Annotated in this window: 33 protein-coding genes and 1 pseudogene; 16 read left to right on the forward strand and 18 right to left on the reverse strand. The window is 65.0% G+C overall.

Translation table 11 applies throughout. The features are described from left to right. Nucleotides 1–154: 154 nt before the first annotated feature. Nucleotides 155–418, forward strand: a pseudogene (locus tag MUB52_RS24195) (helix-turn-helix domain-containing protein); the annotation flags it as partial. Nucleotides 419–434: 16 nt separating this feature from the next. Here the strand turns inward: MUB52_RS24195 and MUB52_RS21165 are convergent. Next, nucleotides 435–1,334 (reverse strand): LysR family transcriptional regulator, encoded by a 900-nt coding sequence (locus MUB52_RS21165; protein WP_263846146.1) that lies wholly within the window; start codon nucleotides 1,332–1,334, stop codon nucleotides 435–437. Between the two features lie 101 nt (nucleotides 1,335–1,435). On the opposite strand from MUB52_RS21165, the gene MUB52_RS21170 reads away from it, so the two are divergent. From MUB52_RS21170 to MUB52_RS21190, 5 genes are all read left to right on the forward strand, one after another. Next, nucleotides 1,436–2,983, forward strand: coding sequence for a proton-conducting transporter transmembrane domain-containing protein (locus MUB52_RS21170; protein ID WP_263846177.1), 1,548 nt, complete (start codon nucleotides 1,436–1,438; stop codon nucleotides 2,981–2,983). 16 nt (nucleotides 2,984–2,999) lie between these two features. After that, nucleotides 3,000–5,375: a YbcC family protein gene (locus MUB52_RS21175; protein WP_263846147.1), complete on the forward strand. Its 2,376-nt coding sequence runs from the start codon at nucleotides 3,000–3,002 to the stop codon at nucleotides 5,373–5,375. A 170-nt stretch (nucleotides 5,376–5,545) separates the two neighbouring features. Continuing rightward, a complete protein-coding gene (locus tag MUB52_RS21180) occupies nucleotides 5,546–6,007 on the forward strand; it encodes a MarR family winged helix-turn-helix transcriptional regulator (protein ID WP_263846148.1) in 462 nt (153 codons plus the stop codon). Beyond that, a complete protein-coding gene (locus tag MUB52_RS21185) occupies nucleotides 6,004–6,624 on the forward strand; it encodes a cysteine hydrolase family protein (protein WP_263846149.1) in 621 nt (206 codons plus the stop codon). The genes MUB52_RS21180 and MUB52_RS21185 overlap by 4 nt, the downstream gene beginning before the upstream one ends. A 548-nt stretch (nucleotides 6,625–7,172) precedes the next feature. Then, a complete protein-coding gene (locus tag MUB52_RS21190) occupies nucleotides 7,173–8,174 on the forward strand; it encodes a hypothetical protein (RefSeq protein ID WP_263846150.1) in 1,002 nt (333 codons plus the stop codon). Nucleotides 8,175–8,336: 162 nt separating this feature from the next. Here MUB52_RS21190 and MUB52_RS21195 read toward each other — a convergent pair whose 3' ends face one another. Continuing rightward, nucleotides 8,337–9,377, reverse strand: coding sequence for a GGDEF domain-containing protein (locus MUB52_RS21195; protein WP_263846178.1), 1,041 nt, complete (start codon nucleotides 9,375–9,377; stop codon nucleotides 8,337–8,339). 138 nt (nucleotides 9,378–9,515) lie between these two features. Then, nucleotides 9,516–10,736, reverse strand: coding sequence for a replication initiation protein (locus MUB52_RS21200; RefSeq protein WP_263846151.1), 1,221 nt, complete (start codon nucleotides 10,734–10,736; stop codon nucleotides 9,516–9,518). 481 nt (nucleotides 10,737–11,217) lie between these two features. On the opposite strand from MUB52_RS21200, the gene MUB52_RS21205 reads away from it, so the two are divergent. From MUB52_RS21205 to MUB52_RS21230, 6 genes are all read left to right on the forward strand, one after another. Further along, nucleotides 11,218–12,603: an AAA family ATPase gene (locus tag MUB52_RS21205; RefSeq protein WP_263846152.1), complete on the forward strand. Its 1,386-nt coding sequence runs from the start codon at nucleotides 11,218–11,220 to the stop codon at nucleotides 12,601–12,603. Next, entirely contained in the window at nucleotides 12,590–13,687 is a 1,098-nt protein-coding gene (locus MUB52_RS21210) for a ParB/RepB/Spo0J family partition protein (RefSeq protein WP_263846153.1), read from the forward strand. Before MUB52_RS21205 ends, MUB52_RS21210 begins: the two co-directional genes overlap by 14 nt. A 378-nt stretch (nucleotides 13,688–14,065) precedes the next feature. Further along, nucleotides 14,066–15,796: a type I secretion system permease/ATPase gene (locus MUB52_RS21215; RefSeq protein ID WP_263846154.1), complete on the forward strand. Its 1,731-nt coding sequence runs from the start codon at nucleotides 14,066–14,068 to the stop codon at nucleotides 15,794–15,796. Next, nucleotides 15,793–17,103, forward strand: coding sequence for an HlyD family type I secretion periplasmic adaptor subunit (locus MUB52_RS21220; protein ID WP_263846155.1), 1,311 nt, complete (start codon nucleotides 15,793–15,795; stop codon nucleotides 17,101–17,103). The genes MUB52_RS21215 and MUB52_RS21220 overlap by 4 nt, the downstream gene beginning before the upstream one ends. Before the next feature lie 4 nt (nucleotides 17,104–17,107). Then, nucleotides 17,108–17,905 carry a metallophosphoesterase gene (locus MUB52_RS21225; protein WP_263846156.1) on the forward strand — a complete coding sequence of 266 codons (798 nt, stop codon included), beginning with the start codon at nucleotides 17,108–17,110 and terminating at the stop codon, nucleotides 17,903–17,905. A 95-nt stretch (nucleotides 17,906–18,000) separates the two neighbouring features. Beyond that, a complete protein-coding gene (locus MUB52_RS21230; RefSeq protein WP_263846157.1) occupies nucleotides 18,001–19,317 on the forward strand; it encodes a polysaccharide biosynthesis/export family protein in 1,317 nt (438 codons plus the stop codon). Nucleotides 19,318–19,335: 18 nt separating this feature from the next. Here the strand turns inward: MUB52_RS21230 and MUB52_RS21235 are convergent, their stop codons facing one another. Further along, the gene (locus MUB52_RS21235; protein ID WP_263846158.1) at nucleotides 19,336–21,471 is read right to left on the reverse strand and encodes a polysaccharide biosynthesis tyrosine autokinase; all 2,136 of its coding nucleotides are present in this window, start codon (nucleotides 21,469–21,471) and stop codon (nucleotides 19,336–19,338) included. A 355-nt stretch (nucleotides 21,472–21,826) separates the two neighbouring features. Between MUB52_RS21235 and MUB52_RS21240 the strand changes: the two genes are divergently transcribed. After that, nucleotides 21,827–22,495 carry a sugar transferase gene (locus MUB52_RS21240; RefSeq protein WP_263846159.1) on the forward strand — a complete coding sequence of 223 codons (669 nt, stop codon included), beginning with the start codon at nucleotides 21,827–21,829 and terminating at the stop codon, nucleotides 22,493–22,495. An 86-nt stretch (nucleotides 22,496–22,581) separates the two neighbouring features. On the opposite strand, the gene MUB52_RS21245 is transcribed toward MUB52_RS21240, so the two are convergent. From MUB52_RS21245 to MUB52_RS21260, 4 genes are read right to left on the reverse strand one after another with little or no spacing between them, the layout of a single operon-like run. Next, a complete protein-coding gene (locus tag MUB52_RS21245) occupies nucleotides 22,582–23,748 on the reverse strand; it encodes a polysaccharide pyruvyl transferase family protein (RefSeq protein ID WP_263846160.1) in 1,167 nt (388 codons plus the stop codon). Further along, complete coding sequence (locus tag MUB52_RS21250; RefSeq protein ID WP_263846161.1) at nucleotides 23,745–24,584, reverse strand: sulfotransferase family protein; 840 nt, start codon at nucleotides 24,582–24,584, stop codon at nucleotides 23,745–23,747. Before MUB52_RS21250 ends, MUB52_RS21245 begins: the two co-directional genes overlap by 4 nt. Then, complete coding sequence (locus tag MUB52_RS21255) at nucleotides 24,577–25,884, reverse strand: lipopolysaccharide biosynthesis protein (protein ID WP_263846162.1); 1,308 nt, start codon at nucleotides 25,882–25,884, stop codon at nucleotides 24,577–24,579. The genes MUB52_RS21250 and MUB52_RS21255 overlap by 8 nt, the downstream gene beginning before the upstream one ends. After that, nucleotides 25,881–27,032 (reverse strand): glycosyltransferase, encoded by a 1,152-nt coding sequence (locus MUB52_RS21260; RefSeq protein WP_263846163.1) that lies wholly within the window; start codon nucleotides 27,030–27,032, stop codon nucleotides 25,881–25,883. Before MUB52_RS21260 ends, MUB52_RS21255 begins: the two co-directional genes overlap by 4 nt. Before the next feature lie 861 nt (nucleotides 27,033–27,893). Between MUB52_RS21260 and MUB52_RS21265 the strand changes: the two genes are divergently transcribed. From MUB52_RS21265 to MUB52_RS21275, 3 genes are all read left to right on the forward strand, one after another. Further along, the gene (locus MUB52_RS21265; protein WP_263846164.1) at nucleotides 27,894–45,662 is read left to right on the forward strand and encodes a malectin domain-containing carbohydrate-binding protein; all 17,769 of its coding nucleotides are present in this window, start codon (nucleotides 27,894–27,896) and stop codon (nucleotides 45,660–45,662) included. A 73-nt stretch (nucleotides 45,663–45,735) separates the two neighbouring features. Beyond that, nucleotides 45,736–46,002 carry a type II toxin-antitoxin system CcdA family antitoxin gene (locus MUB52_RS21270; protein WP_263846165.1) on the forward strand — a complete coding sequence of 89 codons (267 nt, stop codon included), beginning with the start codon at nucleotides 45,736–45,738 and terminating at the stop codon, nucleotides 46,000–46,002. Continuing rightward, nucleotides 46,003–46,302: a CcdB family protein gene (locus tag MUB52_RS21275; protein ID WP_263846166.1), complete on the forward strand. Its 300-nt coding sequence runs from the start codon at nucleotides 46,003–46,005 to the stop codon at nucleotides 46,300–46,302. Nucleotides 46,303–46,308: 6 nt separating this feature from the next. On the opposite strand, the gene MUB52_RS21280 is transcribed toward MUB52_RS21275, so the two are convergent. Genes MUB52_RS21280 through MUB52_RS21325 form a run of 10 tightly spaced genes read right to left on the reverse strand, consistent with a single transcriptional unit; the run spans nucleotide 46,309 to nucleotide 53,194 of the window. Beyond that, entirely contained in the window at nucleotides 46,309–46,842 is a 534-nt protein-coding gene (locus MUB52_RS21280; protein WP_263846167.1) for a hypothetical protein, read from the reverse strand. Then, complete coding sequence (locus tag MUB52_RS21285; protein WP_263846168.1) at nucleotides 46,832–47,830, reverse strand: hypothetical protein; 999 nt, start codon at nucleotides 47,828–47,830, stop codon at nucleotides 46,832–46,834. Before MUB52_RS21285 ends, MUB52_RS21280 begins: the two co-directional genes overlap by 11 nt. Then, nucleotides 47,827–48,390: a hypothetical protein gene (locus tag MUB52_RS21290; protein WP_263846169.1), complete on the reverse strand. Its 564-nt coding sequence runs from the start codon at nucleotides 48,388–48,390 to the stop codon at nucleotides 47,827–47,829. The genes MUB52_RS21285 and MUB52_RS21290 overlap by 4 nt, the downstream gene beginning before the upstream one ends. 11 nt (nucleotides 48,391–48,401) lie before the next feature. Next, nucleotides 48,402–48,989 carry a hypothetical protein gene (locus MUB52_RS21295; RefSeq protein ID WP_263846170.1) on the reverse strand — a complete coding sequence of 196 codons (588 nt, stop codon included), beginning with the start codon at nucleotides 48,987–48,989 and terminating at the stop codon, nucleotides 48,402–48,404. An 11-nt stretch (nucleotides 48,990–49,000) separates the two neighbouring features. Next, a complete protein-coding gene (locus tag MUB52_RS21300; RefSeq protein WP_263846171.1) occupies nucleotides 49,001–50,068 on the reverse strand; it encodes a polyprenyl synthetase family protein in 1,068 nt (355 codons plus the stop codon). After that, nucleotides 50,065–50,904, reverse strand: a complete 840-nt coding sequence (locus MUB52_RS21305) for a class I SAM-dependent methyltransferase (protein ID WP_263846172.1) — start codon at nucleotides 50,902–50,904, stop codon at nucleotides 50,065–50,067. Before MUB52_RS21305 ends, MUB52_RS21300 begins: the two co-directional genes overlap by 4 nt. Next, nucleotides 50,901–51,395, reverse strand: a complete 495-nt coding sequence (locus tag MUB52_RS21310; protein WP_263846173.1) for a hypothetical protein — start codon at nucleotides 51,393–51,395, stop codon at nucleotides 50,901–50,903. The genes MUB52_RS21305 and MUB52_RS21310 overlap by 4 nt, the downstream gene beginning before the upstream one ends. Before the next feature lie 18 nt (nucleotides 51,396–51,413). After that, nucleotides 51,414–52,043 (reverse strand): hypothetical protein, encoded by a 630-nt coding sequence (locus MUB52_RS21315; RefSeq protein WP_263846174.1) that lies wholly within the window; start codon nucleotides 52,041–52,043, stop codon nucleotides 51,414–51,416. Nucleotides 52,044–52,056: 13 nt separating this feature from the next. Beyond that, nucleotides 52,057–52,767 (reverse strand): COG1470 family protein, encoded by a 711-nt coding sequence (locus MUB52_RS21320; protein WP_263846175.1) that lies wholly within the window; start codon nucleotides 52,765–52,767, stop codon nucleotides 52,057–52,059. Beyond that, the gene (locus tag MUB52_RS21325; RefSeq protein WP_263846176.1) at nucleotides 52,760–53,194 is read right to left on the reverse strand and encodes a hypothetical protein; all 435 of its coding nucleotides are present in this window, start codon (nucleotides 53,192–53,194) and stop codon (nucleotides 52,760–52,762) included. Before MUB52_RS21325 ends, MUB52_RS21320 begins: the two co-directional genes overlap by 8 nt. Nucleotides 53,195–53,496 lie beyond the last annotated feature (302 nt).

A 53,496-nucleotide genomic window follows, 5' to 3' on the forward strand; every position in this document is an offset into this window, starting at 1 on the left:
GCCAAGCTGATGGAGATCCAGAACCGATTGGAATAAAAAGACATATCAGAAATTGCACTTCACCGTGAGTTCACAGCGGGTGCGCGGGTGCGCGCTACTTTGAAGTGCGACTCCTATTAGAAAACAACGAGTTATCTAATAGGAGTAATATCGCATGGGAGCCGTTTACACGCAACTTTCACTTCAAGAGCGCTGTAGGATCGAAGACTGGTGGCTTGCAAAGGTCCCTGTCGCGGAAATGGCGCGGGTTCTAAAACGCCACAAATCGACCATTCATCGCGAGATCAAACGCAATTTCTGGGCCGATGATGCGTTCCCAAAGAAGGATGCAGGTTACTTCGGCATGGCCGCACATCAGCGCACGCAGCAACGCCGTTCCACGCAACGCAAGCTGATCAGGCATCCAGAGCTCTGCAGGACCGAACAGACCAGCGTCAGGCCGCCCCGGGGCCCGCCTCTGCGCGCTTGCCCAGCACCTCCGCAAGCAGCGGGTTCGGGAACCGCCGCCGGATCGTCACCGCGCAGAAGACCTCGGTGATACCGTCGAGACGCGCGAATTCCACCAGCGTGCCGGCATCGAGCTCATCCTTCACGACGATGGGCGGAATGACCGCGACGCCTGCGTCCTCGCGCGCCAGAAGCCGCAGCATCGCCATGTCGTCGGCCTCGGCGGCTATGCGCGGCACGATCCCCAGCCGGTCCGCCAGCGCATCGAACCCCGCCCGCAGCGAGGTCTCCGGCGTCGGCAGCACCAGCGGATGCGTCCTCAGCACCTCTTCGATTGACCCCTCCGGCCCCGGCAGCCGGGCGGGCGATCCGATCAGGCTCACCGGCTGCTCATCGAGGCGCTGCACCAGATAGGGGCTCGAGGCGTCCCGCGCTGGGACCAGATTGGTCAGAACCACATCGAGCGACAGCGCCTCCAGCCCTCTGAGCAGCGTTTCCTGCGACCCGGACCGCAGCACCACCTCGACGTCGTCCCGCCCGACAATCGGCGTCAGAAAGGCGATCTGGAAGTTGCGCGACAGCGTCGCCAGAGCACCGATCCGCAGGGCCTGACGCGGCGCGCTGGCCGTCTTCAGCGTCGCCGAGAGGTCCTCCGCCGCGCGAAAAATCTCCTCGGCATGGTCGAGCGCGATGCGCCCGGCCTCGGTCAGGATCAGGCTGCGCCCGCTGCGCAGGAACAGATCCTGCCCCAACGCCCCTTCCAGCGCCTTGATCTGCGTCGAGACCGCGGACTGCGAGATATTCAGCCCCTGCGCAGCGCCGGTCAGCGTCCCGTCGCGGGCGACTGCCCGGAACAGGCGCAGGTGATGCAGGTTGAGCGTCGACATAATTCTACCAAACAGAACGTTTTGCGAGAAAATATGAAATTTTCTTGATGTACGCCAGAGGCTACATCGCAGATCACCCGCCAGCTTTCGGAGATCTGCCCATGACCCTGCTCGCCGCCCCTGCCCTGCTCGCCCCCTGCGTGCTCCTGCTTGCTGCCGCGCTGGCCGCCACCCGGCCCGGCCGTCGCCCCGGCGCGCTGCCACGATGGTCCGAATACGCCGCGCTGGCCGCCCTCGCCCTGACGGCCCTCGGCCTCGTGCAGTTTCTCATCGCTGGCTCAGCGCCCACCAGCATGCTCGGCCTGCGCATCGATCTGGTCAGCCTCACCCTGGCGCTGCTGGTGTCCTTCATCGGATGGATCGTGATGCGCTACAGCCGCACGTACCTCGATGGCGAAGCGCGCGAGGGCAGCTTCCACGGGTTGATGCTGGCCACGCTCGCCGCGGTGCTGCTCTTCGTGCAATCGGGCAACCTCTGGCTGCTGGCGGGCGCCACCCTCGCCGCCGGGCTGGGGCTCAAGCGGCTCCTGCTTTTCTACCCCGAGCGGCCCGAGGCGCGGCGCGCAGCGGCGAAATTCGCCCTCGTCTGGCACGGCGGCGACGCCGCCCTGCTGCTGGCCGCTGCATGCCTCGTCTCGGCCTTCGGCACCGCCGATCTCGCCGCGCTCACCGCCACCGCCACGGAGACCGGTCTCGGCGCCGTCGGTCACCTGGGCGTCGCCCTCATCGTCACTGCAGCGGTCCTCAAGACCGCCTGCGTCCCGCTGCACGGCTGGCTCACCGAGGTGATGGAGGCGCCCACGCCCGTCTCCGCCCTGCTGCACGCCGGCATCATCAATTCGGGCGGCGTTCTGCTGATCGCAGCCGCGGGCCTCGTGCAGCTCAGCCCGGGCGCCATGGCCGCCCTCGTGATGATCGGCGGGCTGACCGCGCTCTTCGGGGCGACGGTGATGCTGACCCAGAGCGCCATCAAAACCTCGCTCGCCTGGTCGACCGTGTCGCAAATGGGCTTCATGCTGCTGCAATGCGGCCTCGGGCTCTGGGCACTGGCGCTGCTGCACATCGTCGCCCACGCGCTCTACAAGGCACACGCCTTCCTGTCCTCGGGCGGTGCGGTCGCCGCAGTCGCCGCAATCCGCCGGCCCGGGGCGGTCGCCGTGCCGCGCCTCGCCGCCGTGCTGAAATCCTTCGCCCTCGCGCTGGCGCTCTACGCGGCAATTGCGATGCTCTTCACCGCCCTGCTCGGGCCGAAAACCGCACAGGCCCTCGCCCTCGGGGCGATCCTGATCTTCGGCGTCGCCTATCTAGTGGCGCAGGGGCTGGCCGACAGCGCACCCGCCGATCTGACCAAGCGAACCGGGCTCGCCTCGTTCGCCGCCGCGGTCGCGTATTTCTCCTTCCAGGCCGTGGCCGAAGCCCTCTGGGGCCCCGGGCTGCCCGGCGCCCCGGTGCCCGGCCCGCTCGAATGGGCGCTGATCCTGCTGGCTCTGGTGTCGTTCGGTGCGGTGGCGCTGGCACAGGCGCTCTTCCCGCTCTGGTCGCACCACCCGGCCACCGCCGGGCTGCGGGTGCACCTTGCCAACGGCCTCTATCTCAACGCGCTTCTCGACCGCGCCATCGGCGGCTTCCGCAGCCCCGCATCCCGCTGACCTCATGGAGACCGACATGTTCCTGAACCACGCCCAGATCGCCCCCGACCACAGCTCCCGGATCCTCAAGGCCGCCGAGGCCGCCGCACGTGCAATCCCCCCGGCCTTCCCGCTCGAGGCAACCGTGGCCGTCAACCCCTTCCTCGGTCAGACCGGAGAAGACCTCGCAACCGCCTCGGCCCGGCTGACCCGCGTCGCGGGCGCACCGACAACGCAGAGCAGGGCCGCCTATGCGCAGATGATCGCCCGCGGGCAGATCACCGACAGCGATCTGGCCGCGGCGCTCGCCGCCGCGCCCGCCGCAGCCAAACCGGCGGATGTGGCCGCGCTGAAAGCCATGGCCGAGGCGCCGCACGCAGCCGCGGGCGCCGATCCGCTGCCCACCGTGGCCGACCTTGCCGCGCGCGCCACGGGCACCGACTGGCCGTCGATCATCGAGAAAACCGTGGGTCTCTGGGCCGCAGCCCAGTTCGACCGCGGCCAGGCGCTCTGGGCGCCCGCGCCGGCCAAAAGCGCCTTTGCGGCCTGGCGGGCCTGGGCCGGTCATGACCTCACGCCCGAGATTGCGGGGCTCACGGGCTTCTGCGCCCATGTGCTCGACGCGCCCGATACGGCCGAGCGGGCGATCCTGCGGGCCTCCGAGGCGCTCGGGCTCACCGACGCCGCGGCCGAGACGGCCTTCCACCGCCTCTACATGGATCTCGGCGGATGGGCGCAACATGGCCGCTGGCTGCTCTGGCAGGCCGAGCTGGCCGGAGGAACGGATCAGACAATCTCCGATCTGCTGGCGATCCGGCTGATCTGGGAGGAGGCGCTGCTCGCCCATGTACCGAGGCTCGCCGAGGCCTGGGCCGAGACCGTCCAACGCCACGCCGCCCCCGTTGCGCCCTCTGAAACGGAGGTCGCGCTGGCCATCCTTCAGGAGGCCGCCGAGCGGGCGCATCAACGCCAGCTCACGGCAGCGCTCGATGGCCCGACCCCCCGCGGCGACCGGCCATTTCTGCAGGCGGCCTTCTGCATCGACGTGCGGTCCGAAGTCTTCCGCCGGGCCCTGGAAAGCCTCGATCCGTCGATCGAGACCATCGGCTTTGCCGGCTTCTTCGGGTTGCCGCTGTCGCACCGGGCGCAGGGTTCGGATGTGGCCGAGGCGCATCTGCCGGTGCTTCTGACCCCTGCCCTTATGACCGCAAGCCACGGCGATGAGACCACCGAACAGCATATTCGGATTGCCGCCCGCGCGATCCGGGCCTGGGGTCGGTTCCGGCAGGCCGCCGTCTCCTCCTTCGCCTTTGTCGAAGCCGCGGGCCCCTTCTATGCGGGCAAGCTGGTGCGGGACGCGCTCGGGCTCGGCGGCACCAAGGCAGCGGTTGGCCCTGCCCCGCAGGTGGCCGGCGGGCTCTCGGCCGAGGCCAAGGCGGACACCGCCGCTGCCGTCCTGAAGGCAATGAGCCTGACCGAGGGGCACGGCCGCATCGTGCTGCTGCTGGGCCACGGCGGACAGGTGGCCAACAACCCGCATGAGAGCGCGTATCACTGCGGCGCCTGCGGCGGTTACACCGGTGAGGTCTCAGCCCGCCTGCTGGCCACCCTGCTCAACGATCCCGAGGCCCGCGCAGGGCTCGCCGCGCGCGGCGTGACAGTGCCCGCGGACACGCAGTTCGTCGCCGGTCTGCACGACACCACCACCGATGAGATCACGCTCTACGACGTCGAGCACGGGACCGGCGCGCTGCGCAAGCTGCGCGACTGGCTGGCCCGGGCGGGTCGGATCGCGCGGGCGGAACGTGCAGGCACCCTGCCCGGCGCCACCGCCGACACCGTGGCTGCGCGGGCGCTCAACTGGGCCGAGGTGCGGCCCGAATGGGGGCTTGCCGGATGTGCCGCCTTCATCGCCGCCCCGCGCAGCGCCACTGCCGGCAAGGACCTGGGCGGCCGCGCCTTCCTGCACAGCTACGACTGGCGGGCCGATGACGGCTTTGGCACGCTCGAGCTGATCCTGACCGCCCCGGTGGTCGTGGCCAGCTGGATCAGCCTGCAGTACTACGGCTCGGCCGTGGCACCCCAGGTCTTCGGCGGCGGCAACAAGCTGATCCATAACGTGGTCGGCGGCATCGGCGTGATCGAGGGCAACAACGGCCGCCTGCGCCCGGGGCTGCCCTGGCAGGCGGTGCACGATGGCGAAACCCTCCGCCATGACCCCCTGCGGCTCTCGGTGCTGATCGAAGCGCCCCGCGCCGCCATCGCCGATGTGCTGGAACGCCACCCGGAGGTGCGCGCGCTCTTCGACAACGGCTGGCTCCACCTCTTCACCCTGAAGGAGGGCCGGGTCGAGGCGCGCTACCGCCCGGGCCTCAACTGGGAGACCTCCACCGCGACCCCCCGCGCCGCCTAGAGTATCCATTGTTCGTCAAGCGCTTCTCTGAGGAAAAGTGCGGACATCAAGACAGCGGCCATTCAAACCGTATGCGTCGGATTCAACGAAAGAGCCCAGACCTACCGGATGCTGCACGATGCGTTAATGTCAGCTTTCTTTAGAGGTGACATTGTACTTGTCAAAATGACATGTATAATGTCATTATGAAAGCAGAACAACTTCACCAACTGATTTGGATGTCACGCCCCTTGATGCAGGCCGCAGAAGCCTGCGTTGAAGCGGGTTTGGTCGGAACCAACCTGACAGTCCGGATGCGCGCCGTTCTGGAGATGCTGGACAAATACGGAGAGCAGACTGTCCCAGAGATTGCGGCAAGGCTCGAGATCAAGCGACAATACGTTCAGATCATGTGCAATGAGACGCTGGCCTCAGGTCTGGTCGAGCAACGCCCAAATCCTCGCCACAAGCGGTCTCCTGTCCTGGCGTTGACCGATCACGGCCGCACCCTCATCGAAGAGATCATTTCGAACGAAATGAAGCTTATGGAGAGGGTTGGTGCGAACCTAAGCGGTGAAAATATTTCCACCGCGCTTGAGGTCGTGCTCACAGTGGCGGACAGACTGAAAACCCAAGCAGGAGAGAGCGAATGACTTTCGGTGTTATCTTGACCACCGCGGTCTTGCTGCTCATACTCTGGCTCGGCAACGGTATAAGACGCATTGGCGCGGTCAGTGTTGGAGAAACGATATCGGACCGGAATGGATCAGCACTTCTGCTGATTGATCTACAGTCGGTATTCTGGGACCGCGGTCCTTACTTGAACGCCGCAAAAGAAGCCGCCGCAGGAGTCATTCTTTCGGAAGTAGAAGCTGCGCGAGCGCAAGGCCATCCCGTCATCGCCGTGCGTCAGGAGTGGTCGATCCCTTCAACCAAGGCAGTGGCAAAACTCTCGATGAAAGGGCAGGCGATAGAGGGCAGCGACGGGACCGAAATTGCCGAGGTTTTCACGTCACTACCCGACCATGTGCTCATTAAGCGCGTGCAGGACGCATTCGAAACGGGCGAACTGGATGCTCTCTTAAAGAGTTTCGACGTCGGCAGGCTGCGTCTTGTTGGTTTGGACATGAATTACTGTGTGCAAAAGACGGCGCTGGCGGCCAGAAACCGAGGCTATGACGTCACCGTCGTGAAAGAGGGGACGCTCGCAGCCGCGCCGACGGAACGGGCTGAAAAGCAGATGTCTTCAGCAGGTGTGGACGTTTGCTGAACGGACATTGATCTTTCAAACGCAAACGGCAGCAAAGTCCCGCATCTTTCGAGTACATGACCTGTGCGGCGAAGGATCGAATTGCGTGTGGTAACGGTCGCGGTTCCCACGTCCTGTCGGCCTTGAACAAGGCGTTTGCCAGGATCATCCATTTCCGCATGACAGCTGTGATGGCGAATTTCGCACGCGTGCCAGCGGAAATGCGCCTTTCCTGCAACGCCCGCATATCCGGATTGAAGCGCCTGGCGACCAGCGTGGGTTCCGATGCCTCCCCGCCATCGCCCGCCCTAAATGCCGCGCCGGGCGATGGCTCGGTTCTACCAAGGAAACAAACTCATACGACGAGGGGGTGGCTTTTTCGGGATACAGGGCTGTTGACCTTGAGCCGCAGGCGAGCGGCAGCGAAAGGCGACCCAACCCAAAGCCGAAAGGCTTGAGCGGCGCAAAAGCCGCAGCCGCGCAGAAACCGGCCCCCCTGCCCCACGCGGGAGGTGACCCGCCGTCGCCTCCCGTGCTAGCCCGGTCCGCATGACCGAGCCCGACCAGCCATGACCGCCCCTGCCCTGCCCCACGACCCCGCAGCGCCGCGGCAGCTGCGCGAGGCAGCCCTGGTCTTCGCAGGCAACATATTGATATGTCTTACTTTCTTCCCGCCCGAAGTGCAGGGGCTCGGCGATGCGATCCGCGGCTGGGACCAGTTCAACCGGCTGCTGATGGGGGGTGAGCCGGTCTTCGGCCCGGCCAACCAGATCGCCCTGCGCGTCAGTATGGCCGCCGCCTCCAGCCTGCTCCTTGTCGCGTTGATCCTGCTGCGGCTGGTCGAACACCGCGTCGTCGTCACCTACCTCGCCCTGCCCGTCTCGGCCTATCTCGCCACCAAGATCCGGATCGAGTTCATCTTCTTCCCGCTCGCCCTCATCTCCACGCGCCTTGGCTGGAAGAAGGAGATGCTGGTGCTGGCCGCCCTCCTCGCCCTGTCGCTCGGCCTCGACGAGCGCAACGGCCTCATCCTCGTGGTCTACCGCGTCGGCGTCTTCCTGTTCCGCACGTTTCGGCCGCACACGGTCTTCATCTTCCTCGCTGTGGCGGTGATCGTCTGGATCGACCTCAACATCGAGCTGCTCTTCCCCTACATCCCGCGCCTTGCGGTCTACAACTGGACGCGCGAGGTGGTGAACCCGGAGTTCAGCCACCTCGAGACGCTGATCGTCTTCACCTCCTCGATGACCATGTCGCTGCAACCGCCGCTCGATTTCATGTTCGGCTTCACCTATACCGCGTTCCTGCTGTTTGCGACCTTCGGCTGGCAGCTCTTCACACTGCGCTTCTACGTCGACGCCCTGCGCCAGCCCGAATTCCGCGCAGGCTTCCTCACCATCCTGTTCTTCACATCCCTCACCCACGCCTTCCAGAACGCGCGCTACTACTTCTTCTACGTGCCGATGATCTCCTCGGTGAATGCCGCCCACACCAACCGCCTGCTGATCCTCGCCTCCTGGCCGATGACCGCGCTTCTGGTGCTCTACTACCGCTTCTACCTCGGCTACTGAGAACGAGCCAGGCGGCGCGCGCCAGAAGAACCGCCGTCACCCGACAGACCGCACGCGCGATGCCCGGTTTGCGGGACAGTGCCGCCACTGCGGCGCGCAGCATGGCAAGTCACTTGATTGCGGAAACAAGACCGCCCCAGGTTTCTGCGGCGACAACTGATCCTAGGCAACGCTGGCCTTCAGTGTTGACGTTCGGTCGACCGGGTCGCCGGATACGGCGCGGTTACGCCCACTTCGCTTTGCCTTGTAAACCGCGGCGTCGGCGCGCAGGAAGAGCGTCTCTGCAGCGTCTCCGCCTGACATGGTTGCGAAGCCAATACTGACAGTCACGGCGATCTTGGCGCCGCCCGGACACTCCACTTGTTTCCGCGAAACCATATGGCACAACCTCTCCGACAGCAGAGCAGCCGCCTCGGCGTTTGTCGCCGGTGCAATGACAGCGAATTCTTCGCCGCCGTAGCGCGTCAGTACGTCTGACCCCCGGATGCTGTCGTTCAACACGGCAGCGATAACTGCAAGCACGCGATCTCCCGCAGCGTGGCCATGGGTGTCATTGACCGACTTGAAATGATCGATGTCGATCATCAAGAGGCTCAGGTCCGTGCCGGCCCGTTCCGCAAGGCCGATCTCCCGATCAAGCTGTTCGTCGAAGAAACGCCGATTGTAAACGCCGGTCAGCGGATCGATGATGACCACCTTTTCAAGATGAACCAGACGTTCGACGTCCTTGGCTGTCTGCAAGGCAAGGACTGCGACAGAAAACACGAAGACCCCACCCATGATCAGAACGACGCAGATCAGCTTCACAAGTATTTGGTTCGTGTCGTGAGGCAGCAGGTTGATCAACGCAAGATATCCGAAAACGAACCCGACAATCATCATTGCCAGCCAAAACCACGCGCGACGCAGGTGCCGCGATCGCGTGATCTGCAAGAGGCGGATGACCGGTGCAAGAGATGCCCCGAGAAAACCGATACCGGACAGTATAGCGAATGACACAAAGTCGAAAGGAAACATGATCCAAGATACCTCTCGGATGCTTAAGGAACCCTTATCTCGCTGGAGTTCGCTCTGTGTCCTCAACACCGTTGCTGCCGATGGCTGGACGACCACATGGAATCCGAAATGCTCCGCCCAACGTTGCCAGCGTCTGATTCGGTCTGACTGTGCTGAAAAAATTCCGCCAAGGCCGAAATTCGGCACCAAATGCGCGATCCCGGGGGGGGGGGCGGTCAAAACAACATATGGTATTCAGCATGGCGGCAAGCGGCGGGTTTCAACACAGGCGGTTCAGACCAGTCCTGTGCCGCAGCCCGGCCTGACCCGCGCCGCCCCGAACCATCACCCCGGCCGCTGTGGCGCCCCATCCGATACCCCGTCGAAGGCGCCGGGGTAGAGATCTTCCCAGAAGGCAAGGATCGCCTTGGCGTTCAGGGCCGACATCCAGCCGTGCCGCTCGAAATCCGCGCGGGCCGCGGCGCTGTCGAGGCTGGTGAGGAACAGGCGCTTGTCCGCGTCGCGCTGCGTGGGCGTGCGCTGCGCCACCAGCGCCTGCACCCGCCCCAGACGGGCCGCACGGGCGCTCACAGGGCCGCTCAGCGCCTCGGAGGGCCTCTCTGGCCCCTCCCCTGCCCCGCCATAGCCGTCGCGCAGCGCAGCGGCCAGATAGCGCGCGGGGCTCTTCACGTCCGACTGGGCGTCCACATAGTCCAGCTTGCCGGCAATCTGCGCCTCGCCATGCTGTGTCATCCATTGCCGCGCCAGCCGGTCGCTGACCCCCATCGCCCGCAGCCGGTCATAGACCGGCGCGCGCCGGTGCCCGGCCCCGTCGTCCAGATCGAGGATCGCAAGCTGCGGGTTCGGCTTGATCGCAAAGCGGATGTCGGTGACCGCCCTGCCCCGCTTGCGCGTCTCCGGCGCGATCACGATATTGCTCGCGCGGTTCACCTCGGCCACCGCCGGCTTGATGATCTTCGCGTTCAGATGCTTGTAGATCTCGTAATAGCTGCTGTCGTCCACGCCCATCAGCCGCCGAAAAGTCTCCAGCGGCCACCAGCCGGTGCTCCCCGTGCGGTGGAAGCGATAGCAGTTCTCGTAGAGCGCCAGCGCGTGCCCGCTGGTGAAGCGGCGCTGGATGTTCAGATTGATCAGCGCAAAGACCTTGGGGTCGGCCAGTTTCTCGGCCAGCGCCGGGGAATAGGCATATTCGCACACCCCGCCCTTGAGCTTGGCATAGCTCAACAGGCTCGACACACCCCACTCCTGCTGGCCCGCTTCGTCCAGCATGTCCCACTCCGCCACGGTCTCGGCCAGCCCGCGCAGCGAGGCTTTCAGCGTCTCGAAGTCATTGGAGTTGTAGCCCACCATCAGGCAGAGCGTGCGCGCATCCATCTGAAACGACCGCGCCTGGGTCAGCGTGTCATAAGCGTTCAGCAGCAGCACATTGCTCAGCTTGCGCTGCAGCAGTGTCAGCTTGCCCGAGACATGGATCGCCGCCACATGCTTCTTGACCGAGCCACGGCGCAAGGCGCCCGTCAGCTTCTCTCGGGGGATCTCATCCATTGCTCTGCGCCTCTGTGCGGGTCGGCCTCTTCGGGCTCCTTTGGTGCAGTCTACCGCGAAAGGCACCCGCGCTCAATCCGCCTTCGGATGCCTTTACAGGGTGCGTACCAGCCGTGGCGCGGCCGGGGTTCTCGCGCGAAAGGGACCCGAATACGGGATGGTTCCACCTCCTGCCTGGCGCGATTGGTCTCTAACATGGGATTTCGGCTCTGCATCCCGCGAATCGGTACCTGTCCGCCCGCGTGCTGGCACCCCTGATCCCGTATTCGGGTGCCTTTCGTCCTGTATCCTGGCGCCAGAACGGTCTTAGACTATTGAAGTCATTTACGTTTTTTCGGGCAAAGATTCCAAAGAGTCTAAAGTTCCCAAACATCGCGCTGGTGTTTTCCAAGGATTCTTGAGGATCATGATTCCCTTTTGGCACATCATGTGTGATAGTTTCGCCCAAGAACCACAAAAACACTCACATCGGCAGTTTACCATGACATCGAGCGATAAAGCGTCCCTGCCCCCGTACATGGGACTCGATCCCGCCAAGGCCGCCGCGCGTTTGGCCGAGCCTATCCATACCGCGCGATTCGCGAAAGCCGCGGCCTTTGCCGCGCGCGGGCGCGAGGAGCTTGCCAAGGGCGGGCATGCGCCCGATGGGCAGAAGCGCCTGCGCAAGTTCTCCACCTGGGAGATCTGCCGCTACCTGATCCCGGTCGCGCCGGCGCATTTCCGGCGCGTGCTGAAGGCCCAGCCCGAGCTGCCGCAGGGCGTTGGCGAGGGCAATTCCAAGTGGTTCTCGCTGGAAGAGATCATCCAGCTGCGCGATCACTTCGCCACCGAGGGGGCCGCCCATCGCGAATACCGCCCCTATCGCCCCGAGGGCTTGGCGGCGAAGGTCCTGGCGGTCGCGAATTTCAAGGGCGGCGTCGGCAAGACCTCGACCTGCGCGCATCTCGCCATGTCCGCCGCCCTCGACGGCTACAAGGTGCTGGTGATCGACCTCGACAGCCAGGGCTCGCTCACCAGCATCATGGGCGGCCAGGTTCCGGACGAATGGCAGACCTGCTTCCCCATCCTCGCCCGTGATTTTGCACGGCATCTGGGCGGCGAAAATCAGGTCAGGACCGCCCGGGGTGATGCGCCCATTCCGCTCGACGAAACCTTGACCGAGGCGCTGGAGGTTTCGCCGCGAAACCTCATCCAGAAGACCCACTGGCCCAATATCGACCTCATCGGCGCCCAGCTCAACCTCTACTGGGCCGAGTTCCAGGTGCCTGTCTGGCGGATGCAGAGCCGCAGCTGGCCGCTCTGGGATGCGCTCACCAACGGCCTTGAGGACGGGGGCCTGCTGGAGCAGTACGACCTGATCTTCCTCGACACGCCGCCGGCGCTTGGCTACCTCACGATCAACGCTCTGGCGGCGGCGGATATCCTGATCGTGCCGCTGGGGGCCTCCTTCCTGGAGTTCGATTCGACGGGGCGATTCTTCGATATGCTCTACTCGACCTTCGCGAGCATCGAAGAGGGCGAGAACAGCCAGCGGCGCAGGCTGGGGCTGGAGGATGTGAAGTTCGAATGGGACGCCGTGCGGACCCTGGTGACGCGCTTTGACGCGGCCCAGCAGACCGATCTGGCGAATGTGATCCAGGCCTATTTCGGGGACCTGATGACCACCTTCCGGCAGGATGTGACGGCGATGGTCGGGCAGGCGGGCGAGCAGGTGAACGGCATCTATGAGGCCGATTACCGCGACTTCAACCGCGAGACCTATGTCCGCGGGCGCGAGACCTTCGACCGCACCTGGGCGGAGGTGAAAGAGCTGATTATCGGGGCCTGGTGGCGCGATGCGCAGGAGGTGAAACATGGCCAAACGTAGGAAAATCTCGGCGCCCAGTGCGGATGACCTGAGCCGGATCGAAGAGGAGTTTCGCCGCGAAACCCCGGCCCGACCGAACGCTGCGTTAGCGCCAATTTCACAGGTTTCTGCCGAGGCCGCCGCGGCGCAGCCCGTCGTTGACGCCGCAACCCGCGCCGAACAGGAGCAGCAGCGCGCCGATGCCGCAGCGCTCGACGCGGCCAAGGGGGAGGGGCGGCTGATCGAGATGATCCCGCTCGACGACATTCTGGCCGATGCGATGGTGCGCGACCGCACGGTGATCGACCCGGACGAGATGTCCGAACTGAAGGCCTCCATCGCGGCGCATGGGCTGCGGCTGCCGATCGAGGTGTTCCGCCGCACCGAGGGGGACCAGCCCTATGGGCTGCTGTCGGGATACCGGCGGCTCTGGGCCGTGCGCGAGCTGCTCGCCCTGACCGGCGACGCGAAATACAAGAGCATCAAGGCCCTGGTGCGCGACCCAGAGGTGCTGGGCGGCAGCTTTGCCGCGATGGTCGAGGAAAACGAGGTGCGGGCGTCGCTGTCGCATTACGAGCGGGGGCGCATCGCCGTTGTCGCGGCCCAGCAGGGCGCCTTTGCGAACACGGAGGAGGCGGTGGCCCAGCTTTTCAACGTGGCGAGCAAGGCCAAGCGCTCGAAGATCCGGTCGTTCTCGCTGATCTTCGAGGAGCTGGGAGACCTGCTTGAGTTCCCCGAGAACCTCAAGGAGCGCGACGGGCTGCGGCTTTCCACGGCGCTGCGCAACGGCGCCGAGCCCGAGCTGCGCGATGCGCTGGCCAAAACCGAGCCGGCAAGTGCGGAGGCGGAATGGGCCTGCATGCTGCCGGTGATCGAAGCCTTTGAGCTGACCGGCACCTCCGGCACGCGCGGCGGCAGGCCGAAGAAGCAGCCGCCCAAGCTGGGCTGGTCCGGGCGTGACACGCTGCACCTGTCGAGCGGCGTGACGCTGCAATCGGGCACCGACAGCCAGGGCTACGTGATCCGCCTGAAGGGCAGGGGGGTCGATTCGGCGCTGGTCGAGCGGGCGATGGAACATCTGCAATATCTTTTCGAGAAGGGCTAGGGCCGCGCAACAGCCAGATGTGGCTCTAAACCGCACGTCAGAGCCACATCGCGCCGTGGCTAGCGCGGCGCGGCGGCCTCTTGGCGGCCCGCGGTCGGGCAGGGCGAATCGTTCTGCAGCCGGGTGCTGAAGATTTCAGCACAGGCGGTAGGGCGGGCCAGGATGCGATGCTACCGATGGGGGAGATGCAGGGCGTGGCTGCACCCAAGATTGTAAATCTCTCGTATAGATAGAATTTCCTTAAGCAATTTCAAATGTTTACAACCACAACGCTTGATTTGCCCTGGCGCATTCTGCACCGTCCCCCCATTGACGTGCAGGGTGTTTTTCGTTTGAGGGTCGTGCGGTCCGCAGGTCCGCCGGTACAAGGGTAATAGAGTGGCGAGCATTGAAAATTCTCAGGTCAGCGAACTGGCCAAGGCCCGGAATGCCGGGACCAATTTCATCGTAATCAGTTTTGTCTTCAGCATCTTCGTGAACCTGCTGATGCTGACGGGCCCGCTGTTCATGTTGCAGGTCTATGACAGGGTGCTGGGCTCGGGCTCGGAAGAGACGCTGGTGGCGCTCTTCGTGCTTGTGGGCTTTCTCTATGGGCTGATGGCGATGCTGGAGTATGCGCGGGGCCGGATCGTGGCGCGCTTTGGCGCGCGGTTCCAGGCGCTGCTCGACCGCCGCATCTTTGGCGCGACGCTGGAGCTGTCGGGCAAGCGGCGCCCCTCCGAGATCACCGGGTTGCGCGACATCGAGGCGATCCAGTCGGTCTTCAGCTCGCCGGTGTTCCTGGCGCTGATGGACATGCCCTGGTCGCCCTTCTTCGTTGCGGCGATCTTCATCTTCCATCCGATGCTGGGCTGGCTTGCGGTTGCCGGCGCGCTTGTCCTGATCGTCCTGGCGCTGGTCAACCAGATCATGACCCACAAGAAGGTGGCCCGCGCGCAGGGGGCCTCGAACGGGGCGCAGGCCTTCGCCGATCAGGCGCAGATCGCCCATGAGGTGGTGCAGGCGCAGGGCATGCGGGGGGCGGTGACCGACCGCTGGCTGATGCAGCGCAACGAGGCGCTGCGCGAGAAGATCTCCTCGAACGACTGGACCGGCAGTTTCACCGCCGTGACCAAGTCGTTCCGGCTGTTCCTGCAGTCGGCCATGCTGGCGGTTGGTGCCTATTACGTGTTGCAGGGCGAGATGACCGCGGGTGCGATGATCGCCGGCACCATCCTGCTGGGCCGGGCGCTGCAGCCGATCGAACAATCGCTGGGCCAATGGCCGATGTTGCAGCGTGCGCGTCTGGCCTGGCACGCGCTGGGAGATCTGCTGTCGGAGATCCCGCAGCCGGGGCGCTATGTGAACCTGCCCGAGCCGGAGGCGAGCCTGAGCACGCGCAACCTCACGCTGATCCCACCGGGCGGGCAGCTGGCGACGCTGAAGAACGTGACCTTCCAGGTCAAACCCGGCTCGGCCATCGGGCTCATTGGCAAGAGCGGATCGGGAAAATCGACCCTAGCACGGGCGATTATGGGTCTATGGAAGCCCGCCGCTGGCGAGGTGCGTCTGGGTGGTGTCGAGCTGGGTCACTACGATCCGGACCGGCTGGGCGATTACATCGGCTATCTGCCGCAGCAGGTCTCGCTGCTGCCGGGCACGATTGCGGAGAACATCGCGCGCATGGCGGTGCAGCCCGATGATGCGCGTGTGGTGGAGGCCGCGAAGAAGGCCAATGCGCATGAGATGATCATTCAGCTGCCCGATGGCTACAACACCTATGTGGATGGCAATGACAACATCCTGTCGGGCGGTCAGCGGCAGCGGGTGGCGCTGGCGCGCGCGGTTTTCGGGTCGCCGGTGCTTCTGGTGCTCGACGAGCCCAACTCGGCGCTGGATGTGGAGGGGTCGAACGCTTTGAACGAGGCGGTGCGGCAGCTGAAGGAAGAAGGCAAGTCGGTGATCATCATGACGCACCGGCCGATGGCGATTTCGGAGTGTGACGAGTTGGTGGTGATGGACAAGGGTACGATTGTGGATGCCGGGCCGCGGGATGAGATCCTGCGCAAGCAGTTGAAGAATGCGGATCAGATCAAGCGGGTGATTCAGCCCGTGGGAGCGGTGTCATGATGATGGCAGCCCCTCCGCCGCCGCCGCCGCCCTGGCGGGCCCGTTTTCCGATGATCGTGGGCGCTGTGGCGCTGGTGATCCTGGTGGGCGGCCTGGGCTATTGGAGTGTGACCGCCCAGCTGGCGGGGGCGGTGATTTCCTCCGGCAAGCTGGAGGTGGAGACCAAGCGGCAGGTCATTCAGCACCCCGATGGCGGTGTCGTCGGCGCGATCCTGGCGCGCAACGGCGATGTGGTCGAGGCCGGGCAGGTGCTGGTGCAGTTCGACGCGACGCTCCTGAACTCCGAGGTGGCGATCGTGCGCGGCCAGCTCAATGACATTGCCGCCCGCAAGGCGCGGCTGGAAGCAGAGCGGGACGATGCGGCGGAGGTGACCTTCCCGGAGGCGCTGCTGGCGCAGGAGGCCGAGGACGTCGCCGAGGCGGTGCGCGGGCAGCGGCAGCTCTTCGAGGCGCGGCGGGTGTCCATGGCACGCGAGAGCGAGCAGCTGGTCGAGCGCCGCAGCCAGTACGAGCATGAGATCGAGGGGATTGCGGCGCAGCTCGAGGCGCTGAACACGCAGCAGGTGCTGATCGCCGAGGAGCTGCGCGACCAGATGAGCCTGCTGGAGAAGGGGCTCACCCAGGCCACGCGCGTCTCGACGCTGCGGCGCGAAGAGGCGCGGTTGCAGGGCGAGATCGGCGGGCTGCGGGCGTCTTCGGCGCAGCTGCGCGGGTCGGTCGCAGAGGTGAACATCGAGCTCATCAAGCTCAAGACGACGCGGCGCGAAGAGGCGATCACCGAGCTGCGCGAGCTCGACTTTCGCGAGATCGAGCTGACCGAGCGGCTGCTCGGCCTCAACGAGCGGCTGTCGCGGCTGAGCGTGAAATCCCCTGTGAACGGCGTGATTTACGGCAGCGAGGTCTTTGCCTTGCAGTCGGTCGTGCAGGCGGGCGCGCCGATGATGTATGTGGTGCCGCAGGACCAGCCGATGGTGATCGAGGCGCGGATCGACCCCACGAATGTGGATCAGATCTACCGCGGGCAGGAGGCGGGGCTGCGCTTCACCGCCTTCGAGGCGCGCACCACGCCCGAGCTGATCGGGTCGGTTGTCGATTTCTCGGCCGATGCCTTTACCGATGAGGTAACCGGCCAGCCCTACTATGCGGTCGAGGTGCTGCCGGCCGAGGGCGAGCTGGAGAAGCTGGGGAACAACACGCTGATCCCGGGGATGCCGGTGGAGGTGTTCATCAAGACCAACGAACGCTCGCCGCTCGACTACCTGACCAAGCCGCTGACGGATTACTTCACCCGGTCGATGCGCGGATAGCCGCATGAGTCTGCCGGTGCCATATCACTTCATCGAACGACAGATGCAGCGGGTCGGGCTGCGCCCTGTGGCGCGGCAGGAGGGGTTTGCGCCGCTCCGGCCGGATGCGCCCTTCTGGGTCGTGGGCGATATCCACGGCCGCCGCGACCTGCTCGACCAGATGCTGACGCGGCTGATCATGGACCCGGTGGTCTTCGTCGGTGATCTCATCGATCGTGGCCCGGACAGCCGTGCGGTGCTCGAACGGGTGTTCGATCTGTCCAGCCGCGATGATCAGAAGGTCCATGTGATCAAGGGCAATCACGAGCAGCTTCTGCTCGATTTCCTGCATGATCCTGAAGGTGTCGGCCCAGCCTGGATGCGAAGCGGCGGGCTGCAAACGCTAGAAAGCTTCGGGATCTCGCTGAGTACCGGTGTGCAGTCGGAGGCGGCGTACCGTGACGCGCGCGATGCGCTCGACCAAGCAATGGGGCCTGCGATGGTGACTTGGCTTCAAAGCCTGCCGTTCATCTGGTCCAGCGGCAATGTGCATGTGGTGCATGCCGGCGCCGACCCCGCGCGGCCCATGGACGCGCAGGACCCGAACCACCTCTGCTGGGGGCACCGTGACTTCGAGCACACCATGCGCAGCGATGGCCAATGGGTGGTCCATGGCCATGTGATCGTGCGAGAGGCGACCCGCGCGCAGGGCCGCATCGCCATTGACACCGGAGCCTATGCCACCGGCATCCTGACCGCCGCGCATGTCTCTGCGGGCGCTTTGGATTTCGTCACGACCGGTGCGCCGGTCCGTGATCAATAGACAACAGGCGCGACAATTAAAAAATTTGAAGCTTTTTCCGAATAAGACTGCAGCCTAAGAGGAAAGAAAAGAATGCGCGACAGAGGCAGCAGGTAATGAAATTTCTCGCACCCTTGATCTGTACCGGGTTTTTGACAGCCTGTGGCGTGGCCTATGTGACCCCGCAGGTGTCTGAGCGCTCTGTTGCGGGGCTGGAGGTCGACGTTGTCCCGATGACGGTCAGCAGCGTCACCGCGGCCAATGCCGCGCCCTACACCCCGCGCCCGCTGCCCGCGGTCTACAGCCAGTCGATCAGCGCCGGAAGCACTCCCACCGGGGCTGGCGCGCCGCCTGCGCAGCCTGTCTCCGAGCAGCTGCGCCCGGACAGCATCCCCACGTTGCTGCCAGATCCGCAGCCGCAGCGGCCCTATCTCATCGGCGTGGGCGACATCGTGGCGCTGTCGTCCCCGCAGCTGAGCAGCCCCAGCGTCGATGATGACGGCGCGGCCGGCACGCAGCAGCGCTATACCGTGCAGGACGACGGCGCGATCGCCATCGCCAACGTCGGCCGCGTCGTGATCGCCGGCCAGACCCTGGAGGCGGCGGAGACGGAGCTCTTCCAGCGCTTTGTCGAGAACCAGATCGACCCGGCCTTCAGCCTCGAGATCCTCGAGTTCAATTCGCAGCGCGTCAATGTGGGCGGCGCGGTGAACACGCCCAGTGTACTGCCGATCCAGTTCGTGCCGCTCTATCTCGATGATGCGCTGACGCTGGCCGGAGGCGCGAATGCGTCGGAGCCGCAATTCACCACCGTACGGCTCTATCGCGATGGCACGCTCTATCAGGTGGCGCTGGACGAGGTGCGCACCCAGCGCGTGCAGTTGCAGGATGGCGACAGCATCTTTGTGGATGCGGCCTATGACTATACCCGCGCGCAGGCGTTCTTCGAAGAGCAGATCGCACTTGCCGAGGTGCAGCGGGGGCGGCGGCAGGCCGCGCTCGACCAGCTGCGGACCGAGCTTTTGCTGCGCCGGACCCAGCAGCAGGAGGCCCGTGCCGTGTTCCAGGAGAAGCTGGAGCTGGGCGCGGTGGACCGGGATTACGTCTACCTGATGGGTGAGCTCGATGAGCAGTCGCGCTTTGCGCTGCCCTTCGGCCAGCGCGCGGTGCTGGCGGATGCGATCTCGTCGACCGGGGGCATTCCCAACGAGACCGGCAACGCCAGCCAGATTTACGTGCTGCGGGCAGGTGAGGATGCGGCCTCGGTCAATGCCTGGCGGCTCGATGGGCGTAATGCGGCGAACCTGATCCTGGCGACGCGGTTCGAATTGCGGCCCGATGACATCGTGTTCGTCTCGGAGCAGCCGATCACGCGGTGGAGCCGCTTCCTCGATCAGCTCTTCCCCTCGCTGCTGTCGGCCAGCGTCGACTGAGCGCGGCGCGCTGGCGCGTCAGTTCCGGAAGTAGCTGGTGCCGTAGGCGGCGTAGGGTCCGTAGGTGCTGCCATAGCCGTAGCGGCGCATGCCTTTCGGATCCACCTGGCTGAGCACAAGCCCCGAGACGCGGTGGCCGAGGCTTTCGAACTTGTTGATTCCGTCGAGCACCTGTTCGCGCGAGGTCGCATCCCAGCGCACGGCGAAGAGGATGCTGTCGGCCAGCCGGGCGATGATGCGGGCGTCGCTGACCAGCAGCACCGGGGCCGTGTCGATCACGATCATGTCGTAGTCGCGCTTTGCGGCCTCGATCAGCTCTGACAGGGCGGTGTCGGCGAAGAGATCGGCCGCGTTCTTCTTGTGCCGGCCGCCGGGGATCACATCGAGGCCGGGCGCGATGTCGTGCAGCGTGATGCTCTGCCACTCCGCGTCGGCCTGCAGGGCATCCGACAGCGTGGGCCCCTTGTGGCGGATGTTGAGGTACTCCATCAGACTGCCCTGGCGGCTGTCGGCTTCGATGAGCAGGACTTTCTTGCCGAGATCGGCGAGCTGTTTGGCGAGCGAGAGGCTCACCGCCGTCTTGCCTTCGCCGCCGAGCGCCGAGGCGACCATGATCACCCGCGGCGGGCGGTCCGGGCTCGACATCACCACAGAGGTGCGCAGGTTGCGCAGGGCTTCGGCGAGCGCCGAGACGGGTTTGTTCGACACGTAGTTGAAATAGGCCTTGCGGTCGCGGACGCGAATGATCGGGATTTCGCCGAAGACCGGCTTGCCGGTGGTTTTCTCGAGATCCTGCGCGGTGCGGAAGCCGAACCCGGTTGCGGCGACGCGGCGCAGCTCGAGTCCGATGCCGATGAGCGCGCCGGCCAGCGCGGCGGCGGCCAAGATGAGCGGGACCCGGGGCAGGGCGGCCTCGATCGGGGCCACGGCGGGCGAGAGGATGCGGCTGTCGGCCTGCTGGATGCCCTGTTGGGCCGAGGTTTCCTTGAGCCGGTTGAGAAAGTATTCATAGAGCAGGCGGCTGGCCTCGGCCTCGCGCGAGAGCTGTTCGAGCGCGATGAGATCCCGCGACTGGGCGCTGATCCGGCTCTCGAGGTCCTGGACCGACGCGTCGAGCGCGATCACACGGTTGGCCGCGCGCTCGGCTTCGAGGCTCGCGCGGTCCTGCATCTGCGCAATCCGCGCCTCGGCGGCGCTGCGCTGGCTCTCGGTCAGCGGGGCGTCTTCTCCGGGCAGCAGACGGCGCAGCAGCGCGTCGCCCGTGAGGGCCAGAATGGCGCGCGGCCCGTCCAGTGCGGCAAGCTCGGCCTCGAAGGCGCGGGCGGCGGCGAGATCGGTGCGGGCGGTCTCCAGACGGTCGCGGATTTCCTTCATCTGGCGGTCCAGCAGGGCCAGGGTCTCCGCATCGATGAGATCGGTCGAGGACTGGAAGCTCTTCACCTCCGCCTCGCTTCTTTCCAGCTCCAGCTTAAGCTCGGACACCCGCTCGGTCAGCCAGACGGTGGCCTGCCGCGTCGCATCGTATTTGACCTGGAGCTGATCGAGCACATAGGCCTCGGCGAAGGCATTGGCGATGCGCGCGGCCTTGTCGGGCGAGGTGCTCGCGACCGTCAGCTGGAATACGAGGCTGTCGCTGACGTTCTGGACGGTCACATGATCCAGAAGCTCGGTCACGACAGCGGCGTTGGTCTGCGCCTCCGAGGGCTGCGTGACGGCGGCAGGGGGCGCTAGGGCCGGCATCTGCGCGACGATCATGCCGCGCAGCTGGTCGATGGGCGAGGGGGGACGCAGGACGGGGTTGTATTCGGGATCTGCGGTCAGATCGAGCGTGTCGACGACCTTCTGTGCCAGCCCGCGGCTGCGCAGGACCTCGACCTCGGTCTGCACCACGGACGCGTCGGACGACAGCCCGCTGATCACACCTTCGAGGTCAACGACCTGCTCTTCGCGGGTTTCCAGCACCAGAACCACATCGGATTTGAAGACCGGTGTGGCCAGACCCACGGCATAGATCGCGCTGAGCAGAACCGCGAGAAGCGCCACGGCAGCAACCCGCCATTTCCCGCGCCAAATGGTCGTCGCGAAACCGGCCAACTGTGCGGCACCGTCTTCGGAACCGTTGCTGGCCAAAACGGCTCTGTTCTGCGTGTTCATCCGGCCAGACCTCTAACCCGTTTTCCGAGGGCCTTGCGGCGCGCTCGGCACATCGCACTCTACGCCCGTATCATACGTCGAACCGGGTCCAATACCAAGAAACAACGAATTTATGATGAATCATCGCGATAGTTGAACAATGCATGCATTGATCCTCTCTAGGCTGTTCTCGTGATGGTAGAATTTCTCGGCATTTTCCACTATTACTAGAGGAGTTTTCTATTGTAGACTCAAATACTACGCAGAAATCCCGTTTTTGCGAGATTTATTAACGTTTTTTTCGATTCGAGTTTGTGTCTGGTTAACGCCTTGTTAACGTTCTCAAGCATTTGGAATCGCAGTTTGGGTAACGGTAATGAGTCATCATGGGGCTGATCTCGACTTCGCGCGTCCAACGGCCCTGTTCGGAGCGCCGGAATATACCGGGCGCGCCAAACGTGGTCTGGATATCGTGCTTGTCCTGATGTCCGCGCCGGTGACGGTGCCGCTCGTTTCATTGCTTTGGATACTCATCCGTCTGGACGGATCCCCGGGCTTTTTCGGACACAGGCGGATCGGCCGGGCGGGGCGGACATTCACCTGCTGGAAGCTGCGCACGATGGTGCCGGATGCAGAGCATGTGCTGCAGCATCACCTGCATGAGGACGCCCAACTGGCACAGGAGTGGGCCGAGACCTTCAAGCTGCAGAACGATCCGCGGGTCACGCGGTTGGGCGCGCTGCTGCGCAAGACGAGCCTCGACGAGTTGCCGCAACTCTGGAATGTGCTGCGGGGGGATATGAGCCTCGTGGGGCCGCGGCCCGTGCCGCGCGATGAGCTGGCGAATTATGCAGACAGGGCCTGGGCTTACAAGATGATGCGCCCGGGGCTGACCGGGCTCTGGCAGGTGACCGGGCGGGGCAGCTGCACCTACGACGAACGGGTGGAGATGGATGTCGACTATGCCCGGCGGGTCAGCGCGGGCCTCGATCTCAAGATCATCTTCAAGACCTTCGGCGTCGTCCTGCGGAAGACCGGCAGTTAAAGCCCGGGGCATGACCTTTCAATCGGCTCAACTGGCCACCGTTCTGCCCATCCCGGGCGACCGTGGGATCAAAGCACGCCGCGTGACTATGGGTGCAGCGCGTGGACGGCTTTGGTGATCCCGCGGCGCGCCTCGTCCAGCACCGCGGCGTGATGCTCCGGATCGAGCGGCGGCGCGCCCAGCCGCGCGAGGATCTCGTCCGGCTCGGGCTGCGGCTGGCGCAAGAGCGCGTCGGGCCGCCCGATCAGATCGAAAAACCCTTCGAGTTTGCGGTCCCAGGGCAGGCCGATGGGCGGTACGCCGGCGCTATAGGCGACGATGCTTGCGTGCAGCCGGTGCGAGATCACCGCATCGAGGCCCGAGATGAGGTGCAGAAGCGCGGCGGGCCGGTCCGGGCGGGGTGCCCGGCGCAGCGCGTGCGGGTCGATGTCGGCAAGATGCCGGATTGTCTCATCAAGGCAGGCTTCGTCTTCGAAGGCGCCATTGGTGAACAGCGTTACTGTCAGCCCCCGCGCCACGGCGCGGCGCGCCAGGCGCGCGTACCACGCTGGCCAGTGCCCGCCGCCCGCGGCCCCGCCGTGCAGGCGCAGGGCTGTGGGATGGGTCACGCCCAGCCCGATATGGCGCGCCGGGGGGGCCACGGGCGCGCGCGGGCCGTCGCCCAGCAGCGGCGCGCAGAGCACGCCGGGGTCGGGGAAAACCAGAGGCGGGTCCAGATGGTTGAGCCCCAGGGCTGCGAGATGCGCTTCGAGATTGTGCTTGGACGCCGCATCGCGCACCGAGAGAAAGCGCAGATTGCTATGGCTCAGAAGATCGCGAAAGAGCGCTGCGGCGCGCGGTGACCAGCCGGCCGCAACGCCGACGGCATGCAGGCCGATGGGCCGGTCGTCCGCCGCGCAGATCAGGCGGTGCAGTTTCAGCGGGAAGTTCAGATTGGCATCGGCGAGCAGCTGGCCGCCGCCGATCAGGAGTGCGTCGGTTCGGGCGAGCGCCTGGGGCAGAAGCGGGTCGAGCCGCCGCCGGATCTGGGCCGTCACAAGCTGTTCCGCAATGCGGTCGGCCAGCGGTGCGGGCAGGCGGCTGAGCCCGGCCAGCAGGCGCCGGCGCAGGGGCGCCTCGGCCTCCGCATAGCCGGTGCGCCCGGCCAGATCGAGGAATTCGATATCGGCGGGGGCAGCGGCGCGGATACATTCGGCGATCACCCCGTCGCCGATGTTGGGGCTGTACATGACGGCGGCAAGCAGCAGGGTCATGGCGGATCGAACGTCCAGGCAGGCGGGGTCTCGAGCATGGCGGAGAGCGCGGCGTGATCGGCGCGGAAGCGCTCCAGATAGGGGGTGAGGGCGGTGCGGTCAACGGCGCTGCGGGCAGTTTCGGTAAAGAGCAGGCGCTGCACCAGCGCACTGGATTTCACTGTGCTGACAAGGCGTTGCGCCCCGCGGCGGCGCAGGCCCCAGCCGGCGTTGCGCAGCACACGGGTCAGCCCCGGGGCCCGCGACCCGGCAGCCCCCAGCACGCGGGTGTCATAGGGCAGCTCGGGCAGGTAGCGCAGGCCGAGCGCGTCGCTGACCCGGCGCCCGAAGCCCGCCGGGTCCCGGGCGAGATCGTCATAGAAGAGGACGCACAGTCGGGCGTTGCCGATTGCGCGACGCGCGGCCGCCAACCGCGGGGCGTAGAGCGAGTGGTCGAGCAGTCCGGGGTGCTGCCGGAGCGCGTCGGCCAGCGGCGCGCGGGTGGTGCCGATCTTGAGCAGGTAGCGGTAGTGCGAGAGCGTGCGCTCGACCGGGTGGCGCAGGACGATCAGGCAGCGGGCGTCGGCGGGCAGGGCCGCGCCGATCCGGGCGAGTGCTGCGTCGGAATAGAGATAGTCGTGGCAAATCTCGCCGGTGCGGACGGCGGTTTTGGTTTCCGGGAACTGGCGGTCGTACCAGGCGAGGCCACGCTCGAAGAAGCGGTCGAAGAAGAAGAGCTCTTTGCTGGGGGCGAGGCAGACTTCGGGGTGCTGGCGCAGGATGAAGTCGAGCCAGGTGGAGCCGCATTTGTCGCCACCGAGGAAGAGGAAATTGACGCGGCTGGAGCGTTCAGTCATGATCGGCGGCTCCCCGGCGGCGCGGCAGGAGGCCCGGGGCGATCCGGTGGGTCTGCAGGATGAACCGGTAGCAAAGCGCGCGGGGGATCACCATGTTGGCGCTGACCATCAGCGCGGCGCCCAGGGTGCCGGCCAGCAGGATCGCGGCGGGCAGGAGCGCCAGCGCGGCGCAGGTGGTCACGGTGAGGTACCGCAGGTAGCGCCGCTCGTGCCCCGTTGTTTCCATGATCTGCACAGTGGGGCCCATGAGTGCGCTCGCGAGGTAGCCCGCGCCGAGGATCAGGAGCGGCGCGAAGGCGCTGTCGAAGCCCGGCCCGAAGAGCTCGAGGATCTGGCGGCCGAAGAGCGCAAAGACGGCGAAACCGGCCGCCGTGGGCCAGGAGACATAGCGAGCGACCGAGGCGCAGATCGATTGCAGCAATGCGTTATCACCCGCGGCGTGGCTGCGGGCGATGGCGGAGGCCGCGGCCATATTCGCCGCCATCAGGAAGAGCGACAGCACCATGGCCACCCGTAACGCGCTGAAAAATGGGCCTGTTTCTGCGGGAGAGAGGATCAGGCCCAGCAGCACGACGGCGAGGTTGGGCCCCGCGCTCTGGATCACCGAGGTGCCCCAGAGCCCGAGCGCGGCGTGGCGCCACTCGGTCCGAAGCTCTGGTGCGGCAGGAGCCGAGCGGCTCAGCAGCCCGCGCGCGGGCGCGTGCAGCAGCATCTGCCCGGCGGAGAGCCCGAGCAGGCTCAGCGCCAGCACGGTCAGAGCGCTGAAGGCCGTGGTCATCTGCATCAGGCCCGCGCCGGTTGCGAGCGCAGCGGCGATCACGATCAGCCGCCAGAGCACGTCGCGCGGTGCCAGGGCAAGCGACATGGTGCCATAGGCGCGCAACACATGGGCCTGGTATTCGGCGATGGAGAGCGCGAGCGCGAGCGGGCCAACCATGGCGAGATAGGGCATGCCCAGGCTGGTACTGACCAGCGCGAGCCCCGCACAGATCGCGGCACCGGCGGCCAGAATATGCCCGTAGCCGAAGCGCAGCAGCCCGGCGAGTGCTGCGTGATTGTCCTCGCCCACGTAGATCGAGGCGTATTTCAGCGCCAGCGCCCGCTGGCCGAAACTACCCGCGACAGAGAGAAGCACCGCCAGCGAAAAGGCGAAGCCGAACTCCCCGAAGGCCTCGGGCGGCAGGGCGCGGGCGAGCGCGAGAAACATCAGGAACGACAGACCGGCCGCCGCCACCTTGATCAGCAGCGCGACAAACCCCTGGCGGAGCAGGCCCTGCAGAGGTCCGGCGGTGCGGGTCATGAGGCGCGGGCAGGGGGCGCCCAGGAGAGGCCGAACCTCTCCAGCCGGGCTGCGATCCCACGCTGAAATGCGGCCCTGTCGAATTGGGCGGCATGGGCCCGCAGCGCCGCCGGATCGAGCCGGTCGAGCCCCTGCGCCTCGAACTGCGTGACGGCTGCGACCAGGGACTCCACCGTCGGCGCGTCGAAGAAGAGGCCTGTTTCCCCCGGCACCCCGGTCTCGAGCGCCCCGCCACGGCCGAGCGCGATCACCGGGCGGCCTGCACCCATGACCTCAACCGGGATCATGCCGAAATCTTCCTCGCCGGGAAAGATCAGTGCCTTGCAGCGGGCCATGAGGTCGCGAAAGGTGGCATCGTCGACGCGCCCGCGGAAGCTGATGGTCGGCCCAGCGATCTTGCGCAGGTGGCGCTCGGCGCTGGCCGGGCCGCCGGCCACGACAAGCGGCTTGCCCATCCGGGTGAAGGCCGCGACGGCAAGTTCGGGGCGCTTGTAGCTCGCAAGTTCGCCGGCCAGCAGATAGAAGGCTTCCGGGTCTTTCGGCGCGAAGGGTTCCGGCAGATCCACCGGTGGATGCACCACGGTGGCGGGGCGGCGCCAGTACTTCTCGATCCGTTTGGCGACATGGGCCGAGTTCGCGATGAAATCGTCCACCCGCGCGGCCGAGGTGACATCCCAGATCCGCATCCGGTGGGCGAGCAGCGGCATCGCCGCCCGGGTGAGCACGCCCGCGCCTGCCCGGTAGACGTGATACTGATCCCAGATATAGCGCATGGGCGAGTGGCAATAGCACAGGTGCGGCACGCCCGGCGGCGCGATCACGCCCTTGGCGGGGCCCGCCTCGCTGGACAGGACAAGATCGTAGCCCGAGAGGTCGAGCTCTTCCAGCGCGCGGGGCATCAGCGGCAGATAGGACTGGTAGAGCCGGGTGGCAAAGGGCAGCCGGCCGATGCGCGTGAGCTCGATCCGGTGCCGGCGCAGCGGCGCGCTGATCTTCGCGGGATCACAAACGTGCGTATAGATGGTGGCCCGCGGGAACATCTCGCACAGCGCTTCGAGCACCTTCTCGCCGCCCCGCATGCCGACCAGCCAATAGTGAACGATCGCCACCTTGAGGTCTGCCGGCTTTGAGGGAGGAAGCTGTGACATCCAAATGTCCCGTGGGTGCGGTTCTCTGGTTTGACCAGCGCGCGCGACCGGGCCCGCGACCCGCGCTGGGACGGTGGTAGCAGGCGACCGGCGGCGAAGAAACAGGTTTTTCCCACCCGCCGCGCGTTTTCCGGGGGCCATGTTGATTGCGCCACAAGCGGGGTAAGGCCGCCCGCCGGGAGATGTGGGATCAACGCGCCTTGCGGTCCTGAAGCGATGTATCGTGAGAAAATCTCACTCTCGTTAAAATTGTGTTAACAGATTGTTAACGCGTGCAACGGGCACTCCTGGTGCGGCGGGCCGTCAGATCCCGCGGACATCCGCCTGTTTGGCGATTGAGGCACCGCGATTTCGCTCGGCCGATGCGCGGAGGCGAGCGTGCGCCGAGGGTCTTGCGAGGCCGGGTCAGGGGTGACGCCAACCAGCGACTCACTGGAAAGTGAGTCTCTTGTGTATGCGCAGACACGTGAAAAACGTAGTGATTATGCTTAACTGCACAATAATTGTGCACGGTTTTGGTCTGCATAGAAAGTCAGTTTGCCACCTTTGGTAGACCGCTTTCCGGGCCTCGGTCACCAATGCGGGAAGATTTCACTACCTCTGGATGAGTTTGGCGAGATCGCCATAATATCGGCGGAAATCAGCCAAATTTCGCTTGCGTGACGGTCACCGATCCCTTCACGATGCGGGCAATTTCATAGGAAGGCACTTCCGTGCGCAGGTTTGGTAACGGGTAGCGTGCTGCTGGTTGAGAGCTTCTTTCAACTATAGGTAGTTTTTTGTCGCACGTTTTCCAGACACTTGAATTTTGCTCGATGCAATGCGCGCGGGCGTGCAGGTATTCATCTGGAGGACGGACCCGTGGCCGTAACGAACACTTTTTCTGCAAGCACACTTGATCTCAATGGAGTCGTCGGACTGTCGCAGCCGACCGCTCTGGTCTGGGGGCCCGACGGGCGGCTCTATGTCACAGAAGTCGACGGCGATGTGAAGGTTCTGACCGTCGCCTTCGGCGATCCGGATCCGAATGACGCCGACAACACCGCGCAGTTCTATGTGACCGACGCGGTGCTCGTGCCGGACATCAAGAACATTCCGAACTTCAACGACAATGGCACCAGCGCGCCGCAGAACCAGCGGCAGGTGACCGGTATCGACGTGACCGCACAATATGATGCGAACGGCGATCCGATGACGCTGCCGGACGGGACGCCGATGGTGACGATGTATGTCACCTCCTCCGACAACCGGATCGGGGCAGGGGGGTCGGGCAATGACGCGGGGCTCGACACCAACTCCGGTGTGATCACCAAACTGACGCAGACCGGCCCGAACAGCTGGGACGCGGTGGATATCGTGCGCGGTCTGGCGCGGTCGGAGGAGAACCACGCCACGAACGGTCTGGAGGTCATTCAGGAGATTGACGAGACCACCGGCAAGCTGATCAGCGAACGGATGATCGTGTCGAGCGGTGGTAACGCGAACACGGGCGCGCCGTCGAACAACTTTGCCGGCCAGCAGGAGCAGCCCTACAGCGGTGCGCTGCTGGAGGTGGATCTGGATGCAATCAACGCGCTGACGCCGTTTGAGGACCCGATCACGGGCCGGATGGTTGCCTATGACCTGCCGACTCTGGATGACCCGACGCGCCCGGGCACGGACGATAACAATGACCCCTTCGGCGGCAACGACGGTCTGAACTCGGCCAAGCTGACCGCGGACAGCCCGGTTCAGATCTATTCGGCGGGCTATCGGAACGCTTATGACGTGGAAGTCACCGACGACGGCCGCGTCTTTACCTATGACAACGGGGCGAACAACATCTGGGGTGGCCGCCCGATTGGTGAGCCTAACTTCCTTGATAGTCTCTATATTGCGCTCAATCTGAACAACGGCGACGGAAATGTGAACGACGATATCAACGTCGAGGCGTTCAACCCGTCGAACAACGATTCGCTGCATGAGGCGACCCGTTCGGACGACCTGGACGGGCGCGAGCTGTCTGCCGGCAAGGGCGGGCCGCAGCTCTACGACTGGGATTACGGCGACGGGCAGGGCACCTTGCAGCTGGTCTATGGCGGGCATCCGAACCCGACGCGGGCGGAAGGCTCGCGCGCGGGTCTGCTGTTCTCGCCCGAAGCGGGCACGGACAATGCGTTCCTCATGGTGTCGAACGAGGACAGCTTCGGCAATGGTGGCGACAGCGACTATGACGAGGTCATCGCCTGGCTGACCGAGGTCGAAAACAACAACACCGACTATCCGGATGTGTTCAACCAGTCCGGCCAGCGCATCTACGGGGCGGATCCGGGCGATCTGACCAAGAAGGTCATCGCCATGACCCCTGGGGTTGCCTACGATATCTACCTGATGCCCGATGGATCCGCCGAGATCCGCCCCGAGGGCACCACGACCGGTCTGCCGGTCGGCGGCCAGTACATCGGCACCTCGGGTCTGCCGGCGGATATCGCCGATATCGTCTCGGCGCCGAACCCGATCGAGGGAAACTACCTCGAGGCGGGGTCGGAAGACGGCTCGCTCGACTTCGGCAAGGGCTCGGTCAACGGCCTGGCGGAGTACACCTCGACCATTCTGGACGATGGCAACACCAAGATGTCGGGCGCGCTGCTCGCCACATCGCTGAACCAGGGCCAGATCTACGTGATCGGGCGCGACGAGAACGGTGTGGTGCAGACCAATGACAGCGGCACCTTCACCCAAGCCGCGGATCGCACCACGCTGCAGGCGGGCGGCGGCCCGCTCGGCATTGCGACTCTCGGCGACGATGTGGGTCAAAAAGGCCTGAATTTCGCCTTTACAGGCTCGATCTGGGTCGCGACGTTCAACCAGAACGGGCCCCTGATCGAAGTCTTTCAGCCTGAAGGCGTTGGCCTGCCACTGGCGGGCGCGGATATCGTCGATGAGGAAGACAATGACCTCGACGGCGTGAAGGATATCGACGATCCCTTCGAGTACAGCCCCGAGAACGGCTATCAGCTGTCCGCGGGCGAAACGATCGAGATCGACTTCAACCCGCAGAACACCAATTTCCCGATTTCGCTGTCGGGCACCGGACTTCTGGGCGCAGCACTGGACGGTGTGACGCCGAACCAGGATGCCCGCTCGGTTGAGGAAGGCTTCAGCGGCGACCAGCTGCAGGACGGTTTGTTCGACAACGGTCAGAACATCCTGCCGGGCGGCAACGCGCCGATCCTGAAGATCAAGACGGTTGTGGATGGCTCGGTCGTGGGGTCGGACAACGATGCGCGCGACGTCATGCAGACCGGTTTCCGCCCCGATCCGGAGGTGGATCGCATCGCGCTGACCATGTCGACGGCGAACTGGATCCCCTCGCGGGTCAACAGCCCGCTGGAGGGCCAGCTCTCGGGCATCATGTTCGGCGACGGAACGCAGTTCAACTTCCTGCGCGCGGTTTACGGCGGCGTTGAAGGCGGTGTCGGTTTCGAGGTGGGCGTCGAGATCGGCGATGCGAATTACACCAAGCTCGCCACCGTTCTGGTCCCCGGGCTGAATGACGGCAACAATGAAGTGGTCGACCTGCAGATTATGATCGACCAGGGCAACAATTACGCGGTCGAGGTGGGCTATCGTTTCGGCACCGAAGGCGATTTCATCCCGATCCCGCTGAATGGGGGGGCAGGCTACAATCTGCCGGCGGGCGTGCTGCAAGACGTGCTGAACGGCGATCATACCGTGCAGTCGACGGGCGGCCCGGTGCTGACCTCCGGTGCGGCGGTGGGCTTCCTGGCCGAAGACGTGCCGGGTGGCGATCTGACCGATGTGGATTTCTTTGGCCTGAAGATCGAAAGCCTGCCCAACGAGCTGGCGGCCAATGACGCGGCCAGCGTCGGACAGCAAGGCACCGACGGTGCGGATGTCATCATTTACGACGGCACAGAGACTGATCTGGCGCCGCTGGACGACACGGTCGAAGATTTCGACGGCACCCAGTCGTCTGCCGATTACAATGTGACCGGCAACGACAATGACAACGTTTTCAAGGTGGGTGAAGGGGCCAATACCATCACCACCGGCGCGGGTGCCGACAGCATCCAGGGCACCAAGGCCCAACTGAACGGCGACACCATCACCGATTTCACAACCGACGATGAGGTAATCATCAACGGTGTCACGGTGAATGACATCACCGTGGGCTTCGAGGTCGGCTCGGCGGTTGTGGTGATTGACGGGGACACCCGCATCACCTTTGACGGGCCCGATTTCGCGGATTTCCAGGCGGAGGATGGCAACGACATCTTCGAGTTTGAGTCGGTCGCGGGGGGAGTCCGTCTTGTGACCAAGGATCCGCTGACCCCGGTGATCGCGATCAACGCAGGTGGCGACGACGTGCCAGGCCAGACCCTGCGCGAGCAGACCGTCAACTTCGTCTCGGACGGTCCCGGCGCACCGAAGACGGGCTTTACCGTCACGGGCGACTACAAGGCCTATTCCAGCGGTGCGTCGAACGCCTTCGACTTCCCGGGGACCGAGCTTGACGATGTGCTCAAGAACGAGCGGTCGTCGGCTTCGGAGGCCAATTGGGGCTATGCGATCGACGTGCCGAACGGCAACTACCTGGTCGATCTGATCTATGCGGAGATCTTCCACGACCTGACCGCAAACAATGGTGACCCGGCAGGCAAACGCGAGTTCGATGTGTTCATCGAAGGCGACCAGGTCGAAGACAATTACGACATCATCGACGACGCGGGCGCCTCCGGCACCCAGGTGATCAAGACCTATCAGGTGACGGTCACCGACGGGGTGCTGGAGATCGAGTTCAACAAGGAGGTCGATCAGGCGAAGCTCTCGGGCCTCGTGGTCTGGGCCGTTGGCGGCAGCTTCGAGCCGCCCGCCGATGAGACCGCGCCCGAGATCGCGGAGATCTTCGTCGAGAACCCGCCGAGCGTTCAGGACGGTCCGCGCGACGCGATTGTCACGCTGACCGACAACGCCGGGTTCGAGGCCGCCGATTTCGCGGGCCTCGACGGCTCCGAGCTGGTGTTCAGCGGCATCGTGCCCTCCTCGGTTGCGGCCCCCACGGTCGATATTTCACCGGACGGCAAGACGGCGACGCTCACCTATGAGCTGCAGCCGCCCACCGATACCAACGCCTGGCCGCTCGGACAGGGGCAGATCAGCATCGCCGCGGGCGCCTATGGCGATGCAGCGGGCAACACAACTGCTGCGGCGGATGGGGTCTTCTTCGTCGAGCCGAACCTCGACAATCTGATTGCAGGGGATGTGGCGCTGGCCATCAACGTCGGCCCGACCGCCAACACCATCGACACTTCGCTGGAGGGGACCGACAAGAACACCTACGGCGGTGCGATCACCGGTGATACGATCATCAACGGGATCAATCTGGAGGCGGATGATCCGAGCTATTACACGCCGACCACCAAGACCGGCAGCAACATCGACGGCAAGTTCGGTCCGACCGGCTCGAACCCCGCGCTGGACGGCTCGGCCCTGCACACCTATCGCGACGCGGCCTCGGGCTCGTTCACGGCGACATACCCGATTGAAAACGGGATCTATGTGGTCGAGCTGTGGTTTGCCGAGCTCTTCCACTCCACCGCGGGCAACCGCCAGGGCGACTACACCATCAATGGTGAAGAGTTCGCGATGGACTTCGATGCCTTCACCGAGGCGGGTGCGGCCGATACCGCGGTCAAGATCACCAAGAACGTGGTGGTGACCAACGGTCAGATCGTCATCGACGTGAATGCCGACACCGGAGAGCCCGGGTTCAACGCGATTGTGGTCTATGATGCGATCCCGTCGGATCTGCCGCCCACGATCTCCGTGGCTGATGTGTCGACCGCGGAAGGTGAGGATGCAACCATCACCTTCAGCCGGATCGGCGATCTGAGCGAGGACGTGACGGTTGAGTATGCGCTTACGGATGTGGATACCGATGCCAGCGACTACGGCACGGCCACGCCGGCGACGGTGACCATTCTCGCGGGTCAGACCTCGGCGACGGTCACACTGCCGATTGTCGATGACGAAGACGAAGAGGCCGCCGAGAGCCTCACCGTCAGCATCACGTCGGTGTCGAACACTTCGAACGATGCGGTGATTTCGGCGACCGGTGGCAGCGCCACAGTGACCATCGCGGCGAGCGATCCGAGCACCGATCTGCCCGAGGGCGGAACGCTGCTGGCGCTTGACTTCGAGACGGCGGGCGATCCGCTGGTCGAGGGTGGTTTCGACACCGTTCTTGGTGGGGCCACCGCGCTGGAGGCCGAGAAGATCTCGATCGTCGGCGGCAAGCTGGTCGTGAACACCTCGCATGGCGATCTGTCGAATGTGCCGACCGATGCCTCGAAGAACGATCTGGTCAAGGCAGTCGATCTGTCGGATGCGGGGGTGAACGACATCATCATCTCGACGGCCTTCGACAACCCCTTCACGGCGGCCTACCTGACGTCGATCGGTGCGACGGGCGATACGATCCCGAACTACAAGCAGCAGGGGATCATCATCGCGACCGGCGATCCGGCGACGAACCAGAACGCCGATCAGTTCATGAAAGTCGTCTATGGCGGCGGCGGCGGCACGCAGACGCAGATGTGGTCGCAAACCTCCGTCGACCAGCCGGTCAAGCTGACCGCGGTGAGCGCGGCGGCCGCGGCACCCTTCGCGAATGCGGATGTGGCCCGCGTCGAACTGGCGCTGATCATCGACAAGGCGGCTGGCACGATTGCGCAATTCGTGACCTACCTCGATGGTTCTGGCGCGATCCTGGGGGGAGTCCGTCCAGTGCCGACACCCGGGTTTGCGACAGCCGAGGCCCAGCCGATCCCGGCGGCGCTGCTGACGGCGATCACCAACGGCACCTCCGTTGTGGGTGTGACCTCGACCGACTTCGGCGGTGCGGAGGCCGCGGCCGACAGCTTCCCGGCCACGTGGGACTTCGTGAACGTGACCTCGCCGCAGGTCGCCGATCCCGAAGGCCCGGACGCGGTGAACGGGACGCTCTATGTCGACTTCTCCGACGACGGCCTTGCGCCGACGGATGTGGGCGCCCTGGCGAACGGCAGCAACATCGTCGTGGCCGAGCAGGTGGGCGATGATGATGGCCCGCTGGGTCGTGACCGTGACTACTTCACCTTCGAGGTGCCGGAAGGCCAGGTGCTGACGTCGATCCTGGTGACCGGCTTCCAGAACCAGGAGCCGACAGATACCGCAGGCTTCGTGGGGCTGCAGGAAGGCACGCAGATCACAACCGATCCGGTGACGGGTGCGGGCTTTGGCGATCTGCTGGGCGGCGCGATCTACACGGATGGCGACGATATCCTGAACCTGATGTCCCAGGGGGGCGATGTTCAGGGCTTCAACTTCCCTGGCTTCGGCCTGCCGCTGGAGGCGGGCAGCTACACGATCTGGCTGAACCAGGGGGCGGATCTGCCGACCACGGTCACGCTGGACTTCGTGCTGGCCGACCGGCCGGCGGATGTGACCTTGTCGATTGCCGATGCGGGCAATGTGGTCGAGAACGGCGACTTCGGCGTCACCGTGCTGGGCTTCGAGCTGACCGCAAGCGACGGCTTCGACGGCACGCTGACCGTGACCTATGACACCGCCATCGACACCGGGCTGACGCAGGATGTCACCTTCGTGGGCGGCGTCGGCACGCTGACCGTGCTGGTGGACAACGACGATGTGGACGACGGGGCCGAACCGGTGACCGTGACGCTCACATCGGCTGTGGATGCCATCGGCACCGAGACGGTGGAAATCGTCAGCGGATCCGAGAGCGGCAATGGCAGCGTGGTCGAGGATGACGGACCGCTCGCGCTGGTGCGCGGCAATGTTGTCTATGCCGTCAACGCGGGCGGACCGGCTCTGACCCAGGACGGTATCGACTTCGAAGCCGGGGACAATGCGACCAACGGCGCACCCTTCACCGGTGGCCAGCTCTATGACGATGTCGGCAACGGCGGCGGCGCGAACGGCATCCAGCCCGATTTCACTGGGACCATCTACCAGACCGAGGTGAACTCCGGCCCCGCCGGCGACAGCACGCCGGGCTTCTTCGATGCAAACCTCACCTTTGACGGCATCGATCCGACCAAGAGCTACTTCATCGATCTCTACTTTGCCGAAATCTTCACGACCGACCCGAACGCGCGGGTCTTCGATGTGGTGATCGAGGGTCAGGCGCCTGCCGCTGGCAGCGTGCTCGACGACATCAACCCGCTGCTGCAGAGCGGTAACATCAATGCGCCGGTCATCATCGAGGTGCCGGACCCGGTCACGCCGGGTGCCAATGGCACCATTGATCTGTCGTTCGTCACGGAACTCGACCGTGCGAAGGTCAGCGCCATCGTGATCCGCGAAGCGGTCTCGCCCATCGCGGCGACACCCGGCGACGTGGTTTTTGCCGTTAATGCCGGCGGCGGCGCCTTCACCGACGAGAGCGGTGTTCAGTATGAAGCCGATGCCGCGTCGAACTGGAACCCCGAAGCCAATACCTCGGCAGACGCCGGGGCGAACCTTCCGGCCAATGGTGACTATACGGGCGATGGGATCGGCAATGCCGATGACACCGTCTATATCACCGAACGCTGGGGCGGGTCGGGGACTGCACCTGATCTGACGTTCACGCGCGATGGGATCCCGGCGGGCGAGTACTTCCTGACCATCAAGCTTGCGGAAATCTTCAACCCGCTGCTGACCAATGGCAACAGCCGGATCTTCGACATCACGGTGAACGGTGTTCAGGTCGCGGACGATCTGAACCTGCTGGCCACAGCCGGTATGGACGTGGCCTCGGACATCGAAGTCATGGTGACCATTGCCGACGAGGGCAACGGAACCGGAACCCTGACAATTGCCGGCGATCCCTCCGCCGACAACGCCAAGTTCAGTGGGTTCATCCTGCGGGAGGCCGTTGTCGATGTGCCGACAACGGATGTGACGATCTCGGTCGCGGATCTCGAGGCCGAGGAAGACGGCGGTGTTGCGAATGTGGTCTTCACCCGCGAGGGCGATACCACGTCGGATGTCACCATCACCTTCGCCCTTGCCGATGGCACAGGCGTTGCGGGTGTCGACTATGAGGTGCCTGCCTCCAACACCGTGACCATTCTGGCCGGTCAGACCACGGCGACAGTGCCGGTCACCCTCATCGACAATGACGCGGATACTGAGGTGAAGGACTTCACGGTCACGATCACCGATGTGGACGCGGCAGGCGGCGAGTCCGCCAGCCTCGGACAGGGGTCCGCGACGGTCACCATCGACGATGACGAGGACTTCGATCCGGCGGATATCGATGGCGACGGCGTGATCAACTATGTCGATCCGCTGGCCTATGATGGCGACAACGGGTTGGGCAATGTGCTGGGTGTCGGCGGCTCGTTCCGTCAGGACTTTGATGTCGATACCACGGATGTCTTTGACGCAGATGGGGGTTTCACCGGCATTCTGGTCAACACCGTCGGCTTTGTTCCGCCGGGCACGAGCGAGACCGATCCTTACGGTGACCGGACCACGGAGCCGGTTTTTGACGGCGGTGGTAATCTGATCGAAGGCGCCGAAATCAAGGACGGCGCGCTGAAAATCGTGGCGACCGAGACGGATACCTTTGGCAGCGGGACACCGACCAATCAGAGTAACCAGGTCAAGGACAACTATGTCCGCGGTGCGGATGTCACCGGCGTTGACCTCTTCTCGGTTGAGGCAAAGGCGGCCAACCCCTGGCCGACCATCACAAGCGGTCAGACCGGATTGCAGTTTGCGTCGCTTGGCATCACGATTGGCGCGGGCGGCACCGACGACTGGGTCAAACTGGTCTATGGTGTGCGAGACGGCGGCGTGACCGTCGAGTTCGCATCGCAAGGTTCGCTGACCTCGGGCAACCAACTGGTCCCGGTGACCTATCCGGTCGACGCCACCGAAGCGGCGGCGGATCTGGTGTTCCGCTTCGATGTCAACAAATCGAGCACCACGGTGGGTTTGGAAGGTCTTCCAACGCTCACAGGCTATGTGACGTTGCTCGATAGTGCCGGCAATGAACTTCAGACGGTGAGCACCGATGAGAAGGTCATCACCGGGTCGCTTCTGTCCTCGCTCAATGGTCAAAACCCATTGACCGGAGGAACAGGCGGCGTGACCTATGGTGTGTCCGTCACGGAATGGGCCGGTGGCACCGGGAACAGCTTCACCGGCGAGTGGGACTACCTGGAAATCTCGGCACCGGACAATGCGCCGGAAGTGGATGCGGGGGTCACGGACCAGGTCGCGACGGAGGCGAGCGAGCTCGACTTCACGCTGCCCCTGGATGTCTTCAAGGACGACAACGGTGTCGCGAACCTGACGCTTTCCGCGACGCTGGACGATGACAGCCCGCTGCCGGCGTGGCTGAGCTTCGATCCGGACACGGGCCGCTTCCTCGGCACGCCCGCCGATGGCGATGGCAGCATCACCGTCAAGGTCACGGCGGACGACGGGACGAATCCGCCTGTCTCCACCACCTTCGAGCTGACCGTCAACGACATCCCCGGACCGTTCATCTGGTCCCGCGATGCGGATGAGGACGGTGTCGGCACCCCGACCGATCAGATCGAGGCCTATGACCAGCCGGACGGCTATGTGCTGGCCAGCCTAGGCACCGACGATGACGATACGGACCCGACCGTCTACGAGGGCGCGCCCGAGATCAACGACGGCAAGGACAACGATCAGGACGGCGACATCGACGAGGACAACGCCGACCCGGTTGCGGGGGCCGACAGCAAGACCGGCATGCCGGACAAGGCCGTCACCTTCACCCGGACCGAGCTGATGTCGAACGACAGCGACGCCGACGGCGACGCGCTGAGCTTCAGCATCGTGCCGGACAGCGGCGTGTCGGGCACCGTGTCCTATGACGCGGGTTCAGGGATCGTGACCTTCACGCCGGATGCGGGCTACACCGGCCCGGCGAGCTTCGAGTATCGGATCGCCGACGCCTTCGGTGGCGAGACCACGCAGACGGTCTCCATCGAGATCAGCGCGGACGCGGGCACCAACGCCACGCCTGTGGTGATCGCCAACGACGATGTCAGCAGCTACGGCTCGCAGGATGCGGTCGAAGGCGACATGATCGTGGATGAGGAGACCCAGGTGGTGACCCTGCAGGGCAACGCCTGGAAGAAGGTCGCCCTCGACGGCGGTCTGACCACGATGGGGCCACAGACGCTGAGCCTGCTGGCCGAGAGCGGTCTGACCATCACCGAGGGCATGGTTCTGCGGTTCACGGTGAACTCGCCGGACATCCCGGAACTGATGGCAATCGGCTTCGACAACGACGAGGACTTCCGCAACCCGGGCACCGCGTTCTTCCAGCTCGGCGGCACGCAAAGGGTCGGTGACTGGAACCAGACCTATCGCGTCTACGACGAAAGCGTTCTGGGCACCGATGTGACCATCGAGATCGCGCTGGATGCCTATGTCGGCATGCAGTTCTCGAACATGGTGTTCATCAATGACCAGGACGCCAACCCCACGGCGGGCACATCGATCTATTCCAACATCGAGATCGTCACGCCGTCGGATGTGAACAGCGCCCCTGTTGCTGCGGAAGACGATCTTGTGATGGAGTCCGACGCGGCCCTGGTGATCGCGGCCAGCGAGCTTCTGGCCAATGACAGCGACCCGGATGGCGACCTGCTGACCATCACGGCCGTGGGCAACGCCGTGAACGGCACGGTCACGCTACAGAACGGTCTCATCACCTTCGAGGCCGACGCGGATTACGACGGACCGGCGAGCTTCGAATACACCATCGAGGATCCGTCTGGCGCCTCGTCGGTCACCACCGTGGATATCACGGTGCTGCCGCCGGGTGGGGGGGACATCGAGAAGGACATCAACTTCAACGACAACCCGATCGAATCCTACGACCGGCAGGACTCCAAGCCGGGCGCCGGCTTCGAGATCTCGCCCGCAGGCGACAGCCTGACGCTGGATGGCAACGTCTGGAAGAAGACCGCGATCACCGATGGCCCCTACGAGGTCACCGAGAACACGGTGCTGCGCTTCGAGATGACCATCTTGAACGACAGCGGCGAGATCGTCGGCATCGGTCTGGAGAACGACAATTCGTTCCGGAGCGCCAACGACGTGCTGTTCCAGCTCTTCGGCAGCCAGAACTTCGCGACCTGGTCCAAGCAGGACTACAACGGCCAGTACGGCACCGTCGGTCAGCCGACCGCCTATGAGCTCTCTCTGGCGGATTACGCCGGGCAGTCGTTCCAGACGCTGGCCTTCATCAACGACGATGACGCAAACGGCACGTCGGCCGTCCAGTTCTCCAATGTGAAGCTGGTCGAAGTGCTGATCACCGATCCGGGCGACACCAATGCGCCAGAGATCTTCGGTGGCGAAATCGCCGATCAGGTGGTCACCCAGGATGCGCAGTTCGAGATCGACCTGCCGTTCTTCGACACCGACACGCCATTCGAGGATCTGACCTTCAGCTTCGTCAACCTGCCGGCCTTCGTGACCGAGGAGGATGGCCTGCTGACCGGCACGCCGACCAATGACGATGTGGGCGAGTACGACATTGCGGTCACGGCCACCGATCCGGAGGGCAACTCCACCACGGGGACCTTCACGCTCACGGTCGAGAACGTGAACGACGCGCCCGTGGTCACAGGTGTCTATGAAGATGTCGAGGCGATCATCAACAGTGAGATCGTGCTGGCGCTGCCGGACGGGCTCTTCGAAGATGTCGATGTGGGCACCGTTCTCACCTACGCGGCCGAAGGGCTGCCGGAGGGTGTCACGATCGACGCGGCTACCGGCGAAATCTCTGGCACGCCGACGGAAAGTGGCGACTTCGAGATCACCATCACGGCCTATGACGGCCCTGTGGGCGATCCCGGCACCCTGTCCGCCTCGACCAGCTTCACCATGGATGTGGCCAGCGGCCCGCCGCGCGAAGCGGTTCTGATCGAGGCGGAAGACTTCACCGCCTTCACCGATCCGAACGAGGCCTTCGAGGGGTTCTTCCGCAGCTTCGCCGGCCCGGCCTCCGGGCAGCAGGTGATCCGGGTGCCGGTGGGAGGCGATGGCTTCATCTCCACCGATCTGGACGCCGCAGGCGTGGTGCCGGGCTTCTACGACATCGCGGTCATCCACTTCGATGAAAGCGACGGCGCGGCGACGGTCACCATCAAGATGGATCTCGGCGACGGCAGCGATCCGGTCGATATCGGCTCTTTCGTCATGAACAAGACGGCTGTCGAGCTTCCGGGCCAGGGCAATGGCACGCAGGCGGCGAACATCACCTCTGCGGTCTTCCCGACGGTCAACATCCCGGCGGGCGCCAAGCTGATCATCGAGGGCCAGGCCCAGGGTGGCGAGGTGTTGCGGATCGACGCGGTGCGCTTCGACCCGATCGAGAACACGCCGCCGGCGATCAGCACGCCCGCCGAGGCGACCGTGGATGAGGGCACGCTGCTCGCAGCGGATGTGGACGCCACCGATCTGGAAGGCTCGGAGGTCACCTACGCCATCGTCGGCGGTGCGGATGCGGCGCTCTTCACCATCGACCCGGTGACGGGGGAGGTCTCCTTCGTGACGGCGCCCGACTTCGAGGCGCCCGGCGATGCGGATCAGGACAACGTCTATGACGTGGTGGTCTCGGCCAGCGATGGCGACGTCGCCTCCGAGCAGGCGCTTGTCATCACCGTTGCCAATGTCGAGGAAGCACCGGAGTTCAGCAGCCCAACCGAAGTGGATGCGGCCGAGAACGACACCGCAGCCGCGACTGTCGCGGCGGTGGACCCGGATGGTCTGTCGGTCACCTACGCGCTTGCGGGCACCGGTGCGGATGAGGCGCTCTTCGCGGTCGATCCCATCACCGGAGTGGTCACCTTCCTGACAGCGCCGGACTTCGAGACCCCCGGCGATGCCGATCAGGACGGTGTCTACGAGGTGTCGGTCACGGCAAACGATGGCACGTCTCAGACGACCACCGATCTGCAGATCACGGTCACCGACGCCAATGACGCGCCCGTGGCCGACCCGGCACCGGAGGCACAACCGGCCATCATCGACGCGCCGCTGTCGCTCTCCATCGTGGGGCTGTTCTCAGATCAGGACATCGGCGACACGCTCACCTACACGCTGATCAGCGGAGCGCCTGCGGGCATTACCGAGGTCGACGCGAATGGCAATCTGGTTGGGACACCGACCGAGATCGGCCTCTTCAGCGTGGTGATCGAAGCCACGGACGGCACCGAAACCGTGCAGGCGACACTGCCACTGAATGTGGACGCGGCCGACAACACCTTCGGTCCGGTGGCGCCCTCGCAAGACCTCGACGGCGACCTGGTGATCAACTCGCTCGATGACGATGTCGATGGCGACGGGATCCTCAACGAGGCGGACAGCTTTGCCTATGACGCGGACAACGGCACGTTGCTCGCCGATGGGGAAAGCATCGAGCTCACCTTCGACGTGAACGGCACGCCCTATCAGAACGGCTTCACCGGTCTGTTGCAGGCGGGTCTGGCAGGCTCGTCGGCCCTCAAGGACTTCGACGAGGACACCGGCGCGACCAGCGTCGCGGGCGGCCTGCTGACCACAGCCACGACCACGGGGGACACCGGAGGCACCAATACGCCCGAAGATGACTTCCAGCTGGGCGTGAAGAACGCCGACTTCACGGTCGAAGCGCGGGTGATCAACCCGTTCGAGACCACACCGGCGGTCAGCTTCGACCAGATCGGGATCCACGTGGGTGTCGACAGCACGGACTTCGTGAAATTCGTCTTCGGCAACACGGTCGAGTTCTCTTCGCGGACCGACGATGTCGAGGCGAAGGCCACAGGCGGCAACCAGCCGTTGCCGGCCGTGCTCACCGGCACCGCGGACTTCTCGGCGGTCGACATCACGCTGACGGTGAACTCCACCAGCGCGACGGCCGCGACGATCACGGCGGTGGCGACCTTCCTCGACACCAATGGCGACCCGATTGCGGGCGCCTCGGGGGTCAGCTTCGGCTCGCTCAACGTGACCGGAGCACTGGCGGCCGCACTGGCGGATGAAACCGTCGGTGTCGGCACCGGCTTCACCCATGTGCATGCCGGATCGAGCAGCTCGTTCAACGCGCAGCTCGACAGCTTCAAGGTCACGGCCACGGATGGCGGCTCGGTCGATCCGTCGAATGCCCTTGCGGTCTTCGATGGGGAGGACGACCTCTTCACCGGCAACTCCTACGGGACCGATGAAGTGGGCTCGGCGGTGCTCGAAGTGATGACGGGCAACAACAACATCCAAAGCTCGAACTTCGGCCAGAACTCCTTCCAGCTGACCAACACCGGTGACAAGAACATCGCAGCCGTGTTCATCGACGTGAGCACAGCGCTCTATCCCGACAGTGTCTTCGACCCTGACGGGGCGGGCGGCGACAATGCGTTCAAGCCTTGGGGGATCAACTCCGGCGGTGCCGAGACCGGAGCCTCCATCACCGGCGGCACGGGCGGCTACTTCCTGCCCGGTCAGGACCCGCTGGCCAACACCACAGGCACCGGTCAGGCGTCGAACGGCGGCTTCAAGGGAGCGATCGTCAAGTTCACCAACTTCAATAACGGTGAGACGGTCGGCTTCTCCGGCGACATGGATCCCAACTCCCTCGCCGGGCTGGACAAGGGCGGCAGCAACGGTGTTGACACCAACGCCATCAACGGCTGGGACGCGGGCGGCATCTCGGGGCACGAGATCATCGGGTCGACCTTCACGATCCTCTTCGATGACGGCACCACGGCCACCGGTCAGCTCGCCAGCGACGGCAGTGCAGCCGGCTCGCAGGGTGTGGCCTCGGAAGCGGGCTTCGCCTCCGACGCGCCGACACTGGTGGTCAACGGCTTTGCCGCAGGCGAGGTCGGCACCTATGGTGGCGAGCAGCCGACCATCCTGGTCACCGGCGATCCGGGCGCCATCGTCCGCATCACCATGACCAAGGGCTTCGACCCGGTCGGCAACACCGCGAACGGCATCGACGCGCTGGTCGAGGACCGTCTGGAGCGCTACGACTTCAAAGCCTCCAACGCCTTCGACGCCCAATCCGTCGATGTGACCATCGGCCCCGACGGGACCTTCGATGCGACCGGTCTCTTCGACTATGACGACAACCTCGCCTACAACGGTACCTTCGCAGGTGACGATGTGGCCGAGATCGGGTTCGTCGCCGTCGTCGTGGATCCGTCGCAAGGCAACCTGCCGGTGAGCCCGGTCACCAAGCCGATCTACCTCGCCAACGAGGGCGGTCCGGTGGAAGGTGACCCGGTCGGCAACGACGGCACCAACGCGCTGGAGGTCTTTGCCGGCGAAACCGACCTGATCACCAACGCGACCTACGCGGACGGCGTGACCGGTTCGGCGGTGCTCGACATCATGGCCGGCGTCAGTGACATCGACGGCTCGAACTTCGGCGCGAACTCCTTCCAAGTCACCAATACCGGTGGCAAGAAGATCTCCGCCGTGTTCATCGATGTCAGCGATGCGGTCTACCAGGATGCGGTCTTCGATCCCGATGGGGCCGGCGGCGACAACGTGGCCAAGCCCTGGGCGGTCAACTCCGCAGGCGGCACCGGTGCCTACATCAGCGGTGGCACCGGCGGCTACTTCCTGCCCGGTCAGGACCCGCTGGCCAACACCACGGGCACCGGCCAGCCATCGAACGGCGGCTTCAAGGGGGCGATCGTCAAGTTCACCGACTTCGACACCGGTGAGACGGTCGGCTTCTCCGGCGACATGGATCCCAACTCCATCGCGGGGCTGCTGAAGTCCGGTGTGGATGCGGGTGCCACCGACAGCTGGGACGTGGGCGGCATCTCGGGACACGAGCTCATCGGATCGCGGTTCACCGTGCTCTTCGATGACGGCACCACCGCCTCGGGCCAACTCGGCAGCGATGGCAGCGCCTCGGGCTCGCAAGCGCTCGCCGATCAGGGCCTGACCAAAGCCACGACGCCGACCCTCGAGGTCAATGGCGTGGCGGCCGGCGGCACGGGCACCTACGGCGTGACGCAACCCACCATCATCGTCACCGGTGATGTGGGCGACACGGTGCGGATCACCATGACGAAGGGCTTCAACCCGGTGGAGAACACCGCCAACGGGATTGCGCAGCTCGTCGAGGACCGGTTGGATCGCTATGACTTCAAGGCGAACAACAACTTCGACAGCCAGTCCGTCGATGTGGTGATCGGCCCCGATGGCACCTTCGACGCCACCGGCCTGTTCGACTACGACGACGCGGTCGCCAACAACAATGCGGATGGCACCTTCCCGGGTGACGATGTGGCACAGATCGCCTTCGTCGCCAGCGTGATCGACACGTCGAACAACGACCTGCCGATCAGCGATCTGACGGCTCCGATCGTGTTGACCAACCAGGGCGGGCCGGTGACGGGTGATCCGGTGATCCCGATCGACGGCTACTTCGAGATCATCAACAACACCCGCTTCAAGATCCAGATCGAGGATGAGAACGCCAATGGCGGGACCACCCCGGGCGGTTTGTGGACCTATCTCGATGCGCCGGATGGCCTAGGGCGTCAGTCCGGGTTCCAGGGGGATGGCTACTATCTCTTCGGGTCGAACACGAGTACCGCCATCACCGGGGTCTCGAATGCGGCGACGCTGGAGTACACCATCTTCATCCCGGAGGAAGCGGTGGGTGTCTATACCTTCAACTTCCGCGTCTCACGGGACGGGGTTGCGGCCGGAGATCAGCAGAACGATCTGTGGCTCAACTTCAAGAAGTTCGGCACCAGCGAGACCATCGAGGAGTACCTGACCGAAACCACTGACGAAGCGGAACCGACAAGTCAGGGCTTCATCAAGGTCTTCGGTGGTCCGAACAACGGGACTTGGGGCAACGCCAACGGCGTCGACGGTCTGCCGGGCAACTTCCCGGCGCAGATCGAAATCACCGAAGGTGGGCTCTACACCATCGAGGTCGCAGGGCGCTCGCAAGGGTTCCATGTGGACTACCTGGAGCTCTACCAGGGTGGCCAGCCGGGGGCCGGCGCGTCCAACTCCGCCTTCGTCGAAGGCGATCCGGGCGATCCAGTGGATCCGGGCGATCAGATCATCGCGTCCATCAGCGCCTCGTCGGATGATTGGGAAGAGTTCGGCGGTGCCGGCAGCGCGGATCTGGAGTTCGGCCTGAACGGAGCCCAGAGCCAGTCGGTCGGCATGCGGTTCACCAATATCGACATCCCTGCCGATAAGGTGATCGCCGAGGCCTACTTCCAGTTCGAAGCCAATGGCACGGAGACCGGGCCTGCGTCCTTCACCATCGAGATCGAGGCCACCGAATCCGCGGCCACCTACTCGGCGGCGTCGACGCCCGATGACCGGACCTACCTGGCCGAAGACTTCGACTGGAACGATGTCGAGCCCTGGACCGACGGTCAGACCTACCGGACGCCCGATATTGCGGACCTCATCGAGGCAGCAATTGGCGCCGACGGTGTGCTCGATGGTGAACTCGGGTTCCGGATCACGGGGACAGGGGCACGTGCCGCGCACAGCTTCGACTCCGATGGCGAGGCACCCGAACTGGTGATCCTCTTCGAGGAGGACCTGATCGCCTAAGCGACGGGGCACATACCACAGCTGGAGAGAGGCGCCGGGTTCGGCGCCTCTTTTCGTATCGGACATCGGCCCCTTGACGTGCGTAAAATATGCGCATATCTATGCGCATATGCCCGCGACAAGCCGGAAATCGACCAACCTCTCCCTGGACGCCACGCTGCTGCAAGAGGCGCGGGCGCTCAAGGTGAACCTGTCGCGCGCGGCGGAACGGGGTGTGAGGGCGGCCGTGGCTGAGGCCCGCACCGCTGCCTGGCAGGCCGAGAACCGGGGCGCGCTCGAAAGCTCCAACAGCTATGTCGAGACCCACGGGCTGCCGCTGGACCGGCATCGGAACTTCTAGATGGCCCGCCATGATGTCTATCCAAACCCGGAGGGAACGGGCTATATCATTGATTTACAAAGCGATCTTCTCTCAGCCTTGAACACGCGCGTGGTGGCGCCGCTGATGCCGCGGGACAGCGCGCCGCAGCCCGCCCAATGGCTGAACCCGATGTTCGAGATCGAGGGGCAGAGCGTGATCCTCGTCACGCAATTCATGGCCGCCGTGCCCTGCACGCTGCTGCGGACACCGGTCGCCACCCTCGAGGCCGAGCACGCGGCCATCACCCGGGCTGTCGATATGGTGATGCAGGGCTTCTGACCGCGCTCAGCCGCCCGCCCGCAGCAACCCTTCCCGCGCGAGAAGCCCACGCTCCTTCTCTGCAAGCGCGCGCAGCTGCGCCACCCGCGCGCGGCGACGGGCCCGCAGCGTCTCGCGCCCGGTTGTCTCCAGAAACTCCGCCGCGAGCTGTTGCAGCGCGGGCACCCGGGTGCTCGCATCCACCAGCACCTCGATGATCGCACAGATCGCCATGACCTCATCCGCCGTGCCGCGCAGCCGGATGTGATCCTGCGAGATTGCCTCCGAAATCTCCATATACCCCAGCAGCAGCGCGGTCACGGCCTGCCGGTCGGTGGTGCCGTTCGGGCTCTTCAGCTGCGCCGTGCCCGCCCGCATCCGCCGCACCTGCAACGCGTCGGCCACAAAGCGCACGGTGACCCGGTCCTCATCCAGCACCATGCGCGACGTCTGCGCGCCGGCAAGCTTGCGGATCGCCTCGGCGCGGTGGGGTTCCGCTTTTTCAAGGGCTGCGTAAAGCGCCACGATCCAGTCGCGCAGGTGGCGGGGCTTACTCGACATATTCAAACACGCCCGAACCCTCGGCCCGCAGCACCTTCTGGTCAAGACTGGCGACGAGGTGACAGCGCCCCGCCAGCTCGTTGATGAAACCCGAGCCCGGCCGCATCGGATCGGAGAGCAGGAGTTGCGCTGCCGTCTCGGCCTCGAACACCAGCTCGAACCGGGCGATCCGGCTGTCGGCCTGCAAGGTGACACGTGTCGGCAGATCCGGCGCGCGCCGGTCCGGGTGGATAGCCGCCAGCGCGCCGGGCAGGCGCCGCGCCGCGCGGGTGGGCGCCGCCTCATAGCTGAGGCTGATCTGACCGGGCAGAAACCCGTGGACCTTGCTGCCATGCACCAGAAACACATGCGGTGGCCGGCGGTCAAAATGCGCCTTGTCGGTGCCGCGCGCGGCCACGACCGTGATGTTGTCGCTCAAGACCCAGGCCCCCCATTCCCAGGCGACATCCTCGCCCCAGAACCAGCGCCCCCAGTTGTGGTCGTGGTAGCCGCGGGCGTTCTCCAGCGACACCTCCTCACCGTCGAGCCTGAGCCTGCCCGAGAGGGACAGCGCCGGCACCGCGCTCCACCCGATCCAGCCGCTGCCGAATTGCGCGGTGAGGTCCAGCGCGCCGGCCGAGAGCACCGGGCGCGCAATCAGATCCGCTTCGAACCCATCGTCGGGCCGCGCGACCTTGGCGTGCAACGCCGTGCCGTCACGGGTCACCGCCATGGACAGGGTGCTGAGGAACATGGCCTGCGTGTCCACCGTGCTTTCGGCGAAAGAGGCGATCTCGATCCCGCCGATCCAGTCGCCCTGCGCCCCGCTCGCCAGCGCCACACCCACCGCCCGGGCACGCGCATCCCAGGGGGGCCCGTGCAGCGACAGGTTGATCAGCACAACGCGCCCCAGGTCGGGCAGAAAGACGTTAAGATGAAACCAGTCCTTGTAGGCCGCCGCCGTCGGATCGCTCAGAACCGGCGGCCGGAGCACATCGAAATGTGTCACCGCAGGATCGGGCCGCTGTGCACCGCGTCCCCGGGCTCGATGGTGTCGCGCTCGGGCGCACTGCGCGCCAGCGCCTCGACCGATTGCACGATCTCGCGCGAGTGGATCCAGAGGCCCATCAGCGTGTCGATGAAGGTGATCGCGGGTGGCACTGTCTTGGCCTGATGCACCTTGTTCTCCAGCGGTGCCGGCACGTTGTCGATGGTCTCGGCCAGATCGTCGGCCAAGAGCAGCGCCAGATCGTTGCGGATGTGATCGAGCACGGGGGCCGCGGGCATCCCTTCGGTCCAACCGGTCACACGCAGCGCGCTCCAGAGAAGCTCGCCATTGTCCTTCACCGCGCTGGCCTCCAGCGCCCGGCGAATGCGCGCGCCCTCGGCCGTCTTGGAAATCTCGCGGCCCGCCTCGGCGAGCCCCGCGAGCGTTGAGCCAATCACACTGACACCGGAGGTATAATGCAGCGTGATCAGCCGGCTGGCGAGCGAGGAAAACAGGCTCGCGGTGGTGCGCCCTGCATCTTCCGGCGGGTCGATGAGGCGAATGTGTGCGCTACTGGCCATGGGCAGTCTCCTCAAGTAGCTTTTGTGGATTTGCGGGCGACCTTCTTGGCGGCTGCCTTCCGGGTTGCCGCCCTGGGCTTGGCCGCGGCGGGGGTCGCCTTGCGCTTGGTCGCCGGCTGCTTGGCCACCGTCACCTCCAGCGGCACCACCCCGTCGCTGCAGCCATAGATCAGCACCGCCCCGCGATAGACACCCACGGGCATGTCCTTCGGCGCGTCTAGCACCAGCGCGAAGTCCATCACCTCATCGGTCGCCAGCAGCGCCGTGGGCGGTGTAAACGCGGTCTGCGCGAACCAGGTGGCCCCGGTGTCCGACACCAGCGGCGTGATCATCGGGGTAACCATGGAATGCACGCGCTGGCGGTTCTCCACGTTCACGCTCGCCTTGGCCTGCCCGCCCGGGCGCAGCGTGAGCGCCACGCCCGCGCCCTCCACCTGCTGCACGACGGTGCCGGGCGTGACCGGCCCGACGATGCCCTGCAATTGCCGCAGATACTGCATCGTCGCCTGGCTGAGGCTCTGCTGAAACGCGCTTTGCAGCTTCATCAGCTCCTCGAAGGGGCTGGATGGCGTGCTCCCCTGGCCGTGGTCATGTGGCATATCGGTCCCTCTTACTTCAGTCTTGCAATCACGTATTTCAGCACTTCGCGCAGGAATTGGCGGTGGCGGGTCTCAGCCATGAAACTCAGCCCCTCCGCTTCGAACTTCAGAGCGCGGGTGATGAAATCCTGCGCCAATTCACGCCCATGGTCGATCGAGCCTGCCTCGTGCATCGCCTGCAACAGCCAGCGCACCTCGTCTGGCTCCTTCTCGGCGCGCGCTTGGGTCAGCAGCTTTATGGCGCGGCTGCGCTGGCGCTTCGGCGCCGTCCGCAGGAAATGCAGCAGCATGATCGTCCGCTTGCCTTCGTAGAGGTCGCCGCTGATCTCCTTGCCATAGAGCACCTCGTCGGCGGTGAGGTTCAAAAGGTCATCCTGCACCTGAAAGCCAATGCCCGCGAGATAGCCCAGCTCCATCACGTCGATCAGCGCCTCTTCCAGATCGGCGACAAAGGCGGGGCCGGAGCCTGCGACCACGCCCAAGCGCAAAGGCGCGATCATCGTGTACCAGCAGGTCTTTTTGTAGGCCATGCGCAGGTAGTCTTCGCTCTCGAGATCGAAGCGCGCATTGCGGATCCAGTCGAGCTCGATCGCCTGGCCTTCAACGGATTCGCGGCTGAGCCGTTCGAAATCCTTGAGAATCCGCATCGCCTTGCGCACGCCCAGCTGTTCGACGTTGTCCAGGAGCAGCGAGAGGCAGAAGACGAAGGTCGCATCGCCGGTGTTGATCGCAATGGGGACGCCATGGCGCCGAAAGAGCGTCTCATCCCCGCGCCGGAAGTCCGAGATATCCTCGATATCGTCATGCACCAGCGCGCCGTTGTGAAACAGCTCAATGGCGGTCGCGGTGTTTTCGGCCTGCGCCTCGGTGCCGCCCATGCCCTGACAGGCGGCATAGACCAGCGCGGGCCGCAAGCCTTTGCCCACGCGGAACGGATAGTCGCTGATCTGATCGTAGAGCACATCCATCCCCGTTTCGCGGCGCGCATCGAAAAACCGGGTCATCGCCTTTTCGGTCCGGGTCCGTGCGGTGTTGAGGGCCTGCTCGATGAGGGCCCGGTCATAGTCCGGCGTGGTCAAAGGGGTTTCTGCGCGCAGGCGATGCCGAAGCCGGGCACAAGGTCGATCCAGCCGGTGGTCTCGAACCCCGCCGCCTCGAAGAGCGCCATGAACTGCTCGGGCGTGTGAAACCCGATCCAACCCGGATCGGCCCAGAGCGCGAGGCCGGAGGAGCGTTTCACGAACCATTCCGGGCCCGCGTCGATCACCGCGTAGTAGCCGCCGGGGCGCAGCGCACGGAAGATCTCGCGCGTGGCGGCGGGCGGGTCGGGGTAGTGGTGATGCGCCAGGCAGGAGTAGACCAGATCGAACTGCCCGGTGAACACCTCCGGCAAGTCGCCCACGTCGGACTGAAAGAACGCCGTGTTGTCAAAGGCCTTGGCGCGGGCGGAGGCATAGGCCGCGTTGACCATGCCCGCGGCCAGATCAATGCCCACCGCTTCGCCGCCCGGCACCATGCGCGACAGACGGCACAGTTCACGCCCCGCGCCGCAGCCTGCGTCCAGCAGCCGGAAATCCGGCTTGATCCAGGCCGAGAGCTCCTCGACAGCGGCATTCATGATCGGGGTCGAGAAGGGGCGCACATAGGCGTCATAAATCTCGCCCATCCGGTCGAACTCGGAGACCAGCGCGTCGTTCTCGGTCGCGCGGCCCAGCAGCACGGGCTTGGGGTACTTTTTGCTGAAGTGCGGGCCGAGGCCGTTCCGGTCGAGCGGCCGGGGCAGGGCGCCGAGCGTCGTGCGCTCGATCAGCCCGGCGTTGCGGCCCTGTTCATAGGGCTTCATCACCAGCGCGGAATAGAGATGCATCGCCTGCACCAGCACGCCCTCGGCCATGATGCCGCCGGGCGCGCTCATGACGCCTTCGCTTTCGCTTTGGCGGGGGCCCGCAACCGGCGCAGCACCACAGGAATATCCCGGTCGCCGAAGGGCCGCACGCTCACGCTGCCATGGATGTCCTGATCCAGTTTCATCTTCGATGTGGGCTTGCCCTTCAGCGTGAAGACCACCTCCTCGCCATGGGCCACCATCCGCCCTGCGGGTTCCGCGATCACGCCCGCCGCCTTCAGGCTCTCCGAAACCTCCGGATCGGCGGCGACCTCCTGCCCGGTGTTGTTCGTGACCGCAAAACTGGCCGCCGCCTCCTTGCCCGCAGGGGCAGCAAGGATCAGCGGCTGAATCGCCGGCACCGCCGGTTGCGGCTGCGGTGCCGTGGGGCGGCGCGCGTCCTTGTCCAGCCCCTGTTCGGCCAGATCGCGCAGGGCCCCCAGATAATCGCGTGTGACGTCAAACAGCCCGGAATAATACTTCATGTTCAGGCGCACGGCCTGGCTCAAAATGTCTTTCATCTGTGAGTTCGACATGGATCACCCTTTGATCCCTGTCCCGGGGCGCACCGACCGCCCGTAACAGGGTCGGACGCAATAGAAATGATCGTACCAGTGATGCTCGTAGTCGGGCTGATCGAAGACCTCGATGCGGTGACAGCAGGCGCGCTCGGACTTGCCGACCTCGATGGTCCAGCGCAGGTAATGGCTGTTGCAGCCCACCACCCAGATCAGCGCCTCGAAGTCGGCGCAGTGCACGCCATCGTCGAGCTTGGTGTCGAACTCCGCCCGCACGGTGCGCCGCTCCTTCGGACCCAGCGAGAAACTGTTGGGCGTCAGCTTGACCCGGCCCGCATCCGGACCCGCCGCGGCCAGCGTGAAGTTGCGCGGGCGGAAATCGGTATTGGTGATGCGGATCTCGACGATCCCGGTGCTGCCCGCGCAGAGCTGGCAGTGCACCTCGCCGAGGTCTTTCGGCATCCAGCAGGGCTCGGGGATCTCGCAGCAGTTCGAGGCCTGCCCTGCGGTGAGCGAGGACAGAAACCGCTGCGCCGTGTCGGTCAGGCTGTCGACCAGCTCGCCCGTCAGGTCCATCTGCCGCACCATCATGTCCGACATGGCGTCCATACTCTCGCGCATGTCCTGCGTGGTCATCTTGCTCTTCTTCATCGGCGGTCCCTTTCTATTTCGGAGCGCTCAGGGTCAAACGGGCCACGAGCCGCAGGTGCGGCATCACGATCGTGGTGTGAAAGCGGCGGCCCGCACCCAGCTGCGTGGCCGGGTTCAGCGGCTCGGGCAGGGTGAACTCGCCCGCCAGATCGCGCTGCGCGCCGGGGGCCAGTTCTCCCTTGTCCTGCGCCGTCAGCTTCAGCCGCATCAGCCCCAGGTACGAGCGCCGCAGCCCGAGAATGAACTCGCCGAAGACCTCCAGCGGCGCCTCGGCCTCCGCGCCGTAGGCCGCCGAGAAGGCACCCGCCAACCCGTCAGATGCAAAGAGCCCGCCAACGCCACCCGCCGGAACCGGCAGGGGCACATTGCCCCGGTTCGCGACCGTGAACTGCACCTTGAGGCGGTCGCCCGGCCGTCCGGTCAGGCTGACCGACCGGGGCGCGAGCCGCAGCTTCTCCCGGACCGGCACATCGACCGTCACCGGGTATTCCCCGTCCTCGGTCACAAGCGTCGCCTTGTGCACACCCGGCGGGGCAGAGCGGCCGATCCGCGCGGCGATCCGTGTCTGACCCTTGCGCGGCAGCAGGCGCGCGCGCAACTCGGCCCCCATCTCTTTCTTCAAGGCGCCGCCCAGTTTCAGAACGCCGGACTGCGGCGCGGCGACCTGAAACGCCCCGATGCCGCGCCCCTTGCGCAGCGTGATGCCCTCGGTCAGCTCAGCCATCGTCTTCGATGAGCTCTATGCGGCTGACATTGCCCGCGATCTCGCCCGCGTTGCCCGGCGGGCCACAGATCTCGCAGGGATTGGGCGTGTAGTCCTCGGTGATCACCTGCGCTTCGCCACAGAGATTGATGGCCAGCAATTCGTTTCCAAGCAGTGACAGACCCACCTTGAAATTCGCGGGCAGATGCGCGCGGATCGCCGGGATCTCCTTGATCCGCAAGGAAAAATCTATGGGGTCGACTCCCAGTTGCACTTTGGGCAGCTCGGTCACGCCGATCCTGATCTCGGGCAGCTCGCGCACGCGGAGCTCGATGGTCGGCAACTCCCGCACACGCAGGCTCGTGTCGAGCGACACATCGCCGTCGATTGAGGTTCCGCCGCTGAGGTTGAGATCGATGTCGAAATCGTCAGGTACATCCACGCCCATGGCAGTCTCCTTCTAGAGGTCGGGCTGAGAGGGTGACATAAGGTTAACAGAAAATTAAGAGTCTGCGAAGTCCCGCGCAAAATCGGCCCCACAATCGCAGCCACGCATCCGCTCCAATCCCCCGACAGACCCTCTATTTTGTAAGTATGAAAGCGATCACCATGCGCCGCGTTTCGGACCTATGAATTAGCATAACTAAGCTTATCCGAGTGATGCGTGTACGCGGGTGGATTCACATCCGAAGTGCAAATTCTGTATCAAAACAGAACGTTGCACGGAGGCTTATGAATGGGACGCTGTTA

The sequence above is a fragment of the Roseobacter sinensis genome (assembly GCF_025755255.1).
Lineage (GTDB): Bacteria > Pseudomonadota > Alphaproteobacteria > Rhodobacterales > Rhodobacteraceae > Roseobacter > Roseobacter sinensis.

Bases quoted from the DNA above. Each gene is read 5' to 3' on its own strand.
- MUB52_RS21165 (WP_263846146.1), bottom strand. From the start codon at position 1,334: ATGTCGACGCTCAACCTGCATCACCTGCGCCTGTTCCGGGCAGTCGCC.
- MUB52_RS21170 (WP_263846177.1), top strand. From the start codon at position 1,436: ATGACCCTGCTCGCCGCCCCTGCCCTGCTCGCCCCCTGCGTGCTCCTG.
- MUB52_RS21175 (WP_263846147.1), top strand. From the start codon at position 3,000: ATGTTCCTGAACCACGCCCAGATCGCCCCCGACCACAGCTCCCGGATC.
- MUB52_RS21180 (WP_263846148.1), top strand. From the start codon at position 5,546: ATGTATAATGTCATTATGAAAGCAGAACAACTTCACCAACTGATTTGG.
- MUB52_RS21185 (WP_263846149.1), top strand. From the start codon at position 6,004: ATGACTTTCGGTGTTATCTTGACCACCGCGGTCTTGCTGCTCATACTC.
- MUB52_RS21190 (WP_263846150.1), top strand. From the start codon at position 7,173: ATGACCGCCCCTGCCCTGCCCCACGACCCCGCAGCGCCGCGGCAGCTG.
- MUB52_RS21200 (WP_263846151.1), bottom strand. From the start codon at position 10,736: ATGGATGAGATCCCCCGAGAGAAGCTGACGGGCGCCTTGCGCCGTGGC.
- MUB52_RS21205 (WP_263846152.1), top strand. From the start codon at position 11,218: ATGACATCGAGCGATAAAGCGTCCCTGCCCCCGTACATGGGACTCGAT.
- MUB52_RS21210 (WP_263846153.1), top strand. From the start codon at position 12,590: ATGGCCAAACGTAGGAAAATCTCGGCGCCCAGTGCGGATGACCTGAGC.
- MUB52_RS21220 (WP_263846155.1), top strand. From the start codon at position 15,793: ATGATGATGGCAGCCCCTCCGCCGCCGCCGCCGCCCTGGCGGGCCCGT.
- MUB52_RS21225 (WP_263846156.1), top strand. From the start codon at position 17,108: ATGAGTCTGCCGGTGCCATATCACTTCATCGAACGACAGATGCAGCGG.
- MUB52_RS21230 (WP_263846157.1), top strand. From the start codon at position 18,001: ATGAAATTTCTCGCACCCTTGATCTGTACCGGGTTTTTGACAGCCTGT.
- MUB52_RS21235 (WP_263846158.1), bottom strand. From the start codon at position 21,471: ATGAACACGCAGAACAGAGCCGTTTTGGCCAGCAACGGTTCCGAAGAC.
- MUB52_RS21240 (WP_263846159.1), top strand. From the start codon at position 21,827: ATGAGTCATCATGGGGCTGATCTCGACTTCGCGCGTCCAACGGCCCTG.
- MUB52_RS21245 (WP_263846160.1), bottom strand. From the start codon at position 23,748: ATGACCCTGCTGCTTGCCGCCGTCATGTACAGCCCCAACATCGGCGAC.
- MUB52_RS21250 (WP_263846161.1), bottom strand. From the start codon at position 24,584: ATGACTGAACGCTCCAGCCGCGTCAATTTCCTCTTCCTCGGTGGCGAC.
- MUB52_RS21255 (WP_263846162.1), bottom strand. From the start codon at position 25,884: ATGACCCGCACCGCCGGACCTCTGCAGGGCCTGCTCCGCCAGGGGTTT.
- MUB52_RS21260 (WP_263846163.1), bottom strand. From the start codon at position 27,032: ATGTCACAGCTTCCTCCCTCAAAGCCGGCAGACCTCAAGGTGGCGATC.
- MUB52_RS21275 (WP_263846166.1), top strand. From the start codon at position 46,003: ATGGCCCGCCATGATGTCTATCCAAACCCGGAGGGAACGGGCTATATC.
- MUB52_RS21280 (WP_263846167.1), bottom strand. From the start codon at position 46,842: ATGTCGAGTAAGCCCCGCCACCTGCGCGACTGGATCGTGGCGCTTTAC.
- MUB52_RS21290 (WP_263846169.1), bottom strand. From the start codon at position 48,390: ATGGCCAGTAGCGCACACATTCGCCTCATCGACCCGCCGGAAGATGCA.
- MUB52_RS21295 (WP_263846170.1), bottom strand. From the start codon at position 48,989: ATGCCACATGACCACGGCCAGGGGAGCACGCCATCCAGCCCCTTCGAG.
- MUB52_RS21305 (WP_263846172.1), bottom strand. From the start codon at position 50,904: ATGAGCGCGCCCGGCGGCATCATGGCCGAGGGCGTGCTGGTGCAGGCG.
- MUB52_RS21310 (WP_263846173.1), bottom strand. From the start codon at position 51,395: ATGAAAGACATTTTGAGCCAGGCCGTGCGCCTGAACATGAAGTATTAT.
- MUB52_RS21315 (WP_263846174.1), bottom strand. From the start codon at position 52,043: ATGAAGAAGAGCAAGATGACCACGCAGGACATGCGCGAGAGTATGGAC.
- MUB52_RS21320 (WP_263846175.1), bottom strand. From the start codon at position 52,767: ATGGCTGAGCTGACCGAGGGCATCACGCTGCGCAAGGGGCGCGGCATC.
- MUB52_RS21325 (WP_263846176.1), bottom strand. From the start codon at position 53,194: ATGGGCGTGGATGTACCTGACGATTTCGACATCGATCTCAACCTCAGC.